34 protein-coding genes, 1 tRNA gene and 2 pseudogenes (1 of these 37 only partly in view) are annotated in these 57,671 nt (G+C 31.4%); 25 read left to right on the top strand and 12 right to left on the bottom strand.

Translation table 11 applies throughout. The annotated features are described in order from the left end of the window. Positions 1 to 428 precede the first annotated feature (428 nt). From A35E_RS01985 to A35E_RS01965, 5 genes are all read right to left on the bottom strand, one after another. Positions 429 to 1,046, bottom strand: coding sequence for a riboflavin synthase (locus tag A35E_RS01985; protein ID WP_014889014.1), 618 nt, complete (start codon positions 1,044 to 1,046; stop codon positions 429 to 431). Positions 1,047 to 1,869: 823 nt separating this feature from the next. Further along, positions 1,870 to 3,003 (bottom strand): 4-phosphoerythronate dehydrogenase, encoded by a 1,134-nt coding sequence (locus A35E_RS01980; RefSeq protein WP_014889013.1) that lies wholly within the window; start codon positions 3,001 to 3,003, stop codon positions 1,870 to 1,872. Between the two features lie 992 nt (positions 3,004 to 3,995). After that, complete coding sequence (gene rpiA, locus A35E_RS01975) at positions 3,996 to 4,670, bottom strand: ribose-5-phosphate isomerase RpiA (protein WP_014889012.1); 675 nt, start codon at positions 4,668 to 4,670, stop codon at positions 3,996 to 3,998. 1,288 nt (positions 4,671 to 5,958) lie between these two features. Then, positions 5,959 to 7,725, bottom strand: coding sequence for a SmdB family multidrug efflux ABC transporter permease/ATP-binding protein (locus tag A35E_RS01970; RefSeq protein ID WP_014889011.1), 1,767 nt, complete (start codon positions 7,723 to 7,725; stop codon positions 5,959 to 5,961). Continuing rightward, complete coding sequence (locus A35E_RS01965; protein WP_014889010.1) at positions 7,725 to 9,494, bottom strand: SmdA family multidrug ABC transporter permease/ATP-binding protein; 1,770 nt, start codon at positions 9,492 to 9,494, stop codon at positions 7,725 to 7,727. Before A35E_RS01965 ends, A35E_RS01970 begins: the two co-directional genes overlap by 1 nt. Positions 9,495 to 11,360: 1,866 nt before the next feature. Between A35E_RS01965 and dnaQ the strand changes: the two genes are divergently transcribed. Together dnaQ and queD are read left to right on the top strand one after the other, a co-directional pair. Beyond that, a complete protein-coding gene (dnaQ, locus tag A35E_RS01960; RefSeq protein WP_014889009.1) occupies positions 11,361 to 12,116 on the top strand; it encodes a DNA polymerase III subunit epsilon in 756 nt (251 codons plus the stop codon). Positions 12,117 to 13,219: 1,103 nt separating this feature from the next. After that, positions 13,220 to 13,582 carry a 6-carboxytetrahydropterin synthase QueD gene (gene queD / locus A35E_RS01955; RefSeq protein ID WP_014889008.1) on the top strand — a complete coding sequence of 121 codons (363 nt, stop codon included), beginning with the start codon at positions 13,220 to 13,222 and terminating at the stop codon, positions 13,580 to 13,582. A gap of 152 nt (positions 13,583 to 13,734) precedes the next feature. Here the strand turns inward: queD and queE are convergent, their stop codons facing one another. The 3 genes from queE to pyrG are packed head-to-tail and all read right to left on the bottom strand — an operon-like array spanning position 13,735 to position 17,471. Continuing rightward, positions 13,735 to 14,406 carry a 7-carboxy-7-deazaguanine synthase QueE gene (gene queE, locus A35E_RS01950; protein ID WP_014889007.1) on the bottom strand — a complete coding sequence of 224 codons (672 nt, stop codon included), beginning with the start codon at positions 14,404 to 14,406 and terminating at the stop codon, positions 13,735 to 13,737. Between the two features lie 48 nt (positions 14,407 to 14,454). Continuing rightward, a complete protein-coding gene (gene eno / locus A35E_RS01945; protein ID WP_014889006.1) occupies positions 14,455 to 15,756 on the bottom strand; it encodes a phosphopyruvate hydratase in 1,302 nt (433 codons plus the stop codon). 50 nt (positions 15,757 to 15,806) lie between these two features. After that, complete coding sequence (pyrG, locus tag A35E_RS01940) at positions 15,807 to 17,471, bottom strand: glutamine hydrolyzing CTP synthase (protein ID WP_014889005.1); 1,665 nt, start codon at positions 17,469 to 17,471, stop codon at positions 15,807 to 15,809. A gap of 1,885 nt (positions 17,472 to 19,356) precedes the next feature. Between pyrG and queF the strand changes: the two genes are divergently transcribed. The 3 genes from queF to A35E_RS01925 all read left to right on the top strand — a co-directional run bounded on the left by queF (position 19,357) and on the right by A35E_RS01925 (position 22,646). After that, the gene (queF, locus tag A35E_RS01935) at positions 19,357 to 20,196 is read left to right on the top strand and encodes an NADPH-dependent 7-cyano-7-deazaguanine reductase QueF (RefSeq protein WP_014889004.1); all 840 of its coding nucleotides are present in this window, start codon (positions 19,357 to 19,359) and stop codon (positions 20,194 to 20,196) included. A 735-nt stretch (positions 20,197 to 20,931) separates the two neighbouring features. After that, positions 20,932 to 21,150, top strand: coding sequence for a SlyX family protein (locus tag A35E_RS01930; RefSeq protein WP_014889003.1), 219 nt, complete (start codon positions 20,932 to 20,934; stop codon positions 21,148 to 21,150). 1,235 nt (positions 21,151 to 22,385) lie between these two features. Then, positions 22,386 to 22,646: an SRPBCC family protein gene (locus tag A35E_RS01925; protein ID WP_014889002.1), complete on the top strand. Its 261-nt coding sequence runs from the start codon at positions 22,386 to 22,388 to the stop codon at positions 22,644 to 22,646. Positions 22,647 to 23,219: 573 nt separating this feature from the next. Here the strand turns inward: A35E_RS01925 and bamE are convergent. Both bamE and A35E_RS01915 read right to left on the bottom strand, forming a co-directional pair. Beyond that, positions 23,220 to 23,579 (bottom strand): outer membrane protein assembly factor BamE, encoded by a 360-nt coding sequence (gene bamE, locus A35E_RS01920; RefSeq protein WP_230197091.1) that lies wholly within the window; start codon positions 23,577 to 23,579, stop codon positions 23,220 to 23,222. 1,512 nt (positions 23,580 to 25,091) lie between these two features. Then, positions 25,092 to 25,295 carry a hypothetical protein gene (locus A35E_RS01915; protein ID WP_014889000.1) on the bottom strand — a complete coding sequence of 68 codons (204 nt, stop codon included), beginning with the start codon at positions 25,293 to 25,295 and terminating at the stop codon, positions 25,092 to 25,094. 426 nt (positions 25,296 to 25,721) lie between these two features. Here A35E_RS01915 and grpE point away from each other — a divergent pair, with 426 nt between their 5' ends. The 3 genes from grpE to gpt all read left to right on the top strand — a co-directional run bounded on the left by grpE (position 25,722) and on the right by gpt (position 29,123). Next, the gene (grpE, locus tag A35E_RS01910; RefSeq protein ID WP_014888999.1) at positions 25,722 to 26,321 is read left to right on the top strand and encodes a nucleotide exchange factor GrpE; all 600 of its coding nucleotides are present in this window, start codon (positions 25,722 to 25,724) and stop codon (positions 26,319 to 26,321) included. Positions 26,322 to 27,819: 1,498 nt separating this feature from the next. Beyond that, positions 27,820 to 27,909 (top strand) — tRNA-Ser (locus A35E_RS01905). Between the two features lie 755 nt (positions 27,910 to 28,664). Then, positions 28,665 to 29,123, top strand: coding sequence for a xanthine phosphoribosyltransferase (gpt, locus tag A35E_RS01900; protein WP_014888998.1), 459 nt, complete (start codon positions 28,665 to 28,667; stop codon positions 29,121 to 29,123). A gap of 1,076 nt (positions 29,124 to 30,199) precedes the next feature. Here gpt and rsmB read toward each other — a convergent pair. Continuing rightward, complete coding sequence (gene rsmB, locus A35E_RS01895) at positions 30,200 to 31,498, bottom strand: 16S rRNA (cytosine(967)-C(5))-methyltransferase RsmB (protein ID WP_014888997.1); 1,299 nt, start codon at positions 31,496 to 31,498, stop codon at positions 30,200 to 30,202. A gap of 2,291 nt (positions 31,499 to 33,789) precedes the next feature. Between rsmB and rsmH the strand changes: the two genes are divergently transcribed. From rsmH to lpxC, 15 genes and pseudogenes are all read left to right on the top strand, one after another. After that, on the top strand, positions 33,790 to 34,737 hold the full coding sequence (rsmH, locus tag A35E_RS01890) for a 16S rRNA (cytosine(1402)-N(4))-methyltransferase RsmH (RefSeq protein ID WP_014888996.1): 948 nt from the start codon (positions 33,790 to 33,792) through the stop codon (positions 34,735 to 34,737). A 205-nt stretch (positions 34,738 to 34,942) separates the two neighbouring features. After that, the gene (locus tag A35E_RS03340) at positions 34,943 to 35,089 is read left to right on the top strand and encodes a cell division protein FtsL (protein WP_083835079.1); all 147 of its coding nucleotides are present in this window, start codon (positions 34,943 to 34,945) and stop codon (positions 35,087 to 35,089) included. Positions 35,090 to 35,140: 51 nt separating this feature from the next. Beyond that, positions 35,141 to 36,857 (top strand): annotated as a pseudogene (gene ftsI, locus A35E_RS01885) (peptidoglycan glycosyltransferase FtsI). Beyond that, positions 36,850 to 38,340: a UDP-N-acetylmuramoyl-L-alanyl-D-glutamate--2,6-diaminopimelate ligase gene (gene murE / locus A35E_RS01880; RefSeq protein WP_014888992.1), complete on the top strand. Its 1,491-nt coding sequence runs from the start codon at positions 36,850 to 36,852 to the stop codon at positions 38,338 to 38,340. The pseudogene ftsI and the gene murE overlap by 8 nt, the downstream one beginning before the upstream one ends. Continuing rightward, positions 38,337 to 39,692 (top strand): UDP-N-acetylmuramoyl-tripeptide--D-alanyl-D-alanine ligase, encoded by a 1,356-nt coding sequence (gene murF, locus A35E_RS01875; protein WP_014888991.1) that lies wholly within the window; start codon positions 38,337 to 38,339, stop codon positions 39,690 to 39,692. The genes murE and murF overlap by 4 nt, the downstream gene beginning before the upstream one ends. Next, complete coding sequence (gene mraY / locus A35E_RS01870; RefSeq protein WP_014888990.1) at positions 39,686 to 40,768, top strand: phospho-N-acetylmuramoyl-pentapeptide-transferase; 1,083 nt, start codon at positions 39,686 to 39,688, stop codon at positions 40,766 to 40,768. The genes murF and mraY overlap by 7 nt, the downstream gene beginning before the upstream one ends. A gap of 2 nt (positions 40,769 to 40,770) precedes the next feature. Then, a complete protein-coding gene (gene murD / locus A35E_RS01865) occupies positions 40,771 to 42,087 on the top strand; it encodes a UDP-N-acetylmuramoyl-L-alanine--D-glutamate ligase (protein WP_014888989.1) in 1,317 nt (438 codons plus the stop codon). A 68-nt stretch (positions 42,088 to 42,155) separates the two neighbouring features. Then, positions 42,156 to 43,289, top strand: a pseudogene (gene ftsW / locus A35E_RS01860) (cell division protein FtsW); the annotation flags it as partial. Then, the gene (murG, locus tag A35E_RS01855; RefSeq protein WP_014888987.1) at positions 43,286 to 44,365 is read left to right on the top strand and encodes an undecaprenyldiphospho-muramoylpentapeptide beta-N-acetylglucosaminyltransferase; all 1,080 of its coding nucleotides are present in this window, start codon (positions 43,286 to 43,288) and stop codon (positions 44,363 to 44,365) included. The pseudogene ftsW and the gene murG, both read left to right, overlap by 4 nt. Before the next feature lie 77 nt (positions 44,366 to 44,442). Then, positions 44,443 to 45,939, top strand: coding sequence for a UDP-N-acetylmuramate--L-alanine ligase (murC, locus tag A35E_RS01850; protein ID WP_044105126.1), 1,497 nt, complete (start codon positions 44,443 to 44,445; stop codon positions 45,937 to 45,939). A gap of 36 nt (positions 45,940 to 45,975) precedes the next feature. Further along, complete coding sequence (locus tag A35E_RS03135) at positions 45,976 to 46,392, top strand: FtsQ-type POTRA domain-containing protein (RefSeq protein ID WP_014888985.1); 417 nt, start codon at positions 45,976 to 45,978, stop codon at positions 46,390 to 46,392. A 53-nt stretch (positions 46,393 to 46,445) separates the two neighbouring features. Then, complete coding sequence (locus A35E_RS03130) at positions 46,446 to 46,613, top strand: cell division protein FtsQ/DivIB (RefSeq protein WP_014888984.1); 168 nt, start codon at positions 46,446 to 46,448, stop codon at positions 46,611 to 46,613. A 190-nt stretch (positions 46,614 to 46,803) separates the two neighbouring features. Beyond that, positions 46,804 to 48,060, top strand: coding sequence for a cell division protein FtsA (ftsA, locus tag A35E_RS01840; protein WP_044105124.1), 1,257 nt, complete (start codon positions 46,804 to 46,806; stop codon positions 48,058 to 48,060). A gap of 76 nt (positions 48,061 to 48,136) precedes the next feature. Continuing rightward, positions 48,137 to 49,297, top strand: coding sequence for a cell division protein FtsZ (gene ftsZ / locus A35E_RS01835; RefSeq protein ID WP_014888982.1), 1,161 nt, complete (start codon positions 48,137 to 48,139; stop codon positions 49,295 to 49,297). Positions 49,298 to 49,403: 106 nt separating this feature from the next. Continuing rightward, on the top strand, positions 49,404 to 50,321 hold the full coding sequence (gene lpxC, locus A35E_RS01830; RefSeq protein WP_014888981.1) for a UDP-3-O-acyl-N-acetylglucosamine deacetylase: 918 nt from the start codon (positions 49,404 to 49,406) through the stop codon (positions 50,319 to 50,321). 104 nt (positions 50,322 to 50,425) lie between these two features. On the opposite strand, the gene A35E_RS01825 is transcribed toward lpxC, so the two are convergent. Then, positions 50,426 to 50,917, bottom strand: a complete 492-nt coding sequence (locus A35E_RS01825) for a DUF721 domain-containing protein (RefSeq protein WP_014888980.1) — start codon at positions 50,915 to 50,917, stop codon at positions 50,426 to 50,428. A 584-nt stretch (positions 50,918 to 51,501) separates the two neighbouring features. Between A35E_RS01825 and secA the strand changes: the two genes are divergently transcribed. Both secA and alaS read left to right on the top strand, forming a co-directional pair. Next, the gene (gene secA, locus A35E_RS01820) at positions 51,502 to 54,198 is read left to right on the top strand and encodes a preprotein translocase subunit SecA (protein WP_014888979.1); all 2,697 of its coding nucleotides are present in this window, start codon (positions 51,502 to 51,504) and stop codon (positions 54,196 to 54,198) included. Positions 54,199 to 56,634: 2,436 nt separating this feature from the next. Next, positions 56,635 to 57,671, top strand: the 5' end (the start) of a protein-coding gene (gene alaS, locus A35E_RS01815; protein ID WP_014888978.1) for an alanine--tRNA ligase. 1,594 nt of this gene lie beyond the right edge of the window; the window shows 1,037 of its 2,631 coding nt (coding positions 1-1,037); it begins with the start codon at positions 56,635 to 56,637; the stop codon falls past the right edge of the window.

Below are 57,671 nucleotides of genomic sequence, written 5' to 3'. Positions count from 1 at the left end.
ACTTTTATGATGTTAAATTAAAAATATAAATTTATTTGTTAGAACATATAGTTCTATAATATTTTTTTATTATTTTTAATATACTTCAACATAGTTAAATTGTATGATAACAGTATCGTCACTATTGTTATGATTCTTTAAAAGCTTCAATTTATAAAAAGCTGTCCTAAAATCTTATTAAAAGGTCAGTCGACTGACAGTTTAATGAGCTTTTATGCTTTCCGAACAGAACCAGTATGCTTAAAATAAAAATAAAAAAACCTAACTTTTAATAATAGTCTTCAATATAATAGTTAATACATTTTACGAAATAAAACCACACATCTATCTAACCTTTAACCTCAATTTCTAGAAGATACATTAAAAAAATTATCTTACCTTAAATGAACTTAGTTTAAATTGAAATGAAGCTATCAACCCTCACTAATTTAAATATCTTCGCGATCTGCTAATATACGTTCTACAGTCTGGACAATTGCTTGAATTTGTGAATCTATTTCAATATTAACGTAATCACCAATACGTTTTTTTCCAAGAGTGGTGCGTATTAATGTTTCAGGTATTAAGTGTGCACAAAATTGATTTCCTACTACTTCACCCACAGTTAGACTAATACCATCGATCCCAATATAACCCTTGTAAAGAATGAATTTCATTATATCTAATTTTGATAATCTAAACCAAATCTGGCGATTATTTTCTGAATCAACAATTTTTGTAATCACAGCAGTACAAATAATGTGACCTGACATTAAATGTCCTCCAATTTCTGTTTGCAAAGTTGGCGCTCGTTCTAAATTAATTTCATCGCCTACTATAAGCTCTCCTAAATTAGTTAAATTTAACGTTTCTTTAATTATGTCGAAGCTCAACAAGTCATTTACAACACTAGTTACTGTCAAACAACAACCATTATGTGCCATTGAAGCACCAACAGCTACGTCACCTAATAGGGGTTTAGGTAAACAAATGTAATGCGTACGAAAATGTTTTTTTTCTTCAATCTTGATAATTGGCACAATACCTTGAATAATTCCTGTAAACATGATTTTCCCTTACTTTATTTATACAAAATATTCCACAACCCACTTTACTACATAAGCCGATTAATAACAGATCATGAAACATAGTAATAAACTCAGAATATTTTTACTAAAATCTCTATAACCTGCAAGTATGACTTATCTGAATAGCCTTACTTTTTATAGATACATCAAACTAACTATCATACTAAAAATATTTAATTAGATTTTTGCAATATCCTTAAATTTGATTCACACTGTATAAAAACAGAAAAGATCTTTACTGTTCTTCATATCATATAGAAGAAAATAGTGATAAATGGACAACTTGAAAGCAATCAACGCAATTAGATACTTAAACATTCTAAAATTAACAATGTATAATTTCTAAATTAAAAGAATTTACTAACTAGCAAAATTAATAGTTAATGTAAATATCTTGTGTTTTAAAATGTAATTAAAAATAGTTACAAATCCATATAACTATTTTAATGCCTAAAGTCATCTCACGATACTTATATGCTTGAAATACGTCATAATAGTTATTAAAAACATTATCCAATAACCACAACAACTGAAAAATTTAATAATTTTCTGTTATTTTTTATAGAAAAAGACCTTATCTATAAAATACACAGAATAAGTTTCTAGTTCGTATTAAATAATCTATATATCTTTTAAAGATAAAGATCTTCTTTCAGAAAAAATTTATATTTTTTAGCTAAAACATTATCTAAAAAATTTATAAAAAAATATTTTTTTAGAAATATTTTTCTACTTAAAAAACTAATTGTTTTCCTAAAATTTAAAATTTACACCTAAGACTACTACAGCTCGTCCAAAAGATTCACCCGAAACGTATACAAGATTGAAATCCCAACTTCTTTAGCATATCGGAAGTGACAGTATTGTCAGTTTCCACAACAACAGATGACCACTCTCGACGTGGATAGTAATTTTTTCGTAAGCTATCAAATTTTCCTGATAAGTTAGCTACGCGCCGTAAATTTGTATCATCTCTACCAATATCATAAACAAGGTACGATAAAAAGCGTATTGCCTCTTCATCAAGAATTCTATGAAAGGAAATATACTCTGATAGCAGTGAAGGTAAAAGTTCTGTCAAGATTACTCGTTCTTTACTACCAAGATAAGAACTATAAGCATTAAAAACTTGCATAGTACCACGAGCCTTTCCCTCTAAACTATAACCTGCGATATGAGGAGTGCCTATATCAACAAGAGATAATAGCGGTAAAGATATTTTAGGTTCTGATTCCCATACATCCAGTATAACTTTAAGAGATTTTCCTTTCTCCAATGCACGCAATAAAGCTGCATTATCTACCACTTCACCTCGACAAGTATTAATAATAATGCGACCGGCGGGTAGTGCTTCTAACAAAGCATCATCTACCTGATGCCAAGTAGTATGTCGACCTGAACGTATAAGCGGTGTATGAAACGTTAGTATATCTGCTTCAGCCACTAACCTTTCTAGAGATTGCCAGTCTCCCATGACTTCTGACTCCGCTAAAGGCGGATCACAAAGCAAAGTTTGTACACCTAAAGCATTTAAACGATGTTTCAGTAAGTTACCAATATTTCCAACACCCACAATACCGACAATCTTGTCGCGCAGAAAAAAACTGTCTCGTTTTGCTATCCACAATAAGGCAGAAAAGACATACTCTACTACCGCGGCTGCATTGCATCCAGGAGCTGAAGCAAACGTGATCCCCATTTTTTCCAACCAACTTGTATCTATATGGTCGCTACCTGCGGTAGCGGTCCCGACAAATTTCACTGAGGTATCATTTAATAAATCGGAATCAATACGGGTTGTAGAGCGTACCATTAACGCATCGATTGTTTTTAGGGATATCATCGGAATATCTCTACCCGACACCGTTTTTACCTGACCAAAACGGCTAAATAATTCTTCAGCATAAGGCATATGATCATCAACCAAAATTTTCAAAATTAGACTCCAGCAGTCTAGTGTTTTTTTTAGTATTAAAAATATTGTTCTAAATTTATTTTGAAAAATGTTTTTAAAAGTTTTATCACCTTAATTTTTTAATAAAATTAAATAAAAAACTCCCATATAATTCAGAATTATCGAAGCATGAAAATACTATTCTATCATAAAAATAGTATCATTTCTTTTGACTCTTACTTTTAAGCCTATTGCTCTCTTTAATAAAGAAATACTACTTTTAGAGTAGATGAGCTTACTAAAAAATCTTTTAACCTAAAGCATAACTCATTTAAAAATTAACTAATATAATGAAACTAATTATTTGGTTTTTTTTCAATAGAATTGATTTCCCACCAGACTCTTCTCTTCAAGAAGAAAGTCAAGATATACCGATAAATATACTAATATTGCATCCTAATCATGATAGAAATCCGCTATCTTTTCCATGTGGATTAAATTAGCTTATACAGATGATTGTGAAATAAAAAAAACATGGTATTATCTTATTCATCCAACATATTACTGTTGGATAAATCTACTTAATTAAACTAAACAAAATTTAAATGAGACATATAAATAAATTTTTAAATAAATATTTTTATATTATGTTATTCTGATTTTGAATGTTAGCAAATTACTTATATAATATAATTAATCATTTTAATATTTTTTATCTTTAAATACTATTTACTAGAATTACATTTATCAGAGAGATACATTAAATAATTTTATTTCTTTCAGAAAAAAATCTCTATATTTTAATCAAAATTTTTATTAAAAAAAATAAATATATTTTTTATAGATATATCTATTTGAATAAAATATAATAATTATTATTTATTAATTGAAGTACATTGTTGAATACACACTAATTAAAAATTTATTTTTTAATAAGATCTATAATCTTAAATTATTTATAAGGTTTTAGTCATTAGTAATGTCAACATGAAAATTTTTACTATAGTAAAAGGTGCTAACTGTTACTTATTCTCTTAAATACCTAGTTTTTTACTAATAACCTTTTTAACACCCTCTTTACTACTAATAAGCGCTATATCTGCACTACGATGAGCGAAAAGACCAACAGTAACAACACCTGCTATGTTATTAATTTTATTTTCTAACATTAATGCATCCATAATCACTAAATTATGAACATCTAGGATAACATTACCGTTATCCGTTATAACACCATGACGATAAACAGCTTTACCGCCGAGACGATTTATTTCGAAACTTACCCATCTACGAGCCATAGGAATCACTTCTACTGGTAACGGAAAAGTTCCAAGAATATTCACTAGCTTACTAAAATCAACAATACAAACAAACTTATCTGCTGCAGCAGCAATTATTTTTTCTCGAGTTAAAGCTCCTCCACCTCCTTTGATCATATGCATACTACTATTAATTTCATCCGCACCATCAATATAAATATCTAGCTTGTCTATTTTATTTAGATCAAATAATGGAATTTTTAATTTTTGTAATTTAATAGACGATTCTTCCGAACTAGACACCGCACCTTTAATTTCATGTTTGATAGAAGAAAGAGCCTCGATAAAATATCCAACAGTAGAACCAGTCCCAACTCCGATAACACTACCACGAGATATATATTTTAATGCAGCCCATCCTACAGCTCTTTTCAATTCATTTTGTCTCATAATCGTTTTTCCTTAATTCAGTATTTTTATCCTTAGCATAAAATTACAAGATCTTGAATAAATAATAACTTTATTATAAAAAAAATTTTAATTCTTATGATATCTAAATCTTATTTAGTGCTTTAAGAAAATTACTTTATTGATTTATTCATCATTGATATGCAGTTAAATTATTGAGAATCATACTCACAATGACGTGATATTGTTTCTTTATAGACAAAAAGTGTTTTATACAATTATATTTAATAATACCTAATTTATATATTAGTATCATAATCAAGAAGTTTTATATAAATACTTTAATCATAAATATGGTATTCTGTTAAATAATAATTCGACATTTCTCATAGAGAAACAATTCTCTGTGTCATTTTTTATTTATTATCATGTTATTATGGTTTTCTAAATTTCAAATGAAATTAAACGGTAACGCCAAGATATCCATATTAAAATTTAATCTATACAATTAATGCGACATCCTTAATATAATTCAGACTACCACTTAAAAAGTAAAAAAATACCCGAATAAATCATATTACTTACTTTTATATACTAATTACTCGAAAATTTTTCTGTAACTTCAAAATATTGCTCTATTGTATACTGTTATTCTTTTCATACAAGACAAATTCAGATGGTGTAACCAATAAAAAATTAACAAATCACTATCTTTAAATTTAAATAATTCTTGTATTTATTTTTATCCTATTTAAATAATTTTCTTTTGTTTATTAAACAATTACTTATTCAAAGTAATATCCTTTTTAATACTTGCAAATGTTTTTTATCACATTAGAAGTAAACTATTTATATTACTTATTATTTCTTAAAATTTTTTAATGCGATTTTTTCTACTTCAAATAACAGTTTTTTTATAAAACATCAATTAAAAATCTAGATCATAAAATAATCTCAACCTTTTAGAATCATACTCGCTTAACAAAAAAAAAGGATATACATACTTGATCTACAAAATAGAATATAACTCTTAATTATAATTGACAAATTAAATAGCTATATTTTTAGTTAAAAACGCTTATGCAAAATCATATAACCGATTTTTAAGCAAAGTTTAAAGAAATTTAAAATAAAAATCAAATAACAACAATATTTTATAATATTTAATTTTTTTATTGAGATAAATTCTTAATTTTAGAGACTAATAGTATTAACTAATAAACAAACTTTAATTTGTAGGTAATGCTTATAAAAATAAAATTAATATTATATTTTTATATAGAACTAATAAAATTTTAACAAAAAAATACACCCATACTAGAAAAACAGATTAAGAGTTATTAGTAGCATCTAGTGCTTTTCCTGCTTGATGCAATCGATACATTTGATAGTAACGACCTTGCGTTTCCAGTAAAGAAGAATGGGTTCCTCTTTCTACCACTTGTCCAGAATGTAAAACTAAGATTTCATCTGCATCAACAATTGTAGATAATCGATGAGCAATAAGTAACAAAGTCGTATTCTGGCGTATTTCTTGTAAAACTTGAGCAATCGCCTGTTCAGTGCCAGAATCAACATGAGCTGTAGCTTCATCTAGAATCAATATTGCTGGCGTAGATACTAGCACTCGAGCTAAAGCTAGTAGTTGCTTTTGTCCAGCTGATAAAGTATTACCTTGCTCACCAAGTTCAGCATATAACCCTCTAGATAATCCACGCACTAAAGTTGCTAATTGAACTTTTTCAAGAGCAGACCAAACCTGGTGTTCTTCGATTCCTCGCCCAAGAGAAACGTTTTCGTAAATTGTGTCAGCTATGATAACTGGATCTTGCTGCACCATAGCAACCCCCTGGCGCAACACTTGTTGGCTCAGAGTTTCAATCGATCGACCATCTAAAAATAGCGTTCCCTCACTTACTGGATAGTATCCCATTATTAAATTGGCCAGAGTGCTTTTTCCACTACCAGTATGCCCTACAAAAGCAATGAAACTTTTGGCTGGAGCTGTTAAGGAAATATACTGCAAAACTGGCGCTCCATATTGCTCATAAGAAAACGCAAGTTCACGTAGTACAATACTACCATTTTTCAAATAACGATTATCAGAACCATAACCCTGCATAGGACCACGCATCAATTCAAAGATCCTCTCACCTGCAACGACAGCCTGCTGAATAATAGATTGCTGTGATGTTAATTCAATTAGTGGTTCATGTAATCTTCTGAGATAGTTTATAAAGGCATAAAGTACCCCAACGCTAACAACTCCATTCGGACTACTGCTAAAAAATACAAGTATACCGCATAAAATTAGCGCGAATATCAAACTAATCATGGGTCGTAACAAGTAACCCTCTAATCGTAGTGTCGCCATACGAGTTTGAAAGTGAGAATGGCTTGCCCGTTGTAATTTAATGGCAAAACGCTGCTGCTGACGAAACTGCTGAATGACGCTCATACCACTAATAACCTCATTAAAAAGATCATTTATATCAGCTATATAAGATCTAAGTTTTCGGATAATTGGCGTAGTATAATGTTGATATAACCACATCACCATAATCGTCGCTGGAAATAAAAAAAGAGAAATATATGCTAATCGGTAGCTTAATAAAAACATTGCTATTATCATGGCACTAATCAAAGCAATGTTACGCAAAACTGAAGCGAACACTGTTACATAGAGATCTTTTACTGCTTCAGTATCGTTTGTAACCCTAGAAATTAATTGTCCTACAGGTTGTCGATCAAAAAAACTTAACCGTTGACACAATGTCACATACATTACTTCTGTACGCAATTGTTGAACAACAGATAATGCTACGCGATTAAATCGTAACGCCTGATAATAACGCAGTGTAACTGATAATACTTGGAGAAGAAGAAAAACTACTATTAGGCCAACTACTAACGAAAACGGAAACTTTTTCTCAGATAAAACATGATCAATAAAATAACGTATCAATACAGGTCCAGCAACTTCTGCGGCTGCTGCTAACCACAGCATCATAACCGTCAACATGAGAGGGCGAGAATATGGCTGACTATAGGCAAGTAGCTTCTTGAGGGTAGGCCAAAGATTAGTCCAAGTTTGCATTACTCAGACTCCTTGCAATGATTATTTTCCTGCTCCAAACTAGCCTGTAGCTGCTGATAACAGTACATGTCACGATACCACCCAAATTCTTTTAGTAATGCTTTATGATCGCCACGCTGGGCAATGCGGCCTTCTTTTAAAACCAAGATTTCATTAGCTTCTTGCAACGCAGAAAGCCGATGTGCAGTAATAATCACGGTACGTTGAGCACTAAAAATCCGTAAGTTTTGCAAAATACTGTATTCTGTTTTCGAGTCAACTGCTGACAGAGCATCGTCTAAAACAAGAATATCTGTTTCTAGCAACAATGCACGAGCAATAGCCAATCTCTGTTTTTGCCCTCCCGATAACATAACACCGCGCTCTCCAATTTCTGTTGCATATCCGTCAGGAAAAGATAGTATATCTTCATGTATACAGGCTAATCGAGCAGCTTTTTCAATTTGTTGCTCTGTAGCCTCTGGACGACCAAAAGCGATATTTTTAGCAATACTGTCAGAAAATAAAAAAAGCATTTGAGTCACTACTGCTATTTGGCTGCGCCAATAATCAAGAGTTAAAGCTCTTAAAGGAAAATCTTGAAAACGTATCTCCCCTTTTGTAACTTCAAACTGTCGGAGTATTAGTGATAACAGTGTAGTTTTACCAGAACCTGTAGGTCCACACACTCCAAGCATCTGACCAGGAAACAATGTTAAATAAATATCTTGAAGGGCTAAATTGCAAGCATTAGGGTAACTAAACGCCTCTATTGTCACCTTTATCACCCCTCCATCCGTAGGAAGTGATAAAGTACCGTCTACCACATCAATTCTTTCTTCTAAAATTTTCCGAATTCGACTATAAGCTGCGCTACCGCGCTCAACAATATTTAACATCCAAGCTAAAGCAAGCATAGGCCAAATCATTAACCCAATATACATAATAAAACTGGTCAGCTGTCCAAGCGTAATAGCATTACACATTACCAGCCAAGCTCCCCCACTAACTGCTAATAAGTTCGAAAGACCTACTGCTAAATAGATTGTCGGATCAAGACGTGCTTCTATTTTAGCAACATGCATATTTTTTTTACTAGCTTCTAAAGCGACCGATGAAAAACGCAATGACTGATGCTTTTCTAGCCCAAACGATTTAATCATTCTAATACTAGTAAGATTTTCCTCTGCTTGATTATTTAAGTCAGAAAATGCTGCTTGCGCCAAACGAAAACACTGATTCAATCGCTGCCCATCGCGATTGATTAACATAGCCATTATCGGCATCGGAATCAAGGAAAGTAAAGTTAATTTCCAACTTACTTGTAAACTCATCACTATAAAAACAGAACATCCCATGACTAGCGAATCAACTAACGTTAAAACACCTTCTCCCGCAGCAAACACTACTCGATCAATATCATTAGTAGCAAGTGCCATGAGATCTCCGGTACGATATCGAAGATAAAAACTAGGAAGCTGCTGACTAAGTCGATGATACAACTGATCACGTAAGTCTACCGCTAACCGATAAGCAGCTCCAAATAATAAAATACGCCATACACAACGAAGTCCGTAAACCAACAAAGATGTCATAGCTATTAAAGCTATATAAAATGCTAAATTTTCTCTTCTACCATTCCCTGCCACCACTACGGAATCAATAATTATACCTACAAGACGTGGTGGCACTAACTGTAAGAGTGCTATAATTATTAATAGGATAACAGCACCTAAATAATGATGCCACTTTTGACGAAAAAACCATCCTAATTGTGTAAATAATCTCACGAGGCGTTATTCCAAAAAAAATATGTAAAATATCAGCGATACATCAACAACAGGAACTGTTATATTGTAACATAACTAGGAAATCAATGTTGGTTTCACGCCTCAGCAAGGAGATTCCCTCTATACTAGTATTATTAAAACACAAATAATAAATTTGCAAAATTAAGAGAATTTGAATTCATGGTCTTTCATTAATGAATATTTTTAAATACCAATCTTCTTATCTGATCGATTTTATTTACTTTCCTTAAAAGCATTAACAGCTAATTTTTTTTGTAAGATCCGTTCACTAATCTGTCTGTTATTAACAATTAGCTATTACTATCAACTGATGATCTTTTCTATAAGACATATCGATAGAAATACAAACTGAGCTAGTTTTTAGATATGACTATTATATCTACTATAAACCAACATATGAAAACTATTATTTTTTAAATGTATTGATCACTTTTAAGAAAATTAATCTGCTATAGCAACGCTACTACCAATACATTTTTATACAACAATCCTATAATCCTAATTAATAACAAGTAAAGTCATTTTGATATATTTTATATTTTACTACTTCGTGAGATTGAATAGGATATTTTATACATATTCAACGAATATCGCGTTGAAAGGATATAATGAGGCTTCATTTCGTGATTCATGCTTATGCTGTAATATTAATTATACATCTGATGTCACAAATATCTCTAAATACCGAGCATATTACATATTAATTCGATATATCTGACACACACATGTAACACATAGACATGTATGTGAATTTTTATAAATCTAAACTAAAACATTAATTCTTCTTTATCTTTATCACTCAGAATATACTTTAACATCGTTTTATTGATTTTTTTTACTTGATCGATAATAGTTCAATATTATTAATAATATATTAAATTGTAATAACATTAAAAGTATCAATTAAAAATACCTAAAAAACTTTAAATTCAAAATAGAACACACACTACATGTTAAAAACAAAAAATATGCTCATTACGTTATACAGCTACTAACTTTGTTGTTTTATAGCATTTATTATATTCTTAATTCTTGAGATCAATAAACTTATGTGTATATAGTTCCCTAGAAATATAAATTATAAAACAAACATTTTTATTTATTATAATTAAAATTAATATAATTTATATACTATTTTTTTTAATATATAATTTTATAAAACTTGAAAAGTTTAACTTAAATTAATTATCAGATGCTGAAATCCAGCACACTAGAAAAAATAAAAATCCACTCAGAAAATTGTATATATATCTTTTATCTAATATTAAATCCAACACCTGTAATCTACTATCCATAAAACTTCCAATAACATGTTAATGTTAACAAAAATCAACATTAAAGTAAGTACAGAAATCCCCAAGAAGTATAGTATCTTCTACTGAAGATTTAACTTCATTACTTTTAAGTGTAAAGTTTATTTTTAGAATAAAATAAAACTATCTCAATATTAAAAAACAGCTTAATTATTAAAGGTATAATTGATAAGAAAAACGTGTCATCATACAAAAACAAAAAAAAGATAAAAATTATTTTTTTTAACAAATAGACAGCGAGATGCCATAAAAAACGAAGCTACCGTAAGATCGTGGCGTTAAAATTAAGAAATAATCTACACACAGCACAAGATCTATCACAACAATCAGTCGTTAATAACTCTGTGTAACTAAGTCGATCTATTCTAGATAATAAATTTTAAAAAAAACAGTATTGTAAAAATGCTGCAAAAGATCTAAATCTCACTATAACTTATCTGGTTAAGTAGAAAAAAAGCATTACACATAAATTAAAAAAATAAATAAACCACAAGTTATTAACTTACACACTTTAAAGATAAAAATAAATATCATGAACACTGAAAATATACGACAAGTTGTTATGGACACCGAAACCACTGGTATGAACAAATCTGGTCCTCATTATAAAGACCACCGCATTATCGAGATCGGCGCAGTAGAGGTTATAAATCGTCGATTAAGCGGGCAATACTTTCATGTTTATTTACAACCAGATCGTCTTATAGAGCAAGAAGCGTTTACCATACACGGTATCAGCGATAAATTTTTAGCAGATAAACCTACCTTTAGTGATATTGCAGATAAATTTCTAGACTTTATTCATGGAGCCGAACTAATTATTCATAATGCTCCATTTGATGTCGGTTTTATAGACTATGAGTTTTCTCTTCTAAATCGAGGAATTCCTAAAATACATACTTATTGTAAAATAACTGATAGCTTGCTCATAGCACGAAAAATATTTCCTGGAAAACGAAATAATTTAGATGCGTTATGCGACCGATATTTAATCAACAAAAGCAAGCGTGCCCACCATGGAGCATTGCTTGATGCCGAAATTCTCGCCGATATTTTCCTTCTCATGACAGGAGGGCAAACAACCATGTTGTTCACGGAAGATAAAACACTTCTAAATATAGAAGAAAAAACAAAAGAAAAACCAGTCTTCCGCCATCTGGAAGCATTAAAAGTAATCTATCCTACTAAAGAGGAACTCTTTCTTCATGAGCAAAAGTTAAATCAATTGCAAAAAAAAGCAGGAAAATGTATTTGGCGTATAGAGAAACCTAAAAAAAACAATATGTAATTTTACACTATTGATAATTTTATTATATGTAATAAAATTATCAATAGCCAACGTAAAAATTTATAAGTATACGCTTACACACTGTTCGATATCTCCAACTTTCAATGTCTCAATGCAATATTAACATAAACAGCATCATTATTAAGTTTTTAAGATTGTAACATTGCGTATGCGTTTGTAGCATTGATGTTATTTAAATATACTTAATTGTATAATATATAATTATGTTTAGTAAAACATATCAATTTAATCTTGATATTACTCTTTTAAAATATTAGAATATAGGATTGATCTTACATCGTCATATATTTCTACAATAAATAGAAATATGCAATGTTTTGTCACCAATAAAACAAATCCAAAAAAATTGTTGTAAATTATGGCATTTCTATAAAGAAAAATTTTATTTAAAAAAAAGATGCTTATTTATTTTATCTATAAAAATTTTATAATACCAATCGATTTTACCTACATTTTAATAAATATTTTATTTAAAAATGTATAGATTCTTAATAAAATCCAATTTTTAAAAATAAAGAATAACTTATATTTTAAGAAAAACAACTACAAGGATATTTGGTAACACGACTAAAAAAAAGATAGCATTGAAGTGTCATCAACAAAGAGATCACATACAACGATTAATCATAAGATTATATTTCGTGTATGCACTAAGATCTAATTTTTAAGTACATCTAATAAATTAGAGTTTCTAAAAAAAATTAAGAATCATTAATCAATTTTACTTACTATTTGTATAAAGATCATACATCCCTAAGGCAAGGTATATCAAATTATGAATTATTTCATAAAAAAAAGAAATATATGTAGTTTACTTGAAAATACTTAGTTCTTAATTTGAAATTAAATAAAAAATCACTAAAGCAAATACGCCATTCATTAATATTATTACAACATTGATATATTTTTGGGTAAAAATAATACTTTATCTTTTCATTAAAGTGAACATAATCGGAACAATACATAATATGAATAAAAAATTCATGTAACTATATATCTTTAATTTATAAGAATTATAAATTTTATAAAAATTATCACGGTTGATTAATTTTTTTTAAATTTATTTAGTTAAAGGAAATACAGTGGTTACTACATTATATAAAGATTTTACATTTGAGTCTGCACATCATTTACCTTATGTCCCTTTAGGACATAAATGTGCACGACTTCATGGACATTCTTTTCGAGTGCGATTGGAAGTTACTGGACCAATAGATCCTCATAAAGGTTGGATTATAGATTTTTCTGATTTAAAAATCGCCTTCCAGCCGATTTTAAATCGACTAGATCATTATTATTTAAACGATATACCCGGCCTGGAAAATCCCACTAGCGAAGTTTTAGCAAGATGGATCTGGGAACAACTCAAACCACAATTTTCGTTGCTAAAATCCGTCTCTCTCAAAGAGACTTGTACTTCAGGTTGCATTTATCAAGGTTCATAAAAAGCTATTGCATAGTTATTTTATATAATCTATTCTTTAAAACATTTTCTTTAATATTTAAAAAAAACAAATAAATATAACATTACATATATCCTATAAAATATATTATTTAAAATAAAAAACGTCATTAATTAAAATTTTGTCGATATCTATCAAATAATTTTAAGATACTTTTGAGTTTGGATTGATAAACGCCAATTCCGAAGTATACAGGTTTCTATACATAAATTCGTAGCTCTCTCCTTCTGACTTACCGGTTGTAGAGCAATTACTCGCTTCTTTATGTCTTTCAAACTTGCCAATAAAATATCTAACTTATTGATGTCACTTTTTTTTTCTATTGGATATTTGATTTCATCACTTCGAATCAATGCTTTAGGCACTATTGGGAGCTTATGATACATATCAATCTTAGGCGATAAAGTGACCCAAGTACGGGAGGTGCAATGTATTTCTTGAGTCCCGCTAGTTTCAATCTGGCAAGTAAAACCCTGCTTCTCTAGAACCTCAGTGAGAGGTATCAAATTATACAAACAAGGCTCCCCGCCTGTTATTACTATATGACAAGCTGTCCAATCCTGATTTAATATTAATGCAAGTATATCTTCTTCCGTACAACTAGCCCATCGACTATTGTCGATGGTTTTGACAAGGATATCTCTTGATGGCACCCGTTCAAATTCATCCTGTTTCCAAGTGTATTTCGTATCACACCAACTACACATGACAGAACAACCTTGTAGACGAATAAAAATCGCCGGTACACCAGTAAAACACCCCTCTCCTTGAATAGTCTGAAAAATTCTATTTACAGGATACTTCATACTTTTCTCATCATCTCTACTACACATAATGACATTATAAGTAAAGCGTTATGTCTGTCCTTTCACTTCACGCAAACCGTTAAAGGGTGCACGTATACCTAAAATTTCTTCTATTCGAATTAGCTGATTATATTTCGCCACCCGATCGGAACGACTCATAGAACCAGTTTTTATTTGCCCTGCTGCAGTTCCTACAGCAAGATCCGCAATAGTAGCATCTTCTGTCTCACCAGAACGATGAGAAATAATCGTGGTATAACCTGCATCTTTTGCCATTCTAATGGCTAATAAGGTTTCAGTTAAGGTTCCAATTTGGTTAAATTTAATTAAAATTGAATTACCCAACTCTTTTTCTATACCGTTTTTTAATATTCTGGTGTTGGTAACAAAGACATCATCTCCAACTAATTGAATCTTATCACCTAATATTTTTGTTTGGTAATGAAAACCTTCCCAATCAGATTCATGTACTCCATCTTCAATTGATACGATAGGATATTGTTTTACAAGATCTTTAAGGTAATGAGTAAATTCTTTAGATGTAAAGCTTTTCCCTTCTCCTTTTAAATTATAGTAACCTGTGCTTTCTTCGAAAAGCTCAGAAGCTGCACAGTCAATAGCTAAAGTAATATCTTTTCCAAGAAGATAACCAGCTTTTTCAACAGCTTCTCGGATAATAAATAGAGCTGCAGCATTAGATTCTAAATTCGGAGCATAACCACCTTCATCTCCTACAGCAGTACTCATACCCTTCTTTTTCAAGACTGTAGCCAACGAATAAAATACTTCGGCACCAATACGCACAGCTTCTTTAATATTATTTGCACTAACTGGTTGGATCATAAATTCTTGAATATCGACGTTGTTATTCGCATGTTTACCTCCATTGAGGATATTCATCATCGGAAGTGGCATAGAGAATTTATTAGGTGTACCATTCAAGTCTGCTATATGAGCATACAAAGGAAGCCCTTTAGAAACAGCAGCAGCTTTAGCGCTAGCTAAAGAGACTGCTATAGTAGCATTTGCGCCAAATTTAGATTTATTTTCAGTTCCATCTAACTCGATTATAAGTGTGTCCAGCGTTGATTGATCTTTGGCATCTTTACCAAAAAGAGCTTTAGCTATGGGGCCATTAATAGCCTCGACTGCTTTAATGACACCTTTTCCTAAAAACCTTGATTTATCTCCGTCACGCAACTCTAATGCTTCACGTGAACCGGTTGAAGCACCTGAAGGAGAAGCAGCTAATCCGACAAAACCATTTTCTAGATGCACTTCTGCTTCTACCGTAGGATTTCCTCGGGAATCTATGATTTCACGGCCAATGATTTTAACAATTTTCGACATTCATGTTTCCTCTCTAATAATTTAAAAACTTCTTGTTAAGTTAGGAATGATTAAACATGCTTTCTATGCTCTATCTTTTTGTTTCTGCAACTTTTTTGATAATCACCAGCAGCTTTAATAAAACCAGAAAATAAGGGATGTCCGTCACGTGGAGTTGAAGTAAACTCTGGATGGAACTGGCTAGCCACAAACCAGGGATGATCAGGATATTCAATGATTTCTACTAACTTATTATCTCCTGACCAACCAGCAATACGTAATCGTTCAGATTTAAGATGTTTTAATAGCATATTATTGACTTCATAACGATGACGGTGCCGTTCTATAATAGGAGTTTCACCATACAGTGATCGTGACAAGCTATCGTCTGCTAAATGGCAAGGTTGACTACCAAGACGCATGGTACCACCAAGATCACCTCTTTCAGTACGAATTTCTAGATTACCCTCTTCATCCCGCCATTCCGTAATAAGTGCGACTACTGGATATTTACAATTTGGAACAAACTCAGTAGAGTTAGCATCTTCCATGCCCGCCACATGACGAGCAAATTCTATTAATGCTACCTGCATTCCCAAACAAATACCTAGATAAGGAATTTTTTGTTTACGCGCATACTGAGCTGTTAGAATTTTACCTTCTACACCGCGATAACCAAAACCACCTGGAATTAAAATAGCGTCTAGATCTTTCAGCATTTCAACGCCGCAAGTTTCTACGTATTGAGAATCGATTAAACGAATATTTACCGTAAGACGATTTTTTAAACCAGCATGTTTTAATGCTTCGATTACAGATTTATAAGCATCCGGTAAAGCGATATACTTTCCAACCATACCTATAGTTACTTCACCAACAGGATTTGCTTGTTGGTAAATTACCTGTTCCCACTCAGACAAATCTGCTTCAGGACAATATAGACTAAAGCGATTACAAATGTACTCATCTAGTTCTTGTGATTTTAAGAGTGCAGGAATTTTATAAATTGAATCAACATCTTTTAATGAAATCACTGCCTTTTCTGGAACGTTGCAAAATAAAGCAATTTTTGCTCTTTCATTATTTGGTAGTGAATGATGAGAACGGCAAATCAGCACATCGGGTTGAATACCAATAGAAAGTAGTTCTTTCACCGAGTGTTGAGTAGGTTTAGTTTTTACTTCCTTAGAAGCTATTATATACGGTACGAGAGTTAAATGCATATAAAGAGTATGGTCACGTCCAACATCTACTGCCATCTGACGGATAGCTTCTAAAAATGGCAGGGATTCAATATCTCCAACTGTTCCACCAATTTCCACTAACACTACATTATGCCCTTCGCCTCCTGCAATAATACGCTCTTTTATAGCATTAGTGATATGAGGAATAACCTGAATGGTAGCACCTAAATAAGCACCACGACGCTCTTTACGCAACACGTCGGAATAAATACGACCAGTCGTAAAGTTGTTATAACGTGACATTTTAGTGCGGATGAAACGCTCGTAATGCCCTAAATCTAAATCTGTTTCAGCCCCATCTTCCGTTACAAAAACTTCACCGTGCTGTATCGGGCTCATTGTACCAGGATCTACATTGATGTAAGGATCCAATTTCATAATAGTAACATGAAGGCCACGTGCTTCAAGGATAGCAGCTAAAGAAGCGGCTGCAATACCTTTACCTAAAGAAGAAACAACACCTCCAGTGATAAAAATATAATTTGTTCTCATACTAAACCTAAAAATGCGACATTAAAGAGATTTTTATGTAAATATCAAAATTACTAATTTCTTCCCTAAACAAATTAATCTTTGTCAAGTTAAGAGCTTATTTTTCATTTTTAAACAAAGTATTATAAATTACTAGTTAATTTTACAGTTACTTGTTCCTCTAAATTGAATATGACCTTTATTCACATTTAAATTAAGATCTACTTCTAAAAAGAAAGAATAAAATTTTATCCATTTAAAAGGAAGATAGTATCTGATCTCTATCGAGAAATATTTGATTTCTAACTACGAATCTTGTATAAAATACAATTTTATATATTAACTAAATGAATCTAACTAATTTAAACCATATCTGTTCAAAAAAAACTAGCACATTACCTAAAATCATTCTATATCAAAATAGAATAAAACTAATAGATATAATACCTTTAACTCAGTCGAAAACTTTTAGATAATTGATTTTTTAGTTATACTCATGAGATGAATCGAAATTTACTTGCATTATAGAGTTGACGTTTTAAGTAATGATTTAAATAATATTATTTTATAATACTTACTAAACATTACTGTTTATAATAATACTATTAAATTTTTAATTAATAGTATTAAAATTAATAAATTTATGATAAAGTTAATAAAAATTAACTTGTAAAACAATAATATTAATTAACTTTAACTATAATAACTTGATCATGCAACTTAACATCGTTCTTAACTATATCTAAATTATTAATTATTATAACATAAATCTTGATAACGCGTAACATGATAAAAACGATCTTTAATTCTTCTTAATACACAGTTAATGTTTAAATTGGAAAAAAATATTTTTATAAAGTTAACTATTTAGTTACTGTTAGCATAAAGTTACTTTAACTATAACAAATACTTATAATCAAACATTATAAATTAAAAAAATTACTTCTAAGTATATCGCTATAATAATAAAGATAAAGTGTATTTGATATTAACAGTAATAATATCTCTCACGATAAAAAATGAAACCGGAAAAATCTTTAAGTTAGATAATTCAAGGAACTTTTTCTTGCCAATTAAACATAACAATATCATTGTTGTATTTTTCTAATTAACAAAGAATGTTTTCTTTGAAAAGAAGATTTTGATTAACCTAGTTTTTAACTAAAAAGTAATCTTCGTTGCTGAATCTCTTAGTAACCTAAAGTTAAAAAATTATCAATAAAATTAGTAAAAACATCTACTTACTAATTAAAATAATAATATTTAATTTTAAGGTAGCTAACTAATTAAGAATTATAAAAAATTCAAAAAAAAGATTATACTAAACTAAAATTATCATTCTTTACATTTTTATTGATCTTGCAAGTTTCAAGCTCCACTTATCCTAAATATATATATTCATAGTAAACGCATATTTAAAAAAAAAGAATAATGCCGTATGTCACAGTCAATTTGTATTATATATTTTAACCAAACATAACAATATAACTATATTATTTTCTAATATATTAAAGATAGAATATTAATCAGGTATTTATATTTGAATAAATATAAATTGTTAAAATAACACAATTAGAAAGAAAAAAGTTCACTTTAATAAATAATATAATCTATATATCGACATTCAATCTTTAAAAGCGATATTCCTACCTTAAAAAATCTTAAAGACAATTCAGGCTGTTAAAAAATTTAGACAATTATAACCCATAAAAACTTAAATATAAATTTAACAATATTAAATATTAAAATAAAATTACTTTATCATTATATGTACTAAAAAATATTTTTTTCTTCAAACGGGATGTCGTGAAGAGCAGTAATCAAAATTTTAACTTTAATGGGCTACATCACAAAATATGATTGATTTTCATATGTTGTTTTAGGAAAAAAAATAAAATATTTTACTATGAAAATGAAAAAAAATATATTTAAAAAACTTCCGTTAGGAAAAAAAACATCTTATATACAAAAATACTCACCTGCTCTCTTAAAGGGTATTCCAAGAAATCTTAATTACAATAAACTTGATTTATCTCGAGATAAGCAATTCTTTCATGGAAAGGATATATGGACATTATATGAATTGTCATGGCTCAATAAAAATGGCATACCACAAATAGCAATAGGTGATGTCCAGTTTAATTGTAAAAATAAAAATATTGCAGAATCAAAAAGTGTTAAACTGTATCTTAACAGCTTTAATCAATCTATATTTAATGATTGGAATGAAGTAAAATATATTATAAAAAATGATTTATCAAAAATATCCAAAGGCAACGTTGATGTTGCATTATATAAAATAGAAGAATTAGAAAAAAAAGCAATTGGGACATTATTAGGATTTTGTATTGATGATCAAGACATAATAATAAGAAATTTTGAATTTAATAACAAATATCTTTTACATTCTACTCGTGATGTTTTAGTTGAAGAAACATTAGTGAGTCACATACTAAAATCTAATTGTCTTATAACAAACCAACCAGATTGGGGTTCTGTTCAGATAAAATATTCAGGAAAAAAAATAGACCATGCAGCATTATTAAGATATTTAGTGTCATTTAGACAGCATAATGAATTTCATGAACAGTGCGTAGAAAGAATTTTTCATGATATCATGCAGTATTGCAATCCAAAAAAACTAAGTGTTTATGCCAGATACACAAGGCGAGGTGGTATTGATATTAATCCATGGCGTAGCAATACACATTTTATCCCAACAAAAGAACGTCTCAGTAGACAATAAAAATCTTTATATGTTTTATTATTTTGTTAAAATAATAAAGTACTTTTTTAAAGATACATTTTTTAGGAAAAACACATTACTGCTTATAGATAAGAAAAAATTTAAAATCAAGTATACAGGTTAACATGTATTATTGATTATATTTAGTAATACTTTTCATGCTCAATTTCTATATCGTATCGATATGTCAATGACGTTATAAAATAATCACAAAGCACCGAAAGATATTTTTATATCATCTATATATATTATATTAATCATCGTAATATATTAAAAACAAGTAGCTATCTTTGTGTCTAAAAAGATGTAGAATAAAGATTCTCAGATTAATACTATAAAACTTAATTGAATTTTAAAATTTATATATTTAATATATAAAATATTTTTTTTTCTATTCTAGATAATCAATTCCATCTTGGTAATAGTTAATTAAAACTATTGCATTTCTCTTTTCAATTTTATGAAAATTAAATTTCAATGATTTAAAAAAATAAGAAAGATGGTAAGCATGATAATGCCAAGTATACTTTGGCACTTTAGACAAATCATCAGTAACGCTAATAAATAAAATTTTTAATCATTAATGAATATAAAAAATCTGTAATCATAAATCATAAAATTATATAACTAACTGAAATTTTAAATACACTAAACAGTAATTAACTATAAAAAACACTATCTATTGAGTAATAAATTATATACTTTTAACACTTTTTAATTTATTAAAGGAAAATAATGAAACTATCACAACTAAAAAATCGTATTGATTTCTTAGAAGGACAAATCTCTTTTCAGGAGATTACAATTGAAGCTCTAAATCAAAGCATACTTACGTATCAACACGATATCCGCCAACTACAAAAGCAGTGTCGCTTCTTATTCGATAATTTGTGCAAACAAAATCCTTCACTTCTCGATTGTCAGTTCGAAGAAATTTCACCTCCGCATTATTAGTGCGTTAATCTTGAAGAAAATTCACTTTGAATTTTAATTTCAATAACTTTTTATCTTACAAAAATAAAATTATTGCCAATACATTAAAGAATGTGCAAAAAAAAGATAAAGCAACAATCATAAACAAATATTAAAAATACTTTTCTTTTAAAAACACTCTAAAACTTTAAAAGAGAATATAAAAACACTTTATCCCAGCACCGTAAGATATATTCATAATCAACTGTTATCTATTTCTCTCCATCATTCCTCGAAGGTAGCAAGTATACTAATTTTTAGTTCATTAATGCCTAGATCTTTCAATTTAATTTTCTAAAATTACTGTATTTTACAAAATACTATTTTTTTGAAACAATAAAATATTTTGATATGAAAAATCTTATGATAAAATTTAATGATTATGATAAATTGTTATAATGCAATAAATAATTAAAAAATAATTAAGTAAATTGTTTGTTAACTGTGTTCACTAAAAATAAGAATTGATTTATTGTAAATAAACATACTGATCTACTAAAACTCTAAGTAGAACATCTCTAAACTATTACCTAAGTTTTACTCATAAAATGCATTTTATCCTTAAATTCCAAAGATGATAGAAATGATCAATTAAATTTATTTACATTTAATATAGATTATAGTGAAAAAAATCAAATTCTTTTGTTATCATAAAAAATACCTCACCAACGTAAAATACCCAATTTTAACAATAAAGACCTTACTTCTTTTAATATAAAAAAACCTTCTAAACTAGAAGATGTATATGTCGATATATATCAGGATTAATAATCCTGAAAATCTCTCACGATTTAGTCATAAACAAGCTACTTTGTTAACATGAAAGTTTTTACTTATCTCATCCCGCATTTTGTCGATCAAAAATCTTAACAACTTTAACAAATAAAACTTAAAGCAATTAAAGAAAAATTACCTAAAAAAAACAATTATACTATAAGCGATTTTTAGTTTATTAATAACAATTAACGATAAATTAAACCATTCCTTTTTTATAAAACTTTAAAATAAATATTGATGTTTCGTGCTCACTATAATCATTTTATTAAATGACCGTATCTCAAAAGCAAAGAATTTATTTACTTAATATATTTTTACTAAAATTAATCAGACTCTAAGTCTTAAAAACTAATTTAAAAAAAATAATTTATATCTACTTTTTATAAAAAAATAATAATTAAAAAATTATATTATATTAAAGCTATAAAGAGAGAAAATTTATGCCTGGTGTTGTGTATTCTGTAGTAGTTAGTTATAGTGTAGAAAAAATGTTCACTTTGATAAACAATATTAAAGATTACACAGAATTTATTCTAGGATGTATAAATAGTCGAATAATTAAACAAAATGGAAATGAAATAACTGCGGAAATTTATCTCTCACAAGCAAGAATCAATAAATCTTTTATTGACAGGAATCCTGTTAATGAAAATCACAGCATTATTATACTCTTAGTTAAAATAGTTAAAGGTCCTTATTGAATTCTTGTCTAATCACTGGACTTTCATCTCTCTATAATCAAAACACCAGTAAAGTTATATTTTTCTTCGATCTTATATGTAAAAATAAGCTCACTGAATTAACATTCAACTGTTTTTTTTAATGCAATAATAAACAATACAATCAATATATTTACTAAAAGGGCTCAAGCAATTTATCAAAGTTAAGATATAAAATAAATTGAAGTAGTATAGATGTCATTTAAGTACTAATATTTGCATACAAACCAAACCAAGTGTCTGGTTATACCGTAAAGATATATTTGCAAGTCTAACTTTTCCAGGATTATCGAGGATGTCTATCCCACAGTAAACAAAAGAGTTATTTTTTTTATAAAACTAGAATTTTAGTTAGGGTAATTGTAGAAATAAATAGGTATTGTATATCATAATATTACTTTGAAATTTCTAAAACAACAAATCGTCAAATCGAACGAAATAAAAAAAAGAATATAGTTTTTAGCGCGAAAGTACTACATATACAATATAGATATTTTTAAAAACATACTATTCATCGGTAATGAAAAAATATTCAGACATCGCGTTTAGTAAATATTACCCTAGATTTTTAGACTTTTTAAATGCAGTTCTATAGTTAATGTCTATAAGAACATCGTGATCATTAAAAGTCAGAATCAATGTTTCTTGCGAAATATTTTTATATCCTGATGCACGGCGAAAAATATAATACCACGTATTTGAATCAAACGGATCATGCATAATGGTCCTGCCAAGAATATAAACTACCTGCTGTTTTGTCATACCAATACGAACGCGAGAAACATTAGATAAGATCAAATAATTACCCTGGTTAATATCAGGATGATAAATTATGTTTTTAAACATTGAACAACCAGAAATTAATATGACAACAAAAACAGTAGAAATTATTTTTTTATCAGTCATAATATTCATAACTCTATTATCTAAGTTTTCTAATAAAAATGAATCTTTTTTCTAGAGAGATAATTCACTTATATAAACAGAATTTATAATAATATTTTACTTATAAAAATGTCATTACAAATATTAAGTATCATAAACTATATAAACGAATGTTTTGTAGATTCATCTTTATCCTAAATTTATTAAATATTATAAATAATAAATATTAATAATCACTACTTTAAAATATTCATTAGTATTAATAAGATAGATACATTTGATATTTTCTGCTTCGCCAATAAATCGCAAGAAAGATTCTATTGACAACCAAAAAGTTTACTTGTTTCGTACAATGTCGTCTATACGACAATGTTTAGTTTTATATTTTATCATTAATAATATGATTTTTATAAAAAAAATCGTATTTTTCACTGATATTCATTATTTCTATGTTCCTAGTTATAGTTAGAACAATTATTTTTTTATAATTTAAATTATAATTGATTATCTGTTGATATATATGTACGATTATCTTAAATACAAACTTTATGAAAAATTTTATAATCAATATACAAAATAATTATAAAACAACGATCAAACAATTTGTTTTTTTATTACTCAATAGATTTGATAAACATGTCAATTAACATATAAAAAACTTACTTCAAACGCTTACTCAGTAAAATACTCATTCAAAAAACAATCAATAAACAATTTCATTGTAAAAAAATAAATATAATTTTTTGTCTATTTTTTATACCGTAAATCCTCTTACGAAAGTGTTATCTGTTTACAGATTAAATCTAAGTAGATTCTCTATTAAGACCTCTAGATTCACACTGAATTGTTGAATTAAAAAACAACTTAAATCCATAAAAACATATACTCATAACAAAATATACAGCTACTGAACTTACAAAGCAACGAAAATAGAGATTTTAAAATAAGTAAAAATAAAAAAATGCTATTTACCATTTAAAGTAAATGTTTCATTAAATTTATATGTTATAATATAATGATATTCTCTAACACAAACAATATCTTAAATGATAAGAATTATATTGAACATGCTAAATTCTTTAATAAATTACAGTTATTCAAAATAACAGGAGGGGGGATAGAACAAGGTTAGATAAGAATTCTTATCTATGACCTTAAACTTTTATTATTCACTAGTAAAAAAAAGATCAATCCTTTTCATTCCCAGATAAATTATAAAATACAGCATTTATAAAATAGACCTTGTTCACTAAGAAAGCCTCTGGAAGTTAATAGCAAAATGATTTTAAAAGAATTAATTAGATTATCAGTCTAATTATTTAACAAACTATACTTTTTGCGAGCGAAAATAGATGATAAAATCTAATTTTGCATGATTATTTTCGCAACTTACCAATACAAGGTGCAATACTTAATAAAACAGAATTTTAGGAATGTTGAATGAGATCTAAATCTTAGAACAATTAATTCGCTTAGGGCCGAGTATAGTTACTAATTTTTAGTTTTCATAATAATTATAGAAATAATATAAACAGTTTACGTTTATCCTCTTAATTTCTGGCTTTCAAAAAATTTTCGCTTTTCCCAATCTTCACCACACTCTTTAGAGCAAAAATTACCCTCTGTCAGTTCTCCGCAGTTATAGCACCGACCAGTAATAGGTAGAGGCTCACCACGATGATTCGCAATTACATGTTGACGAAATGCTTCTTCATTCTGACTGGCTATATCAATACTATCAACCATAAATCATCACCTTAGTTATGTGCTATTAATTTTTAAAAATGAAATTAAATAGTCTAATACCCAACCTGACTACCCCTCCACTTGATTTCAATTTTTAATTTACTAATCATAAATCTAAAGTAAAATATTGCTTACTAACTCAAATCATAGCTTTTATTATACTCTGAGTTTTATGTAGATTTTCTGAATATTGTAGAGTTATAGATTTCTTTAATATTAATGAAAGTTTTAATTTTATATCTCCAAAGAGGAGATGCCTATATATTTGATGCAACGGAAATATTCTGAACAATCTGACATTAAGACCTATAGAAACAACGAATATTTTGATATCAGAGGAGACATATGTCCTCTCCCTTGAATCTAAGACATTCATCCCCATTATAGCCAAATAAAACGTTGATAACGCATTGTGGAGCAAACTTTATGAGTAATATTAACAAAGAACAAGAAAAAAACACCCCTGATAATCTTTTTTTAGAAGAAGATCCAATAGAAATAGAACAGAAAGTAGAAACAGCGACTGAAACAGAAGATCTATTAGAGAAAAAAAATATACGCATTATCGAATTAGAATCTGAATTAAAGCAGATTCAACAACGTGAGCGCGACACTGCACTACGCGCTAAAGCAGAAATAGAAAACATGCGTCGACGCAATGAATTAGATATTGAAAAAGCTCATAAATTTGCACTAGAACGTTTTTCTTTTGATCTATTGCCTGTTATTGATAATCTAGAACGAGCAATAGACATGTCAGATAGAAACAATGTTGAATTAAATGCAACAATTGAGGGTATTGAATTAACACTTAAATCATTGCTAGATGTGATAAAAAAATTCGGTTTAGATGTTATCGCTGATATAGGCGTTCCTTTTAATCCTGAATTACATCAAGCAATGACAATGTTACCATCAGACGAACATAAACCAAACCATGTAATAATGGTAATGCAAAAAGGCTACATTTTAAATGGTAGACTTCTTCGCCCAGCAATGGTTTCTGTATCAAAATCTACAGCTTAATTGTTATATAAAAGATTATTTTATCTAAAATGCGCTAAATAATATTCGCTTCATTTATAAGTTTACTTGATCAAGTATAGATCAAGCCGAATAAAACATATATTAATACAGTATATATTGTATGAATAAATACTTAAAAGATGACATCTTTAACAAGATTAATTAATAGAATTTACCGATTGAATTTACTTTTGCTAAATAAAATCTTTTTGAATTGCTTTATAAATAATATTGCTTTTCATAATGCAATATAACTAAACACTTAAAACTAAAACAACACGTAGATATTATTATTTAAAAGATTTACTTTATAAATTTTTATTATAAATTTATCTAAAAGATAATAGCGATGTGAGACACATTTAATAAATGTGTAGAGAATTGTTAATTTAATCTGGTAAAATTTTTACAATGGTATGATTTTTATTAATATAAAATTATCAAACAATAGCATCATAACATTTTTAACTAAAAGATTTTTAATCCAAAAAAAACAATATAAAATTATGATAATTCAAACTAGTAAATAATATAATATATTAACTAGATTCCAATTAAAGACTTAAATCAAATGTTTTCTAATAATTTGTTTTTAAAAATATTTAATAAAATTAAAATTTTTTATAAAAATCTATTAAACAACTCTATATAGATAATTATATTATGTATAACTCAAATAACATTCAGTGTTTTTAAAATAGTGTTTTTTACTAAAATTTGCTTGATATCTATAATTTTCAGCTCTTATTTATTAACATAATTATTGCCTTTAATGTGTACTGGATGAAAATTGAAATAGATTCATTTTATGAAATTATATGAAATGTTCTATTTTCATTAGAATGACTAAAAAAAGAAATCCATATAATCCAACATACAACTTATAGAATTTTTTCACACAAGTTTATTTTATATTTTTTTTTAATTTTATTACTATACATTCTCAAATATAAATCTCTCACTACCAATATTTAGAGTTTATTGTATAAAAAATATATTAATAGTCACTGTAGCTCAATGGTGTTTAATGAAACTAGGTTGTATTCCAGGTTTATCATTAATCAATAATCTGATTTACACAAAACTGACACTTTTGAATATTTATCTTTTGCCAAGTCCAGATTAATATGAAAAAATTTATTTTTCTTAAAAATACAGCTTAAAATTAAATCTTAGTAGTAAGAGTACTATTTTAGTGTATAATCAGATAACCATTTAAAATATAAAATTAATATGTTTATATTAAAAATATTTTAATATAAATAATATTTTGTAAATTTCTGCTTCTGATGAAACTATAAAAAATAATTTTTTGAAATTATGATGAAAAAACATAATGCGTCATTATTATAGCAATGATGTCAATTTATGTAATTAAATTATTTAAAAAATTATTATTTTTAATTTTATTAAAAATATTTGTTCATTCCTAAAGTAAAATTTAACTATATTCGAAATAATCGTTTTATTATATCAAGAAAATAAAGAACAATTAAGTGGTGAGATGTCTGAGTGGTTTAAGGAGCATGCCTGGAAAGTGTGTATATACAAATGTATATCGAGGGTTCGAATCCCTCTCTCACCGCCAAAAAAAACATAGTTGCTATATAAAACAAGAACCTTGTTCTCATAAATAAAAATTTTTAATTTAAAAAGTGCCTACATATTTTTTACTTAATATTTTTTTTAAAAATGTTTATTAATTTAATAATGTTTTATTAATTTATTTTTTCGTTTATCTGACAGATATATTAATATGCTAACACAATCTCAACTACATTCTGATTTCAGAAAGAAAAAGAGATCTTAATATCTTCTCTACCAGATAATTAATATATTTTAGGCATTCTAAGAAAAATTAAAAATTCTTCTTCAGTTCTATTAGAAACTATATATGCGCGCCAGTAAATTTCTTACTTGTAATTATACTGAATTAGAGCAACAAAAAAATAATTTTTCATGAAAAACACTCAACAAGTTTTTCTGTTTTAAAGAAAAAACACTAATCGTATTAGTCAGATTTTCCTCACCGCAAATAAATTTTAATCTTTTTTTTGCGACCCAATTAAAAAAGTAATATCTCACCGATACGGCGTTTTCGTATCAATATTGCACTGTTTTTTTCAATTTACACACTGTCTATAGATGATAACAGACACTAAATAGCCTATAAATCTTAATCCGCCAGAATGCGTATTCATAACTTCTAGAGCACATTTAACTCAAATCAAAAGATAGGTTTAAAGAGTGAGGAGCACTGGTATTTAAATGCCTCCCCCTCTATAATCACCTTTCACCTTTTAAGACTATTTAGATTGATCACAAGCAACTAGAGCTAAATTTATGAAAAATAAATACGTCGCGACATGGGACATGTTACAAATATATGCACGAACTATGGCTGAACGTCTTCTCCCTGCGGAACAATGGGAAGGAATTATAGCTGTTAGTCGAGGAGGACTAGTACCAGGTACATTATTAGCTCGTGAACTAGGAATCCGACATGTGGATACTATATGTATCGCTAGTTATGATCACGACAATCAAGGAAATCTGAGCATATTAAAGCGTGCCGAAGGAAACGGACAAGGATTTATCGTAGTTGACGACTTAGTTGATACAGGTAGCACCGCTAAAACTATTCGATCAATATACCCTAAGGCACATTTCGTTACTATTTTTGCTAAACCAGCTGGTCATCTACTAGTAGATGATTATATTATTGATATACCTCAAAATACCTGGATTGAGCAACCATGGGATATGGGAGTAATTTTTGTACCACCTCTAGCAGGAAAATAGCTTTATAAGATTTAAAAAAAATTTGCTTATCATTATAACTATTATTTTTTATAGCTATCCTATTTTTATGCAACTATCTTTAACCTTTAACTAATTAAAAAAAAATTAGATTTTTTTTCTTTAATTCTTAACTATTTATAAAAAATATATTAAATATCATTAATTTATGCTGATAAATATATATTTTATTAGTTTATCTCTAAAATATTAGAGACTTTTCTATTAAGTCATAGTATAAATATTAAAAACTTTATTTATTTTTAATATATCTTACTTCAATCAATTCTATTAGGATCAGTAATCATTTTTTTTAAACATGTCATACTTACTGTAAGCAAAGTGATTAATTTTAATAAAATGGTTTAGAGATTACTTTTCAAGTTTTTAAAAAAACTAATAACCCGAAGAAAAATGTGATTTCCTATTATGTTGAATATATAAAGCAAATTAAAATAACTATCAAAACCCCATAGCATATTAGGAATATTAATGCTAATTCACTCCTAAACAAGTGAAATTAGCTGATTGATGCAATAAAGTGATGTTTTAAAAAAAAGACTTAAACGATATTATATTTAAAACGTTGATTTTATTGAAAAGAAAATGAATAATATTTTTTTATTTTTTTTCAAAAATACAAGTAAAAAAATAAATCAAATTAAAATGTTCTAGCAATCAGCTGTTTTAAATGTATCTACCACAATAGATATTGTGGTAGTATATATTAATCAGCCTAAAAAAGAGATTATTATGCTATAAAATTTTATAAACAGTGAGATTTTTATTACTGTAAAATTAAAAAAAAGTAAAAGAGTTATTTTTTTATAGATTACTTGCGCAAAAAATTTAAATTAACATTCAAAAACGTTATCTTCCTTTCTACAATATTATTGTTTAATAATTTGACGGTTTGATAAAAAAAATAAAGTTCTTCTTTTTCTATTATAAACAATTAAAGCAAGTTATTTAACATTGTTTTTATCATTATCAATCACTTGATTTGAGATAAAATTTTTATAAAAACCAAATTCCGTTATTACTACGTAAGATATATCTCTTATGAGATAACAATAGCTCTAACATTGCTCTTTTATCATCTTGGCATAAAAAAAACCATCACCAGAATCAGGTTGAGGAAACAACTGGAGGCCAACTTCAGAAAACTTGCTGATTTTCTGAAGCAGAGCATTTGGATTGCTATCTAAAAACGCAGCAATTTGGTCACAATTCTCTTCTGGTAAAATAGAACACGTGGTATACAAAAATACACCACCAGGCTTTAAGAGCTTCCACGCGGAACATAGTATTTTTTTTTGTAACTTAGCTAACTTAGCAATATCACTATCACGACGAAGCCATTTAACATCTGGATGCCTACGTATAACGCCAGTGGCTGAACAAGGAGGATCCAGAAGGATCCGATCAAAGACTATTCCAGAAGACCAGGTATTTGGTTTACATCCATCTCCAATCACCACATTTGCTTGCATTTTAAGTCGAGTTAAATTTTCATAAATTCGTATTACGCGTTTTATGTCTATATCTACAGCTACAACTTGCGCTGCTGGTGCGATTTCTAGTATATGAGTTGTCTTGCATCCTGGTGCTGCACATAAATCTAGAATTTTCTCACCATTTTTCGGAGCAAGCAATACAACGGCGCCTTGTGATGAAGCATCTTGTACACTTACCCAACCCTCATAGAAACCCGGGAGAATCCTAGCAGTATAAGGCGTTTCTAGTCTAATGGCATATGGTAACGTTTTATGTCCTACAGCCGCAATACCTAAATCAGTTAATAGGCTTAAGTAAGAATCACGATTATGATACTGCTGATTAACGCGTAACCACATAGGTGGATGTTGATTATTTGCGTTCATTATCTGTTCATAATGCATGGGCCAAGCCATATAAAATCTTTCTTTTAACCATTTTGGATGAAGATGACAAACATCCTGATTATTTTTAACCTCGAGCAAAAGGTCTCTTTTTTGACGTTGAAATTGACGTAAAACGGCATTAATTAACTGTTTGAGGTGTTGACATTTCATTGTTGCCGCACCTTCAACAGTTTCTGACAACACAGCGTAAGGAGGAATACGCGTATATATTAGCTGATATAGCCCAACCATCAACAAATAATGCACCTCGCGTCGTTTTCCCCTTAACTCTCTTTTCATTAGTCGTGATAACAACCATTGTAATTGCGGTAAAAAACGCATGATCCCAAAAGATATCTCCTGCAATAATGCAGCATCTTTTTGAGCTAAAGAAGCTTGGATTGACGGTAACAATATACTAAGAGATTGTTTTTTTTCTAATACTTGCGCTACTACTCTTGCAGCAATGACGCGTAGGTTACAATATTTGTTCATAACCACTCAGAGTGATAAATACACATTTTGAACACAATTAATACAAACTAGTAATATATCTACAGATACGACATAGATTTACTATGCATCATTAAACAATTAATATGCATTAAATTTATTTTTTTATCTAAATGTTTTATAAACACTGATCAACGCTTCGTTTTAAACAATTAATGCTTCTGAATAATGATATACTTATACTACCTGGTTAGATTTCTTAATTTTTAATGTGAAATTCCCATTATATCAAATATTTATACCGCATAAGACTTAGAAGTAAATTCTTTAAATAATAAATAAATTTTTACATATAAACATATAAGTATTTTATATGATAGAAATCTCTAAATATCTAACCTAATTTTTATAGCATAAAATTGTTCTTTTTATAACAAAAAAAATTAATAGACTAATTATATAGAAAATTAATCTAGATAACATCAATTGTTTTTAGATAAAAATAATAATCTGTATTCATTAATAAGTTAATGTGCGGAATTTAAAATCTATAGATATGATCTATATCATAAATTAACCATTTATCATTTTTCAACAAATCTAATTTTATTAGAATTCATAAAACTTTTATTGTGTTGATTTTACTACGATAGTATTTTCTATAAATAATTCTAGACAATTAATTTTAAATTATATACTTACACTTGACACACTACCTTATATGAAACGACATTATACAATTTTTCAATATCGGTTATTAATAATCTCAAATTAATTTTTGATTAATAATTCAAAATATAATTTATTAATAATAATATTGACATAATTTTTTATTGCATTGAAATTAATGTGTTAATTATATTTTTAATTAAAATTATCATAGGATTAAGTATTTCTTATACCTACACGCTACAAACATCATATATAAAATTTAAAAAAATATACATTCAATAAAACATATTATTAATAAAAACATCAAAGAAACATAAGCGTGTTATTTATAAGATAAGGTAGCAATACTTTTATTGTTAAATTGTTTTTACGTTCTTTTTTATTAAAAAGCTTCTCAATTGCTGATAAACATCTCTATATTTTTAATGTTTTTGTAATAGATATTTTTATTTTTTTTAAATTAATGCTTTCGTATATAAATAACATTTAATTCATATAAATACGTAATGCAGAGAAATTTAGAATTATAGTTACTAATTTTAACATTTAACTACTTTAATGTTCGTTAAGAATCTGATCAAAAAGACTCCGAGGGATAATTCATTACATACCCTTAGTGAGTTATATTTATAAATACTAACACTATAGTAAAATTTTGAAAAAAATAATTAAATAATATTATTTAAAATGCAAAATAAATCTAAGCTACATATGAAAAATTTAATTAAATAAATCTTTAAGAAAAATTTGTAAGATATGTAAAATAATTAAACTAGAAAAATGCAAATGCATACAAGTATATTATTTTTTTATAAAATTATACTATATTTAATGATTAATGTGATTAAGTCGCAAACTGGATATAAAAAATATATTAAGACTTTTCGAAAAAGACAAAAAAATAAAAAATGGTTTAATTATACTAAACTACTAAACAAAGAAGTTATAACGTAGATTAGAAATACACTTACATTAACATAATAAATGAAAACAAGCTTCTTATTCCTCTCTTGTGAAAAGAGATTATTTGAAACTATTTTTTTTAGATATAAATTAAAATTATGGGAAATCTTAATCAGCTATAATTAAGACTTATTAAAATGTATATAATTTTAATAAAAACTAATTTATTAATAATATAGAAAGTAAGTTCTACTATTCTAAAAATGAGGTTAATGTCGCAACTATAGTATGTAAGTATTTTAGATACTGATTATTACTTAGTCGATAGACAATATTTCATTCCCATGAGCTATTTTTATTAGCAATAATAATTTATAAGGTTAAATACAATAAAAAACATATTTTAATGTCGTTATAAGTAAATATTAATAATAAAATCTAGACACCCTTGTCACTCATATCATTCATAAAAGTTAAAAAGAATTAAAATTTGATATTTTACATACAGTAATATTTGTGGTCATATATATCTTCTAGTATGTCTCTATCAATACTAGATAGACCATATAAATCAAACATTACTTTTGATTGCTCTAAAGGTAGAGATACAGGCTACTCGAAAGTAATAAAATTGATTAGGTGCTGATTTGATAAATAAGATAAACAACCCTGATATTAATTTCTCAAGGAGAAACTCTAATCTAAATTATCGAAAAAAATTACCGATAATCACTAGCTAAAGAATTTTCGCTACAACCATGTTAAAAAAATATCTACATACAAGCGTTTTACTAAATGAAGCGATACAGAGTCTGCATATTCGAGAAAATGGTATCTACCTTGATGGAACATTCGGACGCGGGGGGCATTCACGCTTGATTTTATCAAAGTTGGGATCACAAGGACAGCTTTTTGCCATAGACCGAGATCTTTCAGCTATAAAATCCGCGGAAACTATCACAGATTCTCGGTTTAAGATTATTCATGGATCGTTTTCCAACATCAAACAATACATGGATCAATTTTCCTTAATAGGTAAGATTGATGGAATATTGCTAGATCTTGGCGTTTCCTCACCACAACTCGACAATCCTGAACGCGGATTTTCATTTATGCGTAACGGACCTCTAGATATGAGAATGGATAATACACGCGGACAATCTGCTGCCCAGTGGCTAGAACAGGCTACAGAAGAAGAAATTATGCGCGTTTTAAAGATCTTTGGGGAGGAACGCTTTGCTAAGCGTATCGCTCAAACTATCGTTGACTATAAACAACAAAAATCAATAACCCACACTTCTGAACTAGCTTCACTAATTTTAGGAGCTGTGCCTTTCCGACGTAAACATCGACACCCTGCAACAAAGAGTTTTCAAGCAATTAGGATTTACATTAATAACGAACTAGAAGAGGTTAAACGTGCACTTGATAGCACCTTAACAGTTTTAAGCTCCGGTGGCCGATTGTCTATTATAAGCTTTCATTCTCTAGAAGATCGATTAATTAAAAAATTTATTCATTACTACAGCCGAAAACCACAATTACCAAAAGGGTTTCCCTTAAAAGAGGAACAAATCTGTATGAAATTTAAGGATCATAATAAATTAGATGCAACTGGAAAAATACATCCTTCAAAACAAGAAATACAAAATAATCCACGCTCGCGCAGTGCAATACTGCGATTTGCTAGGAAATCGACAACATGAATGATCATAAAATACAGCATAATTTATTTAAAATAATCATGAAAAAGTTGCTAGTTCATTTCAAGCTGCAATTTTTTACTTCTGATCAATGTCTTGATTTCAGCCACTATGGTAGTCACAATCACTTATAAAACACGCTAAATAATAGTAAAACATGAACAGACATTAATAAAAAAAATATACACTAGATAACGAATGGCTCAATCTGATTTTAGAAAAAAATTCACTAGCAGATCATGACCAAATAGCTCGACTTGCTATCGAGAAGATTCAGATGCAACATGTTGTTCCATTGCAAGAACAGATGATATTTTATCGATATTCTACTACATGGATCGATGAAGATAGATGAAAACCATTGAGCACATAATAATACTAAACCAAGAAAAAACAAAACACTGCAATTAACTGGCGTTTACCCTTTCTGTATGATTGTATCCTATTAGCACTATCTAGCCTAACACTACAATTGGGGTACTTGCAAATAATCAATCCAGAAAAATTAATGCACGAAGGAGATGTGCGTTCACTGCGCATACAACCAATTCCTATTGAACGCGGTATCATAAGCGACCGGGCAGAGCATCTAATCGCAATTAACGTTCCCGTTAAAGCTGTTTTGGCTGATCCAAAAGAATTACATAATCATAATGGAATTGCCCCCACCAATAACCGATTGGGAGTTTTATCTAATATACTTTCAATCCCTATTGATCAAATATCTTCTCTAATTAACAAACATAAAAAACGTTTTGCCTATCTAGCCCGCCAGGTTAATCCTGCTATAGGTGATTATATCCACACACTGAAACTACCTGGAATTTACCTTCTCCAAGAATCGCGACGCTATTATCCCACTAGTCATGTTACCGCACATCTCGTTGGAATTACTAATATTGACAGTCAAGGAATTGAAGGTGTTGAAAAAAAGTTTTGATAACTGGTTAACAGACCATCCTGGTAAACTCAAGGTGCGCAAAGATCGGTGTGGTCAGATTATTGAAAATATTTCTTCGGTAGGTAGCCAACAAAATCCGAATAATTTATTTCTAAGTATCGATAAACACTTACAAGCGCTAGTTTATCGCAAGTTACACAATTTAGTAGTATCCAACAAAGCCGAGTCGGAAACAACTATAATGCTAGATATTAACACCGGTAAAGTACTAGCTATGGCTAACAGCCCTTCTTACAACCTAAACAAACTTAATCCTACTAATATCGACGTAATGCGTAACCGAGCAATTACATATATTTTCGAGCCAGGTTCAACTGTTAAACCAATGGTAATAATGACGGCGCTGCAACGTCGAATAATTCAAAAAAACAATATTCTAAATACGATGCCTTATACAATAAATGGACACACCATTAAAGATGTGGCGCAATACCCCAAATTAACGCTTACTGGTGTTTTACAAAAATCAAGTAATGCAGGTGTATCTAAGCTAGCGTTAGCCATGTCACCTTCAGCGTTAGTAGAAACTTACTCGCGCTTTGGGTTAGGTAAAGCAACCAGATTAGGACTTATCGGAGAAAGCCGAGGCTTATATACTCAAAAACAATACTGGTCTAAAATAGAAAGAACAGCTTTCTCTTGCGGTTATGTTCTTATGGTGAAACCTTTGCAATTAGCTCGAGTTTACGCCACTATCGGCGGTATGGGTGTTATACGATCTTTATCCATAATCCGAATAGTGAACCTATCAGTAATAGGAAAAAGAGTTTTTCCCGAATCACTTGTACGCACTATTCTTAATATGATGGAAAGCGTCGCACTACCGGGTGGTGGAGGAAGCAAAGCGGCTATCAAGGGCTACCGAATAGCTGTTAAAACTGGAACTTCTAAACAAGTTGGATCCAAGGGTACCTATATTAATAAATATATCACTTATACCACTAGGGTTTCTCCGATCAGTAATCCGTGTTTTTCACTAGTAGTGGTTATTAACGACCCTATGGGAAAAGAATACTACGGTGGTGCAGTCTCAGCACCCGTATTTAGCAGCATCATGAGTGGAGTACTTCGCGCTATGAATATCGAGCCAGACGCATTGCCGAAACTTAACAAAGAATACAATAGAGTTATTGATAATAAAGCAGAGGCATGTGGTGGCTAATTATAACTTACGGACACTACTCCACCCTTGGGTGCCTTGTGTCCCAAAATGTATTTTAAAAGGAATTACACTCGATAGCCGCACTGTAATTGAAGGGTATCTTTTTATTGCTATAATAGGCCATAAGATCGATGCACGACGGTATATTCCCCAGGCTATTACACAAGGTGCAATAGCCGTTTTATCGGAAACCGAAAGCAAAGACAAAGAAGGTGAAATCCATGAACTACACGGCGTCCCAATTATCTATCTCTATCAACTCAAAACCCGATTATCACTTTTAGCTGGACGCTTTTATAAAAATCCATCGCACTTTCTTTCTTTGGTAGCGGTTACTGGCACTAATGGAAAAACAAGTACTAGTCATCTTCTTGCCCAGTGGGTACAGTTATTAGGCAATAAGACTGGCGTAATGGGAACTATCGGTAACGGTGCACTTGGTAACATCCATCCATCTAAAAACACTACTGAGTCTCCTTTTGAAATTCAAAAAACTTTATCTAATTTAAAACTCCAGGGCGTCCGTTTCGCAGCGATGGAAGTATCTTCTCATGCCCTAGTTCAAGATCGGGTTAACAATGTATTTTTTTCTGCTGCAGTATTTACTAATTTAAGTCGCGACCACCTTGACTATCACAAAGATATGGAAAAGTATGAATCCGCTAAATGGACGTTGTTCAACAAACTAGCTGTCAATCAGCATATTATTAATGCCGATGATGCTACCGGAAGGCGTTGGCTCAAAACATTGAAAAAAGCAATCGCAGTTACACTTAACAAATCACTTCCAATAAAGTGGAAGGGTAGATGGCTATCCGCTGGCAAGGTCCGTTATCATGCAGAAGGAACGGAAATCCCATTTCGATCTACCTGGGGAAATGGAACAATTCAAAGTCCACTAGTAGGAAAAATAAATACAAGTAATATTTTACTAGCTCTCACTACCCTTCTAGCGCTTGGATATCCATTACTAGAGCTAGTAAAGAGTACCAGCTATCTGCAACCTGTCTGCGGTCGCATGGAAGTCTTTCGAATTCAAAATCGCCCTATGGTTATGTTAGATTATGCTCATAACCCAGATGCACTTAAAAAAATTTTAATAGATGCAAGATTATATTGCGAAGGTAAATTATGGTGCATATTTGGCTGTGGTGGAGAACGAGATAAAGGTAAAAGACCTATCATGGGGGCCATCGCTGAACAGTACGCAGATCAGGTAATCATTACTGATGATAACCCACGTAATGAAAAAGCTTTAGATATCATTAATGATATTCAGCGTGGCCTGCTAGATAAGAGAAAAATTCAGGTAATTTCTAATCGAACACACGCGATCACCATGGCCATTATGCAAGCTACAACTTCAGATTTAGTAGTAGTAGCCGGTAAAGGTCATGAAAATTACCAGATTATTGGGCAACATCAATTATATTTTTCAGATCGTATTCTTATTGCCCGATTATTGAAAGGACAAGCAAAGTGATTCCCTTTACTCTAAAAACAATAGCTCGATTCCTTCATGCGGAATGGTTGGGAAATGATTGCACCATCGACACCATTAGTACTGATTCTCGTGTTCTTGCAGGAAAGCAATCTTTATTTGTCGCGTTAAGAGGAAAACAATTTGACGGTCATGATTTCGCCAAAAAATCAAATTCTACTGCGCTATTAGTCAACCGACCACTACCAATTAACGTACCACAACTTATTGTTGCTGACACTCATAGCGCTTTGGGACAGTTAGGTGTTTGGGTCCGTCAGCAAATTACAACTCGTGTTGTAGCACTAACAGGCTCATCAGGAAAAACATTAGTAAAAGAAATGACTAGCGCCATCCTGCAAGAATGCGGACAAGTTCTAAAAACAGACGGTAATTGTAATAACCAAATCGGCGTACCACTGACACTACTTCAACTAACACCGTCACATGATTTTGCAGTTATTGAACTGGGAGCTAATCAACCTACTGAAATTGCTTGGATGATTAAATTAATCCAACCAGAAACTACATTGATCAATAATGTTTCTCCAGCTCACCTCGATGGGTTTAAGTCTTTATCTGGAGTGGCACAAGCTAAAAGTGAAATTTTTACCGGTTTGCCAATTAATGGATGCGCGATTCTTAACGCTGATAGTAATGATTGGTTGCGATGGAAGGAACTATTAAAAGAGAAAGCAGTATGGCGCTTTTCTGTGCATAAATCTGTCGGCGTAGATTTTTTTGCTAGTAATGTTGAACACAAACGCGACAGTCTATGCTTCACGATAACCACCCCACGGGGAAAATGCTCGGTACGTTTAGCTCTGCTAGGGGAGCATAATATCGCAAATGCTTTAGCAGCTTGTGCACTAGCGATATCAGTAGGAGCTGATCTACCTGCAGTGTCTTCTGGTTTAGGAAAGATAAGACCCTTATCTGGGCGAATTAACCCTATTTTACTTAGAAAAAACCAACTGCTTTTAGATGATACCTATAACGCTAATGTCAGCTCCATGAATGCCGCCATACAGGTGTTAAACACAATGACAGGCTACCGAGTAATGGTTGTTGGAGATATGGCGGAACTAGGAGAGCAAGCAATAAAATGGCATCAACTAATCGGAGAAAACATTAGGAAAACCAATATTGACAAAGTATTAAGCGTCGGACGGTTAAGCTATTTTATTAGTCAAACTAGCAGACGCGGCGAACATTTTCAAGATAAAGATCAAATAGTAACTCGATTAACGCAACTGCTATCCGCTAAGAAAACAATCACTATATTAATAAAAGGTTCACGTAGTGCCGGTATGGAAAAAGTAGTGCAAATATTAGAGGAGATAACACGATGCTAGTCTGGTTAGCAGAATATCTTGTTCAGTTTTATTCGGGATTTAATGTATTCTCTTATTTGACATTTCGTGCCATTGTTAGCTTACTAACCGCACTTTTCGTTTCATTGTGGATGGGACCCTATTTAATCGCGTGGCTCCAAAAACTACAGATTGAGCAAGTAGTTCGCGCTAATGGTCCAGAATCACATTTTTCTAAAAGAGGTACTCCCACCATGGGTGGGATATTGATCTTAACCTCAATAATAATTTCCGTGTTGATGTGGGCCTATCCAACAAACCCATATGTATGGTATGTACTTTTTATTTTGATAAGTTATGGCATAGTAGGTTTAATTGATGATTATCGCAAAGTAATAAAAAAAAACACCAAAGGGCTTCTAGCGCGTTCAAAATATTTTTGGCAATCAATTATAGCGCTTGAATTCGCTTTTACCATATTTACAACATCTATAGATACCGCTGCAACAACACTCGTAATTCCATTTTTTAAAGAAATTATGCCACAACTTGGAATATGGTATGTGCTTTTGGCTTATTTTGTCATTGTTGGAACAAGTAATGCCGTCAACTTAACTGATGGCCTAGATGGATTAGCAATTATGCCCGTAGTATTTATTGCCGCCGCTCTGTCGTTAGTAGCTTGGGCAAGTAGTAATATAAATTTTTCTGGATATCTTCATATTCCTTACGTGAAATTTTCAGGTGAGCTAGTTGTCATATGTACGGCTATTGTGGGAGCTGGTCTAGGTTTTTTATGGTTTAATACATACCCCGCGCAACTCTTTATGGGAGATGTTGGTTCACTAGCGTTGGGAGGAGCACTCGGAAGCATCGCTGTGCTTCTTCGACAAGAATTATTGCTTCTGATTATAGGTGGAGTCTTTGTAGTGGAAACACTATCAGTGATTTTACAAGTAACTTCCTTTAAATGGCGCGGCCATCGTATTTTTCGCATGGCACCAATTCATCATCATTATGAATTAAAAGGTTGTCCTGAACCACGCGTCATTGTGCGTTTTTGGATTATTTCACTCGTTCTAGTTCTCATCGGGCTAGCCACTCTAAAGGTTAGATAATAATGAAGAACTATAAAGAGGAAAACGTTGTTATTGTTGGATTAGGAGTAACCGGCTTGTCATGCGTTTATTTCTTTCTACGCCGAGGAATTATACCCCGAGTAATGGATACCAGATTAATTCCTCCGAATCTTAACAGACTACCACCAGAGGTTCCTCGGTGTCTGGGTTTCTTACATATACCGTGGTTATTTGAAGCTACACTTATCGTCACAAGCCCTGGTATTTCTCTATCCCATCCTGCTTTAGCTGCAGTCTCATCATCTGGAATTCCTATCGTTGGAGATATAGAACTATTCGCTCATGAAGTATCGGCACCAGTAATCGCAATCACCGGTTCGAATGGTAAAAGTACTGTTATCCACATGCTAGAAAAAATGATAGGTGTTAATTGGAATGTAGGTGTTGGTGGAAACACAGGAGTTCCTGCGCTAAATTTACTTGATTTACCATTCGAAATTTATCTACTTGAGTTATCGAGCTTTCAACTCGAAACCACCCATAACTTGAAATTAACAGCAGCAACAGTACTTAACATCACTGAAGATCACATGAATCGATATCCGCATGGTTTTCAACAGTACAGAACAACTAAATTAAAAATTTATAAAAATGCCATGATATGCATTGTTAATGCAGAAGATATATTTACTCTTCCAATCAATAAAAACAATTCACGCTATATTAGTTTTGGCAGAAAACAAGGTGACTACTTTCTAAAACAACATAAAGGGCAAATATGGTTAATGGCATATGGTGAGCAAATACTTAACACTGCGGAATTACGCATTGTTGGGCAACATAATTACATGAATGCTCTTGCAGCTCTAGCAATAGCAGATGCAGTAGGAATTTCACGAGAATCAAGCTTATCAGGGTTGCTTCAATGTCAAGGACTAGCACACCGTTTTGAACTAATACATGAACAAAGCGGCGTGCGTTGGATTAATGATTCTAAGGCAACTAATGTAGGTAGTACATTGGCAGCACTAAACGGAGTGGAAGTAACAGGTACGCTCCATCTTATAATGGGTGGCGATAGTAAATGTGCTGATCTCACACCGCTAATACCGTGGTTGAAAAACACGAAAATTCACCTATATTGTTTCGGGCAAGATCGAAAACGATTAAGCGCTCTACGTCTCGATGCTACGACACTCACCAAAACACTTGAAGAGATAATGTATATTGTTGGGTCGCGGGTAAGACAAGGAGATGTAGTATTACTATCTCCAGGGTGCGCCAGTTTAGATCAGTTCACTAATTTTGAAGCACGTGGACAAGTATTTTCGCAGCTAGCAAGAGAGGTAAGCAGATGACACCCTACCGTGATTTAAAATTTATTTCTCAATGGGGAAGCGCTAGGATAATCAATACATATCAGACTACTGCTACTTATCTTCTCTACGATCATACACTACTCTGGCTAATACTAGGACTAATTAGCATCGGTTTTGTAATGGTTACTTCAGCCTCGATGCCAATCGGAATACGTTTATTGAACGATTGTCTTCATTTCGCAAAACATGATGCATTATATATCGATGTGTCGTTTTTATTATCCCTAGTGACACTCAACACCGCAATATCAACCTGGCAACGATATATCTCAATGATGTTACTTGTTAGCATCGTGCTCCTATTAGCAACAATAATAATTAGTAGCTCATCTAATAGAACAATGCATTGGATAACAGTTGGACCAATACGGATTCAACCAGCAAAATTATCTAAGCTTTCTTTTTTTTGCTACTTATCTAGTTATTTAGTAAAAAAAGAAAAAAAAGTATGCACTAAATTTTGGGGGATATGTAAGCCGATATCCGTAATAGTAATAATGGCAATATTACTTCTAGCTCAACCAGATCTTGGTTCAACAGTAATCCTATTTGTTTCCACACTATCTATGTTATTTTTAGCCGGAGCTAAATTATATCCATTCTTCTTTATTATTGTATCAGGAATCTTTTTAATGATATTGCTAATCATTATAAAACCTTATCGAATACAACGCCTGATGTCATTTTGGAATCCCTAGGATGATCCTTTTGGTAGCGCCTACCAACTTACACAATCTCTTGTTGCGTTTGGTCGAGGTCAGTTATGGGGTAAGGATTAATCAATTCAATACAAAAGTTAGAATATATTCCAGAGGCCCATACTGATTTTATCGTTGCCATTCTAGGTGAAGAATTAGGTTGTTTCGGACTAGTAGCAGCAATCCTTGTGATTTTTCTAGTTACATTGCGCTCTATGTGGATTGGCCAAACAGCAATGCTACTTAACCAAAAATTTTCTGCTTTTCTAGCTCATTCTACAGGAATATGGTTTAGTGTTTAGGCTATGATTAATATCGGAGGCGCCACGGGAATTCTTCCAACTAAAGGATTAACCCTACCATTAATTTAGCCACGGTGGTTCAAGTTTAATAATTATGTTAACAGCTATAGTATTACTTCTAAGAGTTGATTTTGAGAGACATCTTTCTCAAATACAGGCTTTTATGAAGGAAAAAAAATGACATTGAAAATAAAAAGATTAATGATCATAGCGGGTGGTACTGGTGGTCATTTGTTTCCTGGACTAGCCGTTGCGCATTCTCTTATGGATAAAAAATGGCAAATTCGCTGGCTTGGAACAGCTAATCACATGGAAGCTACAATCGTCCCACAATATGGTATTGATATTGACTTTATTCAAATTAATGGTTTACGCGGAAAAAGATTAAAAGAAAATTTTTTTTTACCAATTCAAATTTGTCGAGCCTTGTGGAAATCAAAACAAATTATACAAAAATGGAATCCAGATGTAGTTCTCTGCATGGGTGGTTACATTTCTGGGCCTGGTGGTTTAGCGGCTTGGATATGTGGTATTCCAGTTATTCTCCATGAACAAAACAGCATCGCCGGACTCACTAATCGTAGTCTATCAAAAATTGCCACCAAAGTATTACAGGCTTTTCCTAGTGCTTTTTCTCATGCGCAAGTAGTAGGCAACCCAATACGCAATACAGTTCTTTCACTCGCTCCTCCTTATATACGATTTCAAAAGCGTACAGGAAGAATTCGAGTACTAATTATCGGTGGTAGCCAAGGTGCGAAAATACTCAATCAAACTATGCCTGCAGTTTCTGCTCGATTAAAAGGAAAATTAATACTGTGGCATCAAGTAGGTAAAAATAACCTAGAATTGGTTAAAAAAAACTATTTAAAACACGGTGACACCAGTCATAAAATAGAGGAATTTATCGACGATATAGCTTCAGCTTATAATTGGGCAGATGTCGTGGTGTGCCGTGCAGGCGCAATAACCGTAAGCGAAATCGCAACCGTTGGTTTACCAGCTCTATTTATTCCTTTTATGCACAACGATCGACATCAATACTGGAATGCTCGATTTCTGGAACAAGTCGGTGCAGCAAAAATTATTGAGCAAGCAGACTTTAGCATTGCGAAGGTTAGCGCCTTATTAGAAGGATGGGATCGAGCAATATTATTAACTATGGCACAACGTGCTTTATCGATCGCTATACCTAATGCAACAGAGCTCGTAGTTCAAGAAGTGGAAGCTACAGCCAGAAGAGACGGAAACCACTAATCTGCTACGTGATTAATACAAAAAAAAATAAACTTGAACATGCCTTCTTAAGGTTTTTTGACTTAAACGACAAGACTGTGGATAGTAAAAAACTCGCTAAACTAAAAACTTTTATACCGACAATGGGTGGTATCAAAAAAATTCATTTCGTTGGAATTGGTGGTGCAGGAATGGGAGGCGTCGCAAAAGTGCTAGCAGATGAGGGATATCAAATCAGCGGTTCTGATCTAGCACCGAATGTAGTTACGAAAGAATTAATATCTCTTGGTGCTAAAATCTATTTTAACCACCACCCGGGAAATATTCTTAATGCAAGCGTCGTAGTGCTTTCAAGTAGCATTTCATCCGAAAACCCAGAAATTATAGCAGCCAAAGCAGCACACATCCCTGTTGTTCACCGTGCAGAAATGCTTGCGGAGCTGATGCGTTTTCGTCACGGTATAGCTATTGCCGGAACACACGGCAAGACTACGACAACAGCGATGGTTTCTAGTATTTATCTCGAAGCTGGACTAGATCCAACCTTCGTAAATGGTGGCTTATTAAAATCAAGTGGAATACACGCCCGTCTAGGGTTTAGTCGCCATATAATTGTTGAAGCTGATGAAAGTGATGCTTCATTTCTACATTTATACCCAATAGTAGCCATTATCACCAACATTGAAGCCGACCATATGGATACTTATGGAAATCTTGAAAACCTTAAACAAACTTTTATTAATTTTTTGCACAACCTTCCATTTTACGGATGTGCCGTAATGTGTATCGATGATAAGGTAATTCGTGAACTTCTACCATACATTAAACGGAGAATTACTACTTATGGTTTTAGTGATGATGCTGACTTTCATCTCAGTAATTACTATCAAGAAGGTACTTTTGGAAGCTTTACCCTTACTCGAAAAGCAATACAAGAAAAAAATATATTAAAAATAAAACTTAATGCGCCAGGCCGACACAATGCACTAAATGCAGTAGCAGCAATTGCCGTAGCAACTGAAGAAGGCATTAATGATACGAGTATTTTTCAGGCTATGTTGAAATTTCAGGGAACCAGTCGCCGATTCGATAATTTAGGGAATTATGATTTAAACAAGATTAATGGAAAAAAAGGGAAAGTTATGCTAATCGACGATTACGGCCATCATCCAACTGAACTAGATGCGACAATTAAATCAGTACGTTCCGGCTGGCCAAAAAAACGATTAGTCATGGTTTTTCAACCACACCGTTATACACGAACACGAGATTTATACGAAGATTTTATTAACGTTCTTTCTAACGTGGATATTCTACTAATACTAGATGTATATCCTGCTGGAGAAGACGCAATTTTAGGTGCTGACAGCCACTCATTATGCTTCAGCATTCAAAAAAACGGAAAGGTAAATCCCATTTTCGTTTCGGATATAAACTCTTTACCAGATATATTGTCTGATATATTAAAAGATGATGACCTTTTGCTTATGCAAGGAGCTGGAACAATAGGCAATATTGCTAGAAAACTAGCTGATACCAGTTTAAAACCATGCGCTATTAAAAATGTTTATGATAAAAAATTTAACGAAATATAATGATGTTTTCTATGCTAATTCCATGAGAATCCTGACATGTCCCAGGAAGTAATCAATACTTATCAAAACAGTAATATCGAAAACAATACACCGAGCAATACTAGCCATGTTATAGGGATTGTTTTGCTGATTATTTTAACCATCAATATAATAATCAAAGGGTGGGTATGCTTAGAATGGATGAAAAATGATGATCACTTAGGATTACCTAAACTCATAATTACAGAAGAAAGTTTTTATACCACTAAAAATGATATTCACCAGGCAATCCTAACACTAGGAAAACCAGATAATTTTATTTCACAAAACCTGAATCAGATTGATGAACAAATTAAATACATCCCTTGGATAAAACAAGTAAATATAAGTAAAAAATGGCCAAATGAGTTAAAAATTCACTTAGTGGAATATATGCCGATTTGTCGCTGGAGCGATAAATATCTACTTGATTAATCAGGAGAAACATTTATTTTGCCGGAAGCACGTATCGGAAAAAAATTATATCCATGTTATATGAACCACAAGGCAGCGAAAAAGATGTATTGAGCGCTTATTACATTATAAATGCAATATTATTATCTGATTTTCATCTGAAAGATATACGTATGACAAACCGTCGTGCATGGAAACTAACATTACAAGACGATATTCAGTTGGAACTTGATCGGAAATAAAGTAGTAACCGTCTTCAACGCTTTATCGACATTTATCCTACTCTTCGCGAAGAAGCTCGATACCGTAAAAAACGTATTAGTTATGTAGATTTACGATATAAATCCGGCTTAGCTGTGGGATGGACTAGAACTCATATCCAATCGAAATAATAGTATTCACCAGCAAGAACAGGCATAAAATAAAATAATTATGATCAATTCGATGGACAGGAAACTAGTAGTAGGACTCGAAATAGGTACAGCCAAGGTCGCTACCCTGGTAGGAGAAGTACTGCCCGATGGTATGCTTAACATTATAGGAGTTGGAAGTTGCCCATCGCGAGGGGTGGATAAGGGTGGCGTTAACGACCTAGAATCAGTTTTAAACTGTATAAAACGCGCTGTTGATCAAGCAGAGCTAATGGCGGAATGCCAGATCTCGTCAGTATATCTTTCTTTATCCGGTAAACATATTAGCTGTCAAAATGAAATTGGGATGGTACCAATTACTGACGAAGAAGTTACACAAGAAGATATTGAAAATGTAGTACATACCGCAAAATCAGTGCGTGTCTGTGATGAGCATCGTATTTTACACGTCATTCCCCAAGAATATGCAATTGACTATCAAAAAGGTATAAAAAATCCTATTGGTTTGTCCGGCATGCGCATGCAAGCCAAAGTTCATCTAATTACTTGCCATAATGACATGGCGAAAAATATTGTTAAAGCCGTTGAACGTTGTGGATTAAAAGTTGATAAACCTATTTTTTCTGGTTTGGCGTCAAGTTACGCAGTTTTAACTGAAGACGAACGCGAACTCGGTGTTTGCGTAGTTGATATTGGTGGCGGAACGATGGACGTCGCGATATATACTGCTGGAGCACTTCGTTATATCAAAGTGATTCCTTATGCTGGTAATGTAGTTACTAGCGATATTGCATATGCTTTTAGCATCCCTCCTAGCGATGCTGAATCACTCAAAATCCGATATGGATGCGCACTGGGATCTATGCTTACTAAAAACGAAAGCGTAGAGGTACCAAGCGTTGGAGGAAGGCCACCCCGCACTCTACAACGATACATCTTAGCTGAAGTAATTGAACCACGTTATACCGAACTATTGTATCTAGTTAAAGACGAGATCCTACAAGTTCAAGAACAACTAAGAAGGCAGGGAGTACAACACCATATAGCTGCGGGCATTATCCTCACCGGTGGAGCCGCGCAAATTTATGGCTTATCAGCATGCGCTCAACGCGTATTTCATGCCCAAGTACGTATTGGTCAACCTATAAATATCATCGGCTTAACAGATTACGCACAAAATCCTTGTTATTCTACTGCGGTAGGACTTTTACATTATGGGAAAGACTCACATTTAAATAAGGAGGTAGGTGTGGAAAAAAAAATATCGGTAAAAAAATGGTTTCAGTGGTTTAGTAAATGGTTACAAAAAGAATTTTAACAACTTTCGAAACAGTATCTAGCTGTACAGAAAGCTATTTCTGAATAAAGAACAAGGTAAAAAACGGAGAGAAATTATGTTTGAACCTGTAGAATCAACCAACGATGCAGTAATTAAAGTTATCGGAGTTGGAGGCGGTGGAGGTAACGCTGTCGAACATATGGTAAGAGAACGCATCGAAGGCGTTGATTTTTTTGCGGTCAATACAGATGCGCAAGCATTGCGTAAAACCGCAGTCGGCCAAACGATTCAAATCGGTAGTGGTATTACGAAAGGGTTAGGAGCTGGTGCTAATCCAGAAGTAGGACGAAATTCTGCCGAAGAAGATCGTGAAACTCTAGAGACCGCACTTGAAGGAGCTGATATGGTATTTATCGCTGCTGGCATGGGTGGGGGTACGGGTACTGGTGCCGCACCTGTTGTCGCAGAAGTTGCTAAAAATCTAGGGATATTAACTGTAGCTGTAGTGACAAAACCGTTTAATTTTGAAGGAAAAAAACGTATGTCATTTGCTGAACAAGGTATTGCTGCACTCTCAAAACATGTTGATTCGCTGATTATCATCCCAAATGATAAGCTATTAAAAGTATTAGGACGTGGAATTTCGCTACTTGATGCTTTTGGTGCCGCTAACAATGTCTTAAAAGGCGCAGTTCAAGGTATTGCTGAACTTATTACTCGTCCAGGGTTGATGAACGTTGATTTTGCCGACGTACGAACTGTAATGTCAGAAATGGGTTATGCCATGATGGGTTCCGGAATGGCGGGGGGTGAAGATCGAGCAGAAGAAGCAGCAGAAATCGCTATTTCTAGTCCACTTTTAGAAGATATCGATCTATCGGGTGCGCGAGGGGTTTTAGTAAATATCACTGCCGGATTTGATTTACGATTAGACGAATTTGAAACTGTAGGTAACACCATCCGCGCTTTTGCCTCTGATAACGCTACAGTAGTCATCGGCACATCTCTTGATCCAGATATGAATAATGAATTAAGGGTTACCGTAGTAGCAACAGGTATTGGTATAGATAAACGACCAGAAATTACATTGTTAAACACAAAACAATCTAATACACGCCTAATAGATCACTGTTATCGAAATCACCCTGAAAGCATATCTTCTTTCAATCAGGAACAAAAAATAGGAAAAAAAATTATTGGTGAGAAAAACATACAAGAAAATAAAGAACTTGATTATCTTGACATCCCAGCCTTCTTGCGCAAACAAGCTGATTAGCTACCACATTTTTTGGAAACGTTGGTCTTTGTGCTACACTTAAAAATTACCATTGCTTAGGTATTACAGAGTAGAAAGCACGGTTAAACATTGCGAGAAAAAAGAGATGATCAAACAGCGGACATTAAAACGTATTGTGCAAGCTACCGGTGTCGGATTACATACGGGGAAAAGAGTTACACTGACATTACGCCCTGCACCGGAAAAAACTGGGGTCATCTATCGTCGGTGCGATTTAAATCCACCAGTAGATTTCCGAGTAGATCCGACCTCAGTACGCGATACCATGCTATGCACTTGTCTTATTAATGAACATAATATACGTCTTTCCACTGTAGAACATTTAAATGCTGCCTTAGCCGGATTAGGAATTGATAATGTTATTCTTGAAGTAGATGCGCCTGAAGTGCCAATTATGGACGGCAGCGCTTTTCCCTTCGTATACCTTCTCCTCAACGCTGGTATTAAAGAACTTAACAGCCAAAAAAAATTTTTACGCCTCAAGGAATCAGTACAAGTTGCAGAGGGAGATAAATGGGCTGAATTAGCTCCATATGACGGTTTTACACTCGATTTTACTATTGATTTTAAACATCCGGCGATTAACACCAGTTTACAGCATTATTTTCTAGATTTCTCTGCTGAATCGTTCGTGCGCCAAATAAGTCGCGCACGTACTTTTGGGTTTATGCGTGATATTGAACATTTGCAATATCAAGGGCTAGCATTGGGAGGTAGCGTTGACTGTGCTATAGTAATTGATGATTATCGAGTGCTAAATGAAGACGGTTTACGTTTTGAAAATGAATTTGTCCGGCATAAAATGCTTGATGCGATTGGTGACCTATTCATGTGTGGTCATAATATCATTGGTGCCTTTAGTGCAAAAAAATCAGGCCACACTATAAACAACAAGTTACTAAAAGCTGTTTTGGCGCGTCAAGAAGCATGGGAATTAGTATCCTTCAAGGATAAAGAAGAACTGCCTCCAGCGTTTCAGGCGCCCTCCCTCGTTATAGCTTAAACTTGTTTAAATATTGTTAAAAAAATCACGTTTATTTCATATTTATTAAAGTCTTCTTATCAAGAAGAATGGTTTTTTATTCATATTCTCACGATGGTTAAGCGCTATATTTTTACCGATAATGCGGCTAATCTTTCTAGTATCTTTTTTAATTTTCCTTCACTGCATGCTGCTACATGACGAATAGACGCTGCACTCTGTTTGCTTAAACATTTAGGTTTTATTTTAAAAGGGCAGGTTCCATCGTTATTGTGTGCATTCCATTCCTGTTTTTTTGCTAAGGAAGGATTAATCCTGATCTCCATAGACAATAATGATGGTAAAATCTGCTTTTTTAAGGAAGAGAATAATTGAGGTTTTTCGTAAGATAATAACATTTTCCAGTTGGCGTTTGCCGTTTCCAAAACTAGCACACCTTCTCTAAAATTAGCAACCCGACACCGAAGCGCAAGTTGTTTTGGCAACAATCTATGAACCACTCGGTTAATATTTAGAAGCAGGATGCCGCGCTGCGGAATCGTTAAAAGAAAATTGGGATTCCTTTTGTTAGGATTGTTAAATAAGAGATCAATCATATGTGGATAACTTTTACGCACAAAAACACTCCGCTAGAACCTATTATAAAATAATAAATATTATAAAACAATCGTTGGAATAATAATATTGGCAGACTTTATTTCTACACAAACATTCTAATAATGAGACTCATAATTGAAGTGAAGGGCTATATATCTAAAAACTCCATTTTAAAAATCCAGATCAGGATGCTTGTTAATCAATAAGTTGTTATTCAAATCACCTTTATAAAACTAATAGTACTAATGAATGCTTTCTTCTGTTGTTCGTGTTGTTCTTGATTATCACTATACAGGATTCTATCTCTAAGTAATATTAGGTGTAATCTATTCCTTTCGACTCGTATTATTATATATCAGATATAAAAATTTTAAATATGTTGCTTAATCCGTTAGGACGAGGGCTTATAGATCCTATATCAATTTATAGAAATTAGCACAAGTTATATCTCTTTCCCAAAAAAAACGTAATTAGTACTCCTTTAAGTTAACATAAGGCAATACAATATAACCTGCACTACTGAATTTAAATCTAAACAAGTGTATATTTTAATATGTCTTTTATTCCCCAAAAAAAATGGGGCCATGATGAGATATGACTAACTATGCTAGCAAAATTACTTACCAAAATTCTTGGTACCCGTAACGATCGCGTCTTGAAACGCATGCGAAAAATGGTAAACGCTATTAATCAAATAGAACCAACTCTAGAGAAATTAAACAATAAAGAACTTTCCCTTAAAACTCTTGAATTCCGTCAACGTATCTCTGAAGGAATCACCGTTGACATTCTTTTACCAGAAGCTTTTGCTGTGGTAAGAGAAGCCAGTAAACGAGTATCTGGAATGCGACATTTTGATGTACAACTGCTAGGAGGCATCGTTCTTCATGAAGGGCGTATTGCTGAGATGCGCACTGGTGAAGGAAAAACTCTAACTGCTACATTACCAGCATACCTAAATGCCTTAACTGGAGATGGTGTACACATTGTTACAGTAAATGATTATTTGGCTCAGCGAGATGCAAAAAATAACCGTTCGCTATTTGAATTTTTAGAACTAAGTGTAGGAATTAATTTACCAGGACTTGAACTAAAACATAAACGCGCTGCTTATAACGCTGATATCACATACGGGACCAACAACGAATACGGTTTTGATTATCTTCGTGATAATATGGCATTCAGTCCGGAAGAACGAGTTCAACGCACGCTTCATTATGCGCTTGTTGATGAAGTGGACTCCATCCTCATAGATGAAGCACGCACACCACTGATCATCTCTGGTTCGACTGAAGATCGTTCAGATATGTATCGACGAATCAATAAACTAATTCCCTATCTAGTTCCTCAAGAAAAAGAAGATTCTGATAGTTTTCAAGGACAAGGACATTTCTCAATAGATGAGAAATCTCATCAAGTACATTTAACAGAAAGAGGTTTAGTGTTACTTGAAAAACTTCTAGTACAATCTGGTATTATGCAAGATGGAAAATCACTCTATGCACCAAATAATATTATGCTGATGCAGCATGTAACCACCGCCTTGCAAGCTCATGTTTTATTTTCTCGCAATGTAGATTACATTATTAAAAATGATGAAGCCATTATTGTTGATGAACATACGGGTCGTACTATGCCTGGACGCCGCTGGTCTGACGGACTTCATCAAGCGGTTGAGGCTAAAGAAAATATCACGATACAAAATGAAAACCAAACACTTGCCTCAATTACTTTCCAAAACTACTTTCGCCTCTATAAAAAGCTTTCTGGGATGACAGGTACCGCCGAAACAGAAGCCTGTGAATTCAAATCTATTTATAATCTTGACACCGTTGTAGTACCAACAAACCGCCCTATGAAGCGTAAAGATTTTTCTGATTTAGTTTATATGACAGAAAAAGAAAAAATTAACGCTATCATCACAGATATTAAAAATTGCACAGAGCGCGGTCAACCAGTCTTGGTTGGAACTATTTCTATTGAAAAGTCAGAACTGCTTTCTAAAAAGCTAGAACAAGACCGAATTGTTCATAAAGTGCTAAATGCAAAATTTCATGCCATGGAAGCCGACATTATCGCTCAAGCAGGAAAAGCTGGAGCTGTCACTATTGCTACTAATATGGCTGGCCGTGGTACGGATATCGTACTTGGTGGCAGTTGGCAAGCGGAAGTTTTAGCTCTTAAGTCTGCAGACAAGAAAAAAATCGCTCTTATACAACGTGCATGGCAACAGCGCCATGAAGCGGTATTAAATACCGGTGGATTGCACATTATTGGGACCGAACGCCATGAATCACGGCGAATAGATAATCAGCTCCGAGGCCGAGCCGGTCGCCAAGGTGATCCAGGTTCTTCTCGTTTTTATCTTTCAATGGAAGATTCTTTAATGCGTATCTTTGCATCTGATCGCGTCTCTCGCATGATGTGTAAACTCGGAATGAAGCAAGGCGAAGCTATTGAACACCCCTGGGTTACTAAAGCAATTGCTAATGCTCAACGTAAAGTAGAAAGTCGAAATTTTGATATTCGCAAGCAATTACTCGAATATGATGATGTAGCTAATGATCACCGTCGCGTAATTTATGCCCAACGAAATGAACTACTAGAAGTTGCGGATATTAGAAAAACAATCAATAGTATGCGAGATAGTGTATTAAAAACTATCCTCAATCGCTATATTCCACCAAATTCTCTAAAAGAGAGATGGGACATCATAGGTCTAGAAAGATGCCTTAAAGAAGATTTAAATTTAAATATTCCCGTCTCTCAATGGTTGCATGATACACCAAATATTAATGAAAAAGCTTTACATGATCAAGTTTTAAAAGAAATTTCAATAACACATCAGCGCACCGAAGAAATTGTTGGTATCGAGACCATGCGCACTTTCGAAAAAAACGTCATGCTACAAACTTTAGATTTTCTTTGGAAAGAACATCTAGCAGGAATGGATTATCTTCGTCAAGGAATCCATCTTCGGGGATATGCGCAAAAAGATCCAAAACAAGAGTATAAACGCGAATCTTTTAATATGTTTTCTTCCATGTTAGAGTCGTTGAAATATGAAGTTATTTTCACAATTAGCAAAATCCAAATATCTATGCCAGAAGAATTAGAAAAAATGAACCAACAAAAAGAAAAAGATCTAATTAAACAACATCAATTAAACCATAATCCTGTATTTAAAAAAATATTTCACAAAAATGTAATTGTTAATCAAGAAAATCGAAAGGTTGGAAGGAACGATTTATGTCCATGTAATTCTGGAAGAAAGTTTAAGCATTGCCACGGTAAACTATAAAAAATTATGTAGTAGTTTTTATTATTTAAAGAGAGTATTTCTTTCGTTAGGGAGCCCTACTCTCTACTTAAATAAAAATAAAATACGGAAAAATATTATTAGAGGTAATGCTTAAGGCATTAACATGATTATAGTCAGATGTGGTTAAGAGAAACCTTAATCTCTTATCACTATTATGAATAAAAAAATATTTAGTCTCAATTTTGAGATTCTCCTATATTTTTGTTTATAATGAACTTTTTCATAAAAAACATAAGTGTTTAATTTCTATAGCCTTGTCTTTCTATAAAACTCAATAAAAGTAGCAGTTTTTTTATCGCCTATAAGAAGCAATTGAGGATTAATAATATTTATTAACGAAAAACTTTAGTCATGAATTTCTTAAATGTATTCGTGAAAAATATGAAAGAACTAAATATAGTTTAGTGTTTAATTTATAAAATTATAACTACTATCACATAGTACTAGTAGTATGTGTTTGCATCTTTTATCGCTGTTTTTGTTAATTGTCTTCTACTCTATTTTTATATTATTAGTCGTATTGAAATTGATTTTTTTTTTAGAAAAATTATAAAAATTGTTTAGGGATACATTATTTAACTAATTGTGTCTTGTATTTCTTATTTAAATAAAATATAATTCTTAGAATTCACTTTCTACTGGAGAAAAAAATAAAGAGATTTTTCCTCTACTCGCTATTAGCATATCAAAAAAAAGTAAAACGAAGCTAATCAATATTTCTCTATCAAATATTTAAAAAACTTTTACATGTCTAGTATAGTTAGAATGCTTAATTTTCTAAAATTACCTATACTAAATCAAAAAAATAAGATTTACATATCTAATGTAGATTAGTTGTATTCTTTATGGAAAATATAAATTATATACCAATCTTTTGGTAAAAAAATATCTTATTTTCTTGTTATTAAAGATTTTTTTAAGATTAAAGAACTATTTCTTATTAAAAATGAATTTAAAAAGCTTCAAAAAGATTAAATCTATGGTAATAGATAAAGACATCAACAGTAAAAAGAAGTTGATCTACGAAATCTTATTTGTCGTAAGATAATGTCGAGCTAAAGATGATCTAATTTTAACGCTCTATTACTCTTATCAAGATAACTTATATTAAAACTAAGTTATTTTCTATTAATTGAATATTATCAAACAATTTAAACGATTTTATTTACTTAACTAGTTTTTTAAATAGAAAAATTAAAACATAAAAAAATCATAATGTTTATTACAATTTAATTAATATTAAAACACTTTAAATACTTTTTAACATAAAGCTGTGATTCTATTTTTATATGCATTTCTTATTACAAAGAAAGCATGTTATGTGATAAATATCATAATTATATTAAATACTTTAAGTCTTACTATCTAATAATACCTTTATTCCGTTATTAGACTAACATTATAGGTTTAGAGATATATGCTCATGTAAAATATAAAACCTAAGGATAAATATATTGTAAGTACTAAACTCTAAGACAATATATAATGTTTTTTTGATATTATCATACTAGCTCTTTTACTTTCTTTGTAAGTATCTAGCGCACTTCAGAAAAATTAATCTAAATAAAATTAAATCTATTACGCTTTATAAAAATATAATTTATAATTTTTATTATAAAATCTTTAACTTAACTTGCAATCAACGATATCATAAGTGAGGGTTTTAAGCTAAAATATAACTACATCTTATAATAACTTTAGTTTCTCTTCATACTAAACAGTTCTTATCCAACTTCCACCTACTAAAAAATTAATTAAGAAAACCTTCTACTATATTAAGTCTTCCACAGAAGATGTCTACTTATGTTAAGATATCAGTAGAGTTATATCTCTACATTAAGAAAAGAGTATTATTGTAATGATTAGAAAATTTCTTTTCTATAAAGGAAAAATTTAGTGGCTTCATTTTGACAAATCACTAAATATCTATTTTACTTAAAGACTTTTGTTATAAATAAACCTTATTTATTATTATGATCTTTTTTTTGCCATACTTATATAATCAATACCATTGAAATCTTATTTATATCTTAATCAAAGAAAATATATAGAGATTACAGTAAAGAGTGAACATGCTTAATAAAGTTGACGTTATTATACACAATATACCACATTAAGATCTAAATATGGTCAATCTTGTAAATTAGAGATTCAAAAGTTAATTTTTAACTAAAATTAATCATGATCTAAAAGATCATATTATTTAATATGTCTAACATCACCAATTCGTAAGCAAGTTATCTTTTTAATGAATTCATTTTATATATAAATTCATAAAATAGATAGCCTAAAGAATTTTAATTTACAGTAAAGAAGATCTTTATATTCTCTTTAAGGATTTCTCGTTCACTAAACATATTATAATAAGTCTCTTGTTTAAAAATATTCAACATTTTTAATAATTCCAGGATACCTATGGGCAAAAATATTTCTGAGATTCGTCATGCATTTCTAGATTTTTTTCACCGAAAAGGACATGAAGTAATCTCAAGTAGTTCACTTATACCTACTAACGATCCATCATTACTATTTACTAATGCTGGAATGAATCAATTTAAAGATGTCTTTTTGGGGTTAGAAAAACGCCCCTATCAGCGAGCTACCACATCACAATTCTGTATACGTACGGGAGGAAAACATAATGATTTAGAGCATGTTGGGTATACAGAGCGACATCATACTTTTTTTGAGATGTTAGGTAACTTTAGCTTCGGCAACTATTTCAAAAAAGAGGCTATACGATTTGCCTGGGAACTGCTAACTGAAAAAAAATGGTTTAATCTACCTAAAGAAAATCTTTTAGTTACAGTTTATGCTAATGATCATGAAGCTTATAATATTTGGAGAGACGAAATAGGGATGTCTTCAGATCGTATTATCCGAATTGGCGACAATAAAGATATACCTTACCTCTCCGATAATTTTTGGCAAATGGGAACGACTGGCCCTTGCGGTCCTTGTTCAGAAATATTCTATGATCACGGCGAACATTTTTTTGGTAATCTCCCTGGTAGCACAGAAGAAGAAGGCAATCGTTATATCGAGATATGGAATTTAGTATTTATGCAGTTTAACAGAGAGATTGATGGTACCCTATCCCCACTACCACAACCCTCCGTTGATACCGGAATGGGGTTAGAACGTATTTCTGCTGTATTGCAAAAGGTCAATTCAATTTATGATACCGACCTTTTTAAAACTTTGATTTCTTCTTCGGCAAAAATCATAGGTACTAGCAATCTTAAAAGTAGATCACTTCGGGTTATTGCTGATCATATACGAACATGCGCTTTTCTGATTAGCGAAGGCATTCTTCCATCTAATGAAGAAAGAGGATATGTCCTTCGTCGTATTATTCGTCGTGGCGTACGTCATGGAAATATGATAGGCGCTAAAACTCCTTTTTTTTACAAGTTAGTCAAGCCACTAATCAATGTAATGGGTATTAGTGC

It is taken from the genome of secondary endosymbiont of Heteropsylla cubana (assembly GCF_000287355.1).
In the GTDB taxonomy this organism is placed as follows: Bacteria; Pseudomonadota; Gammaproteobacteria; order Enterobacterales; family Enterobacteriaceae.
The sequence above is the reverse complement of the archived record's forward strand: the minus strand, read 5'-3'. Positions and strand labels throughout refer to the sequence as shown.

What these genes read in the sequence shown, in the direction of transcription:
- rsmB (WP_014888997.1), bottom strand. Translation starts at nt 31,498, where the DNA reads ATGAACAAATATTGTAACCTACGCGTCATTGCTGCAAGAGTAGTAGCG.
- gpt (WP_014888998.1), top strand. Translation starts at nt 28,665, where the DNA reads ATGAAAAATAAATACGTCGCGACATGGGACATGTTACAAATATATGCA.
- lpxC (WP_014888981.1), top strand. Translation starts at nt 49,404, where the DNA reads ATGATCAAACAGCGGACATTAAAACGTATTGTGCAAGCTACCGGTGTC.
- A35E_RS03135 (WP_014888985.1), top strand. Translation starts at nt 45,976, where the DNA reads ATGTCCCAGGAAGTAATCAATACTTATCAAAACAGTAATATCGAAAAC.
- pyrG (WP_014889005.1), bottom strand. Translation starts at nt 17,471, where the DNA reads ATGAGAACAAATTATATTTTTATCACTGGAGGTGTTGTTTCTTCTTTA.
- murD (WP_014888989.1), top strand. Translation starts at nt 40,771, where the DNA reads ATGAAGAACTATAAAGAGGAAAACGTTGTTATTGTTGGATTAGGAGTA.
- A35E_RS01985 (WP_014889014.1), bottom strand. Translation starts at nt 1,046, where the DNA reads ATGTTTACAGGAATTATTCAAGGTATTGTGCCAATTATCAAGATTGAA.
- bamE (WP_230197091.1), bottom strand. Translation starts at nt 23,579, where the DNA reads ATGAATATTATGACTGATAAAAAAATAATTTCTACTGTTTTTGTTGTC.
- eno (WP_014889006.1), bottom strand. Translation starts at nt 15,756, where the DNA reads ATGTCGAAAATTGTTAAAATCATTGGCCGTGAAATCATAGATTCCCGA.
- secA (WP_014888979.1), top strand. Translation starts at nt 51,502, where the DNA reads ATGCTAGCAAAATTACTTACCAAAATTCTTGGTACCCGTAACGATCGC.
- ftsA (WP_044105124.1), top strand. Translation starts at nt 46,804, where the DNA reads ATGATCAATTCGATGGACAGGAAACTAGTAGTAGGACTCGAAATAGGT.
- queF (WP_014889004.1), top strand. Translation starts at nt 19,357, where the DNA reads ATGAAAATGAAAAAAAATATATTTAAAAAACTTCCGTTAGGAAAAAAA.
- rpiA (WP_014889012.1), bottom strand. Translation starts at nt 4,670, where the DNA reads ATGAGACAAAATGAATTGAAAAGAGCTGTAGGATGGGCTGCATTAAAA.
- dnaQ (WP_014889009.1), top strand. Translation starts at nt 11,361, where the DNA reads ATGAACACTGAAAATATACGACAAGTTGTTATGGACACCGAAACCACT.
- mraY (WP_014888990.1), top strand. Translation starts at nt 39,686, where the DNA reads ATGCTAGTCTGGTTAGCAGAATATCTTGTTCAGTTTTATTCGGGATTT.
- A35E_RS01915 (WP_014889000.1), bottom strand. Translation starts at nt 25,295, where the DNA reads ATGGTTGATAGTATTGATATAGCCAGTCAGAATGAAGAAGCATTTCGT.
- A35E_RS03130 (WP_014888984.1), top strand. Translation starts at nt 46,446, where the DNA reads ATGTTATATGAACCACAAGGCAGCGAAAAAGATGTATTGAGCGCTTAT.
- ftsZ (WP_014888982.1), top strand. Translation starts at nt 48,137, where the DNA reads ATGTTTGAACCTGTAGAATCAACCAACGATGCAGTAATTAAAGTTATC.
- queE (WP_014889007.1), bottom strand. Translation starts at nt 14,406, where the DNA reads ATGAAGTATCCTGTAAATAGAATTTTTCAGACTATTCAAGGAGAGGGG.
- A35E_RS01930 (WP_014889003.1), top strand. Translation starts at nt 20,932, where the DNA reads ATGAAACTATCACAACTAAAAAATCGTATTGATTTCTTAGAAGGACAA.
- rsmH (WP_014888996.1), top strand. Translation starts at nt 33,790, where the DNA reads ATGTTAAAAAAATATCTACATACAAGCGTTTTACTAAATGAAGCGATA.
- grpE (WP_014888999.1), top strand. Translation starts at nt 25,722, where the DNA reads ATGAGTAATATTAACAAAGAACAAGAAAAAAACACCCCTGATAATCTT.
- murG (WP_014888987.1), top strand. Translation starts at nt 43,286, where the DNA reads ATGACATTGAAAATAAAAAGATTAATGATCATAGCGGGTGGTACTGGT.
- A35E_RS01925 (WP_014889002.1), top strand. Translation starts at nt 22,386, where the DNA reads ATGCCTGGTGTTGTGTATTCTGTAGTAGTTAGTTATAGTGTAGAAAAA.
- A35E_RS01970 (WP_014889011.1), bottom strand. Translation starts at nt 7,725, where the DNA reads ATGCAAACTTGGACTAATCTTTGGCCTACCCTCAAGAAGCTACTTGCC.